Origin of the sequence: Klebsiella sp. (genome assembly GCF_027492335.1) — a bacterium.
GTDB lineage: Bacteria > Pseudomonadota > Gammaproteobacteria > Enterobacterales > Enterobacteriaceae > Klebsiella > Klebsiella huaxiensis.
Genome location: NZ_JAPUEW010000018.1, coordinates 57,672 through 110,633, shown reverse-complemented (window position 1 = coordinate 110,633; position 52,962 = coordinate 57,672). Strand labels below are relative to the sequence as shown.

Genomic DNA, 52,962 nt, shown 5'->3' with positions numbered 1-52,962 from the left:
TAATCAGCGAGTCAGCTTGGGAAGAAATGACCTGCTTATTCGCACCTTCCTTAGCGAAACGGAAATCCAATATATCCTTAATATCTGTATCGCTATTGCCCAATTCCACCATTTTTTTGAAATAATTATTCGAAAAGAAGATATAAAAAGAACCTGATGATTGCAGATCTTTATACGAAACGTTGTTTTGGCCATGCTGCAATGTATCTACCCAACGGCTGCCATCAGGACTGAACAACATATCGCCTGGAGCCAGGGCCACTACCAATGGCCAGTTGATCATCATTGGGTAAAAACTACCCCAGGAATTAATCTGACCTGTACTCTGCTGAGTGTAATCAAGCAACCTACAAACCATTCCTGATTGAGTATTGACGATCTGTACCTTACAGTTTACGTTTCCATCACCCGGCGTTGGCACCCCATCACTATTAATAAAAACCTCATCAGTTTCTCCGTTATGCAGCACTTTCATATGTGCACTTTTCGTAAAAGTCACCTTAGCCGAATACCAGAAGCCACTTGAATAATCATTTGCACAACGATTAACATAGTTGGCAGAATCCACCCAACACTGGTTTATCGTGATAGTAAAGCTACTTCCCACGGCCATTTGTTTCAGATACGAATAAAAGCTACTCGACAGTGTTCCTCCATACTCGAAAAGCTCTCCTGAAACCGCAACCCCATAAAAACCATTTTCATCAATAACTGATGATGCCTGAGGCTGTACTATGCTTGCTGTAAGATTGCAATTTGCATCCGGAGCACTTCTTATGTCGCAAGCAAGCCCGGTAAGCGGATATGACACCGGTGAATTCTCTATCCACATATCATAGTATGAATCCCTCATAACGGACTGATTAATAATCTGACTCATCAGTCCCAAACCGAGCTGCTGCCTCTCGGTTTTCAGTTCATCATTCCAGACATTAGCACCTTCAATTATTGACCGTTGGCCGTCACTACTTGCGACAAAGTAGCCACCATCACTATTTTCGATAAAAACAAACGACTGAGACACTGCTGGCATAGTATACTTTCCGTATGCCTCAACTTCCAACGAGGTAAAACAAAATACAACCCAAAGCACCGCCAGTAAAATGAAGTTATTAATTGCCACCACGTCCCCGCCCCTTAAAAAAATCTTAAGATATATTTCCTGCGCATATGAAAAATCGATTAAATGTATGGAGAAACTCTGATTGCAAAATCGAGATCATGACATATAATATTATTTGAAAAAAGAAGACTATGTGTTTATTAAAAATGAGTCAATACCGAAGAGAAGAAAAAGACAAAGTGAACAAGTTATTGTAAGAACAGCTAAAGGAAAAACTACATCATTATTAGAATTACTAAAAACAAACAAATAAAAAATCAACAATATCAATGAATTAAATAAAAAATTAAAACAAAAATTAATACTTAAGATTATTACCCAAACAAATTAAGAATAGTCACAGAAAGAGAAGCAAGATGAAATAACCACTCCCTGAAAATAAAATATCACCTTCATTTCATATTGGATATAATATTAATTCAAGATAAAAAAACGGCCTTTTATTAGTCCCAAAAAGAGGGAGTAATCGTAATAACAACAGGGGCCAACAGCAAGGGCCAATCACCGACATCAGCACTGGTTTTATCAACTATAACATTCCCGCAGGTGATGATTGATTATTATCTGAAAAATACTGTTTAATTCCTTTCGCGCGACTTAGCTTTAGCGTGGATGTCGGTGGCATCAGGAGTGTGCTGTATTGCGTATAGAAGGAGAACAATGGTCGGAATACGACTTTTCATCAGAATTCCTTCAATGAAAAAGGCGAAGGAAAAATGTCCCGCTATGATATGACAAAAAAATCAATTAATTAAACGACACGGTCTGGCAGAAAAGTACATTCATTCGTTCAGGTAGCATCAAACCGTACGCTGGCGTCGCCGCTCAAGATATCATCCCCGTAGTCAGTGACTTCCGTAGTATCGTCAGGGTACCCTTGATGCAGAAAGTGAGGGAATACTCAGCGCTGGTGCGATCAAAATGATTGTAACAGCCTGACTGCGCGCTAATATTGTCGCCCAAAATGCCAGCAGCTGTATCTATCATTTTGATGTTGGTAGGGTATGCGGCCGTTTTCTATTCAGGCAATAGATCGATTTTTGATCATCTGATTTTTATTCCTGCACGTAGATTTTTGGCGCTGAAAAATCACTTACCCGAACATTCATCGGTTATTTTTATAAATTTCTCGTCATAGACAATGTAGTGATTCCCCGGCTGGTGCAGCGTCGCCTGACGAACAACATCACCTGGCCGTAAATACCATGCATCTCCCTGCTCTTCCGTTGTGTTGCAGCCGGGCTTGATCAGCAGCTTAAACCAGGTATTCCCCGTATTGCTGACGGTACCGGCGGCACGATCGTAAACCCATTTGAAATTAACCTGGCGCGGGCGCACCACCAGGATAGTATCCATCACCACCACCGGATCTAAACTGACCGCCGCCCCGGAGGCATTGCGCGCGATATGGTTAAGAGTAGGAATTTCGCGAAATGAGACCCGATAGTAGCGTTCGCGGTTATCTTTCGGCCCGTGGTAATAAAACTTAAAGTATTCGCTGTCTCCCGCCTGAAGGGTCATCTGCCGGGGGGAAAACAGCAGCTCGCCATCCGCTGGACGCGAGCGCACCTCTTTGCCGCCGGGGCGGTCAATAGTAATGACCGAGACCTGATACAGGCGTACGCTTTTGTTGTTATTCAACACCCGCTTTGCAGCAAATTCGTCTTCCGGGGAGAGAGAGAAGGTCAGATTTCCCACCGAGATCGCCTGGCTCGCTGACGGCAGCCACAACGCCAACGCACAGGCTGCTATACGGAATAAATTATTGAACGTCACGCCACGTCGCCTGAACATGTACTTCACCTGAAGCGCTGACTTCGCCATACCAGCCACTGAGACTATCCAAAATACGCATTGATATTATTTCATTCATCAAGATAGACAGCTTAACCGTCGCAGTATTCATCATCCCGGGTTCACCAGAGATATCTGTCCACGCCGAGCTTGCCCATAGCGCGTCCGTCATATCATGCCAGCGCCCATCACACCCCGCGTCGAAGGTTTTCTTACTACCATTCCTGGTCGTAAACGAAAGGGTTGCCGGAAAAGGGACTTTATCCTGCGTATCCTGTGAACTAAAAATACAATACGCACGCCCATTTATCGTACGTGATGGGCCGGTTACTTTGATTTGCACCTCATCAGCAGCCGTTTTTCCCGTAGTGGCGACAATATAGTCAAAATCCAGTGATGGTTTATCGCTGCCAACATAACCCTCTCGCGTTGGTGACTCGCTATAATCATCAGAAGTAATGCTAATACCGAATTCACGTGGCTTGATAGTTAAAGAGTTGGACGTAGAGAAGTTATAAACAGCCCCCACCCCCACATTCTCCGTTCGACTTACTATAGTAAAATTAAACAACTCCTGACTACTAGTATCACTGAGCCCAATCGCCACCATTTTTTTAAAAAAATCATTAGAGAGGAAGACGTAAATAGATTCAGAAGATTTCAGGTCATCAAGGGTGTAATAGTCATTAGGTTTCTCCATGCCACCACTTGTAGTAATACTTGCTGGCAGCCAGGAGCTGCCATTTAAACTGAACTGCATATCATCTTTCGCGATCTCGTATTTCAGAGTCCAGTTAATTAACGACGGATATAACCGAAAAGACGTACTATTTGCGCCGTTAGTTTGCAGATTATAACTAACCATTTTGCAAGCCAGCCCAGACTTGCCTCCGACAATCTGTACTCGGCAGTCAGTATTGCCATCGCCTGGCGTCGGCACCCCATCACTATTGATAAAAATCTCATCAGTATACCCGATATTGTTTAGCCTCAGATGAGCACCCTTGGTGAAGGTTACCTCAGTCGCTTCCCAGGTAGCATTTACCCCATCGTCTTTACAGCGTTCTCCTCTGTTCGCATCGTAAAAAGGACTATACGCCCTGCATCCATTCAAGGTCATAGAAAAATGACTTCCTATCGTCATCTGCCGGAGATACTGATAAAAACCATCCGATATCAACCCAGACAACAGCACTGCCTGATTTCTACCATATACAATTCCATAAACCCCTTTACCATCGGTTACCGCTGTAGAGCAACCACTAGACACACATGCCGGACCCGCGAAAGGGGATGCGACTGGAGCACCTTCCAGCCACAGATCGAATATATTTGACGTGTCCACAATTGCCTGAGCGGTACCTATCACTCCCGGAAACTCCCCCGAATTTCCGGCTGCTACCATGGCATCACTGATACGACTTGGACCGACAATATATATTGGGTTCGATCCCGGCCCTGTTGACACAAAATAATCGCCATCAATATTGTTCTCAACGAGCGCAACCTCTCCGGATTGTGGGGGCAACGTCGTAACCCCTATAGCCATTGCCGAAATCGGTCCTCCCAGCAAGGCAAAAATTAATAACAAATGATTAACTTTCATTATTTTTATCTTCCAAAACAACTCCGGCATAGGTCCTCAGCCCGCTGCACACCACGTCGCCGACCCAAACCGCGCCACGCGCCTGATTCAGATCCAGCTCCACTTCACAACGCTGGTCTGAGCCGTAGCTGAAGTCGATGGTCGGGAATTTCTTATCTATATCCATGATGAACTCGCCTTTTTCATCCGTGCGGGTACGCCCAATGTGGTTGCTGATGCTAGCGTTGGCCAATAACGTGCCGTCCTCCGCGCGGATGCGCCCGGAGACGGTTACCATTTGCTTCACTTCCGGTTCAATCACCGCCACGTTGCCTGGATAGAGCGTCAGCCGGCTTTTACGCCCGCTCACGATGTCGTAACTGTCGAGCGAGTTTTTACTGTTCTGTAGTTCCACTTCATACCGGCCATACGGTGATAGCGGCAGATAGTTATGCTTTCCGGAGAGTTGAAAGAATCGCCCGTTAATCTTCGCGCTTAGCTGGCCGTCATCCTCCAGACCGGTATTTAAGATCAGCCCGGCATTGCCTTCGCTCATTCCGCTGGCCGCAATGTTTTTCCCCTGCCAGCCTATGCTGCCGCTGGCGTTCAGGTTGGTATTCACATAACCATCCGCGCCGCTGTTCACATTCAGCGAGCCGTTAGCATAACGCGTCTCAAACTGCGCATAGGCACCGCCGCTGAGCGTTTTGTCATCGCCGGTGTTGCCAGAAATCGCCCGTGAGACGTTGGCGCCGATGGTGCGGATCGGACCTTTATCAAAGCGCTTGCGCGCTGACAAGTTGGCTGTCGAATAGCCATTCTGGTGCGATATCCCACCGCTAATCCAATTACCGAGCGGCAGAGACAGGTCAAGCGCGATATATTTACCGGTATTGTTGTTATAACCTGAATTATTAAAACGCTGGATGCCCGCACGCAGTCCCAATGAACCAAAAGCACCACTGTAAATATTCTGGTAATAATCCGCCGTATAGTAATGACTATTATTCTGGCGATCATCGTTATAACTCATACTGAAGGTTCCCAGTTTTGACCATAGAGAACTCAGATTTAACGATCCACCGATAGCCCGGTTATCAGCATCGCTGCGCCGCAGCGTATCACCAACCGACGTTTTTTCCTGGTTAACCCAGACAGAGCTGAAACCACCGGGGAGCGTAGCGCTAACGCTGCCAATGCTGCTCCAGGAGCCATCGCTGGCCATCATGTTCTGCATATTGATGCTAATCGCACTGGTCAGCGGTAGGCTAAACCGCGTTTCTCCCACGCCAGTGGTGTCATAGCTGTAGCCTGATGCAGCCCAGGTGAGGGTATTCAACGATCCCGATGCCGAAACGCCCGCCAGCCAGCTATCTTTCGCGGGCTGCGCTTTTCTGCCGCCCTGCGACCAGCGGTCCATATGGAAGCTGCCGCCCCAGAATTGCCAGGCCAGAGGCGCTCCGGCTCCGCGTCCCCGACTGAACAATTTATTGACCCGCTGAGTGCGCTTACTCACTGAGCGACCATTAACAATGACTTCTACGTCAATGTCGTAAATCCCGTACGGTAGCCCGCGCGTATCCACTTCATGGTTACCCATTGCGAAGTTCTGTACGCTCAGCAACCGCCCGTCGCGCGACAGATGCACTTCGCCCGCCGCAGATAAAAAGGCTACCACCGGCGTCGCCGATTGGGTGTTATCAAAGACCGTCGAACTGGCCTGATTACCCCACGAAGCACCGTAAATTTTCCCCGCCGAAATGGCGGTCATTGGCCCCAGCGATTGCAGGTTCCAGGTATCCAGCATCCCGCCAGCAAAACGGTGACCAGAAAAATCCCGCTCATACATCGCTTTATACAACTGATTGTTTTGGTTGCGGGTCCCGGCACCGTAAATCGACCCATCAATCGCGATATGGTGTTCGCGTAAAGCGCTCATGCTATTGAGCGACAAATAGCTGGAGGTGTTATCACCGCCGTTACGCATCTGGTTGTTATACACTCCGAGGTTATAGTTAAGGGTGCTGCTGATCTTGTTGACGCTGGACTGGCCGATATCCTCACTACGAGTGCGCAGTACGGTACCCAGAGCTTCTTTTTTCACCACCAGCTGTAACAGCAGGCGGCGCAGGTCGAACTGTAGCCGGGCATCAGGCGTCAGGATAATACGCAGTTCGTCGCTGAAGGGAGCGTCGGCTATCTCAGCAAGTAACTGCCGGGTAGTCGCATTAAGTGAGGCATTTTCTTCTTTTTCTTCCAGTTGAATCTGGCGGATCCGCAGAGAATCATTATCCAGCCAGATAAAGGCGCTACCAAGCCGCTGGTCATTCTGGGTGCCGGAGCTACCTTCGAGGTGGGTAAACAATGGAACGCTCATCCCATTACGCAGTGCCAGACCAAAGGCCTGGGGAATAATCACACCACCAATCTGACGTGCCGGTTTAGAGGCCGCGTCAACACAGAAAGGAATTGAAACAATAACAAAACCGGAGGCAAGGATTGTTCGCAGGCCAGAGGCGTTCCAAAGTGAGGGCATATCCTTATCCCGTTTCTATAACCTATTATTTTACGGGCACAAACTGCTCGCCCTGCCAGAGCGCAACTCGCCCTTTTTTATCCGCAACATTGACGCGGGTAAAACGACGATTCTCTCCCGGCATCAGGTAGTAATTCTCTTTGCACTCTTTACCGTCAGCTGACTTCAGGCACGGGCCGTAGGCAAGAATGCGTAACGTGGCATTGCCCGTATTCACCAGCTTTCCGTCGCTGTACTGATAGCGGAAATTCACCTTGCGCGGGGCAACCACCAGAATGGTACCAATGCGGGCTGAAGCGGTGGCCACCGCAGTACGGGTACCGCCGTTGCGCTGGGCATCGCTTAAAGCCTGGTCGAACCAGACGATGCGGTAATAGCGCTCTTTTTCATCCATCGGACCTTTATAGAAAAAACGAATCGATTCGCTGGATTGCGCCGGCAGCAGAAGGCTGGCAGGAGTCAGTAAAAGCTCTTCTTTGCTCTCCATCGGGATGACTTTTCCACCTTCCTGCGGCGTCGTCAGGCGTTCAACGTGAATATTGATCAGTCTCCCGCTGTCGGTGGGATTTTTAATTTCTTTACTCAGCACGCTGGCTTCGCTGTTGATAAACGAAGATATATCACCGACGTCAAGCGCCATAGCCGGCGAAATTACGCAGAGCAACAGGCCAGCGGCCAGAATGTGATTTTTCATATGAATTCAGTCCGTGAAATAAGGCAGGGAGAAATCTCCCTGCCAGGTACGTCGAGAGGATCAGATGGTCCAGGTTGCGTCGAACTGAACGCTGACGTCGCCGCTCCAGATACCTTCCGGCAGCGTGCTGTAGTCAGTGACCGCCGTGGTGCCGTTAGTGGTACCCTCGATGATGGAGAAGGTGAAGAGCTCCTGCGCACTGGTGCGACCAGTTTGATTATAACCAGTAGACAACGCGCTGAGGTTGCCGCCAAGAATGCCAGTTGCAGTGTCTATCATCTTGGTGTCCGTGGTTTTATCAACAGCCACACCGTTGTAAGCCACGCCCACGCTCAGAGTAGAGCCGGAGGTGTCCAGCTGGGTCAGGGTGTTGGTAAGCAGACGAGAAGTCAGCTTAAACCCGGTTGCGGTTGTGTCGCCCTGAATGGTAACGTCAAACAGGCCTTTCTGGGTGTTAAAGCCTTTAATACCTTCTGCGTACTGAAACGACAGGCTACCCAGCGGAGTCACAACCAGCTTGCTGGTTGTGTCCTTTTTCGCCGTGGCAGACCAGGTGGCTACAGCCTGAGCAGTCGTATCAACCGCGTGCGCAACGCCCATACCAGAGAACGCAGCGACCAGAGCAACGGCAATAATCTTTTTATTCATAACATTTCATCCTGAGTAAAAATTAAGGGCATAATGCCCACATCCATGCGCATTAATCATTAATGCGCGAATTCAATAATAACGGTAAAATTAGTTTCTAAAATATTAAATGGCTATTCGATTTATCTTTGAATACAGCTTTACCTCAGCATTGCGCTGATGGGTATATACCGTTTTCACACTACAATTCTCTATTCGGGCAATAGACTTAGGCTGCATACCTTGTGCAAGAAGACCAATAATCTGCATCTCTTTTTTAGTCACTTTACCTTTCTTAATATCCGAGCGCAAAAAGCGGCCATTTATCACCCGGGATAATTCATCGCGAACATTGCGTAGCGAATCCGCATAAACCACGCCTCTGACCTGGCTATTGAAATACCAGTAATTAGCCAGTGCCTCTAACCGCGTGGCGGCAATTAATACCACCTGTTTTTTCTCTGTTTGCCTCAACCATTGACGTTCATGGCTGATAAAGTGGCACATAAACTTTGGGCTGATATTAATAAATATAAAATCATCCCGTATAGTTTCCAGGGAAGGGTAAATTAGCTCTCTGATTTCAAAAATAATCTCGGATAATCCATCAACAAAATAACGGTCCTCCTGCGGCCAAATGCATAACCGTAAACCTGATTGATAGTCCATATATCACGCATTCCTCCTCCATGATCCTACCGATTTCCCTAACGCTAAAATGGGGCAGGGAGTGGTTTCCCTCACTCCTCGGTAAATAGCCAAATATAAACAGAAAAATAATCTATAATGTGCATAAATCAAAATAAAACATAAACACAGTGAATATTTACAGAATTAAGAAATGAAATATCCCTTCTGCGCTTAAGAATTTATGTGTTTAATTAACATGAGTCAACATGAAGGAAGGGTAAAATCTAAATTCACATACCAAACATTAAAACAGCTAAAATAAAATAACAAAAAAACGTTAGAAATATTTAATTTTAAAAAATAAAAAACGAATAAAAACAATAATTATCAATAAGATAAATAAAAACAGTTAAATGAAAAAATCCTCAATTCACTCTACCCAGGAATTTTCCCGAAATTCATTAGGAATTCCCTTAGGAATAATAGAATAAATACAAAAAATAAATAATACAGAAGAAAATAAAAGTCATTGTGAATTATTTACTGATGGAATATTATATATATTCGGGATACAAAAACGTCACTTCATAACATTCATAAAAAGGCGGGATTTGAGGATGATGGCTTCATAAAAAAACAAACAAAGGAACATCACAAAGCGAAGACAGATCATTTTAAGTTATGCATTAACTCACTTTTACCTGCGTGTTCCCGGTTACTTCACCGGGCAATCGTCAGTCATTTTAATAAACTTATCGTTATAGATGATGTAGTGGTTCCCTGGCTGGCGCAGCGTAGCCTGGCGGACAACGTCGCCGGGCCGTAAATACCATGCATCCCCCTCCTCTTCCGTCGTGTCACATCCGGGCTTGATCAGCAGCTTAAACCAGGTGTTGCCGGTATTGCTGACGGTACCGGCGGCACGATCGTAGGCCCATTTGAAATTAACCTGGCGCGGTCGAACGACCAGAATGGTGTCCATCACCACCACCGGCTCCATGCTGACCTCGGTACCGCCGGGATTGCGCATCACATAATTACGGGGGGGGATTTCACGAAATGAAACCCGGTAATAGCGTTCGCGGTTATCTTTCGGCCCGTGGTAGTAAAACTTAAAATATTCGCTCTCGCCTGCCTGCAACGTCAGCTGACGTGGGGCAAACAGCAGTTCGCCGTCAGCAGGACGCGAGCGCACTTCCTTACCGCCAGGACGGTCAATCGCCACGATTGAAACGCGGTACAGACGCGCGCTCTTGTTATTATTTATCACCCGTTTAGCGGCAAATTCTGCGTCTGCCGCCAGTGAAAAAGTTAAGTTGCCGACGGAGATAGCCTGCGCCGCTGAGGATGCCCACAGCGCCAGCAGACAAAAGGCTGTTGGCAGCCAATTAATTAATGTTACGCCACGTTGCCTGGACATGAATCTCTCCTGAAGCACTCACCTCACCAAACCAGCCGTTATCATCCACCGTGCGCAGCGATATATCGTTATTCATCGGAATGGAAAACTTCACCGTTGTTTTATCCATCTGTCCCGTATCGCCGGAAATATCGGTCCAGGGGGTTGTTAACCATAGCGCATCGGTCATATCGCGCCAGGTATCATCGCACCCGGCATCATAAGTTTTGGTGGTTCCTGCCTGGGTAAGAAATGCCAGTGTCGCCGGGAACGGCACTTCCGACGTCCCGTCCGGGGAACTAAAAATACAGTATGAACGCCCGCCAATAACCTGTGACGGACCAGTCACTTTAATTAGCACTTCATCGGCGGCGGTTTTACCGCTGGTAGTAACAATATAGCCGAAATCCAGCGACGGTTCGCTGCTGCCTACATAGCCCTCACGCGTCGGCGCAGAGATGTACTCATCGGAAATAATGCTGATACTGAAATCGCGCGGTTTAATTATCAGCGTATTGGAGGTGGAAAACTCATACCACCCTGACTCTGGCGAGGTGGTGTTATAGAAACGGAAATTAAACAGATCTTTCGTATTAACATCGCTAATCCCCAGCGCCACCATCTGCTTAAAAAAGTTACTCGAGAAGAATACATAAACAGAATCAGATGATTTCATCTCATTGAACGTATAGTACTGGGCTATGCCGCTAACCGGCTTCCATGAATTACCGTCCAGGCTGAACTGCATATCATAGCTACCCACCGCAGAAGCCAGCGACGAGTTGCTGATCGCCGGGAAAATATGGATAGAGGTATTACTCAGGCCGTTGGTTTGCAAATTGTAATTCACCATTTTGCAGCTCAGGCCGGAACGGGTTCCGATAGTCTGCGTCCTGCAGTCTGCATTGCCCTCCCCCAGCGTTGGCACGCCATCGCTATTGATAAACACTTCCGCCAGCGCATGAGTATTAATTAGCTTCAGGTTTGCGGCCTTGGTATGAGTGACATTACGCACATACCAGTAGCCTGAAGCCTGATCTTTACAGCGTTCGCCGTTGCTGGCGTTATAGCTGACGGAAGTCATACAGGAGTTAATGGTCATGGAGAAACTGCTGCCCACCGACATCTGTTGCAGATACTGGTAAAAAGAGTCAGACATCATGCCGTGCATCCACTTTTGCCCGCCAGTTGTCACCGTCGCGCCATAGAAACCGCTGGCATCGCTGGTTTGCGGCAGGATCAGACTGGTCGCCATATCGCAGCCCGCATACCAGTTGATACAACGCAGACCGAGTAAGGGATGAGAAGCCGGCGAGTTATCCAGCCACATATCGAAGAACCAGTTGGCGTACAATCCGGTATTGTAGCCGTTGTCGATATAGCCCAGACTCTGCTGATAGATGGTGCCCGAGCCGTTATATTTCAGCCCGGTCCAGCGGTTCGCCCCGGTCATTCGCGGATCTAACGCGCCTCCGGGGGTGACAAAGAAGTTATCGTCCGAGTTGTTTTCCACAAACACAAACTGCATGGCCGCCGCATCAGGCCAAGTGGTTTTTGTTATCGCCGCGTTAACCCGCATCACACACAGCGCCGCCGTTAACATCACAAAATATGCCAGCCACTTAGCTTTCATTACCTTCTCCTGTCGGCTGCACGCTGGCATAGGTCGCAAGGCCGCTGCAAACCACATCGCCCACCCACACCGCGCCGCGCGCCTGGCTTAACTCCAGCGCCACTTCACAGCTCTGGTTTTTACCGTAACTGAAATCAATGGTCGGGTATTTTTTATCCACGTCCATCACAAATTCACCCTTCTCATCGGTACGGGTTCGCCCGATATGATTATTAATGCGGGCATTTGCCAGCAACGTGCCGTCTTCTGCGCGAATACGTCCGGAAACGGTCACCATCTGCTTCACTTCCGGCTCAATGACCGCCACGTTTCCCGGGTACAGGGTTAGCTGGCTCTTACGCCCGGTGACGATGTCGTAGCTGTCAAGCGAGTTTTTACTGTTTTGCAACTCAACTTCATAACGGTTGTACGGCGACAACGGCAGATAATTACGCTTGCCGGAAAGCTGCACGATCCGCCCGTTAACCTTCGCGCTCAGCTTGCCGTCATCCTCAAGACCGGTATTGAAAATCACCCCGGCGTTGCCGTCGGTGCGCCCGCTGGCGGCGATATTTTTCCCCTGCCAGCCGACGCTGCCGTTGGCGGTCAGGTTGGTGTTCACATAGCCGTCCGCGCCGCTGTTCACGTTCAGCGTACCGGTGGAATAACGGGTATCAAACTGCGCATAGGCGCCACCGCTGAGGGTTTTGTCATCGCCGGTATCGCCGGAAATCGCCCGTGAGATATTGGCACCAATGGTACGAATGCTGCCTTCATCAAACTGTTTACGCGCCGACAGGTTAGCCATGGTGTAACCGTTCTGGTGCGTCATCCCGGCGCTGAACCAGTTGCCGAGCGGCAGCGAAAAGTCGAGCGCAATGTATTTCCCGGTATTCGCGCTGCTGTCGCCGTTATTAAAACGCTGGATCCCCGCACGCAGCCCCATTGATCCCCACGCTCCGGTATAGAGCGTCTGGTAATAATCTGCGGTGTAGTAATGGCTGTTATAGCGGCGATCATCGTTATAGCTGATGCTAAACGTTCCCAGTTTTGACCAGAGTGAATTCAGGTTCAGCGTACCGCCAATTGCCCGGTTATCAGCATTACTGCGTCGCAGCTTATCGCCGATTTGAGTTTTCTCCTGGTTGATCCAGACCGAACTGAACCCGCCGGGCAGCGTGGCGCTGATGCTGCCGATGCTGCTCCATGAATTATCGCTGGCCAGCATATTTTGCAGATTCACATTGATAGATTCAGTGAGCGGCAGCGTCAGACGGGTTTCGGCAACCGCGTTGTTATCATAGCCGTAGCCGGTCGCCGCCCAGCTGAAGGTACTGACCGAACCCGAGGCCGAAGCTCCTGCCAGCCAGCTGTCTTTGGCCGGGAGCGTCTTTTTACCGCTTTCGGACCAGCGGTCCATATGGAAGCTGCCACCCCAGAACTGCCATGCCAGCGGCGCTCCTGCACCTCGCCCACGGCTGAACAGTTTATTCACTCTCTGGGTGCGTTTGCTGACTACCCGACCATTCACAATCACTTCAACGTCAACATCGTAAATCCCGTATGGCAGGCCACGCGTATCCACCTCGTGGTTACCCATGGCAAAGTTCTGCACGCTCACCAGCCGTCCCTCGCGGGTAAGATGAACTTCCCCTGCGGCGGGTAAAAAGGCAACCACAGGGGTGGCCGACTGGGTGTTATCAAACACCGTCGAACTGGCCTGGTTGCCCCATGAAGCCCCGTAGATCTTCCCTGCTGAAATAGCCGTCATTGGGCCAAGCGATTGCAGGTTCCAGGTATCGAGCATCCCGCCAGCAAAGCGGTGACCGGCGAAATCGCGCTCGTACATCGCCTTGTAAACTTCGCTGTCCTGGCTGCTGGAGCCAATGCCGTACAGCGAGCCGTCCAGCACAACGTGATGTTCGCGCAGCGCGGTGACATTGTTCAGCGACAAATAACTGGAGGTGTTGTTGCCGCCATTGCGCATCTGGTTGTTATAAACGCCGAGGTTATAGTTCAGGGTGCTGCTGACGGTGTTAACGCTGGACTGACCAATATCCTCACTACGGGAACGCAGCACGGTACCCAGTGCCTCTTTTTTCACCACCAGCTGCAGCAGCAGCTGGCGCAGACTAAGTTCCAGCTGCGCGTCATCGGTCAGATTGATTTTAAGGTCTTTGCTGAAGGCTTCATTCGCCAGCGAAGTCAGCTGCTTTCGGGTTTGTTCACTCACGGTCGCATTGCTGTCGCTTTCTTCCAGCTGAATCTGCCGCACGCGCAGAACGCCATTATCCAGCCAGATAAAGGCGTTACCAATTCTTTGATCGTCCTGAGTACCGGTGCTGCTTTCAAGGTGGATAAACAACGGGATGCTCATCCCGTCCTGCAAAGCCTGACTGAAAGCCTGGGGAATAATCACGCCGCCGATTTGTTGTACTTTATCGGCTGCGGCGGTGGCGCTGAGCGGAACCAGCAAAATGACCATGCCGGAGGCAAGGAGTTTTTTTAATCCTGGGGAGATCCCTGGTAGAGGCATAGTCTTGATCCGTCAGCACAAATGTCTATTTCACGGGAACAAACTGCTCGCCCTGCCAGAGCGCGACCCGTCCTTTTTTGTCAGCCACATTGACGCGCGTAAAACGGCGCTCTTTCCCCGGCATCAGAAAGTAGTTTTCTTTGCATTCCTTGCCATCCGCCGCTTTCAGGCACGGGCCGTAGGCAAGAATACGCAGCGTGGCGTTACCGGTATTCACCAGCTTCCCGTCCGCATACTGGTAGCGGAAGTTCGCCTTTCTCGGAGCCACCACCAGGATGGTGCCAATGCGCGCTGAAGCCGTCGCCACCGCACTACGAGTCGATCCGTTGCGCTGGGCGTCGCTTAACGCCTGATCAAACCAGACGATGCGGTAATAGCGCTCTTTGTCATCCGCCGGACCTTTATAGAAAAAGCGGATCACGTCGCTGGCCTTCGCCGGCAGCAGCAGACTGGCGGGCGTCAGTAAAATCTCGTCCTGCTTATCCATCGGGATCACTTTGCCGCCATCCAGCGGTGAGGTGAGGCGTTCCATATGGATGTTAATTAGGCGACCGCTGTCGGTCGTATTTTTGATCTCTTTACTCAGCGTGCTGCTGTCGCTGTTCATAAATGAAGAGATATCGCCCACATCCAGCGCCAGAGCTGGCGTCATTCCGCAGAGCAACAGGCCGATGGCCAGAATGTGATTTTTCATATGAATTCAGTCCGTGAAATAAGGCAGGGAGAAATCTCCCTGCCAGGTACGTCGAGAGGATCAGATGGTCCAGGTTGCGTCGAACTGAACGCTGACGTCGCCGCTCCAGATACCTTCCGGCAGCGTGCTGTAGTCAGTCACGTCCGCAGTACCATCAGTGGTGCCGCTGATGATGGAGAACGTAAAGCCGTCCTGCGCAGTAGTACGGCCAGCGGTGTTGTAGCCGTTGGACAGCGCGCTGAGGTTACCACCCAGTGTGCCAGCAGCGGTGTCGATCATGGTGGTGTCGCCGGTTTTCTCTACCGCTACGCCGTTATAATCAACGCCTACGTTCAGGGTGGAACCTGAGGTATCCAGTTGAGTCAGGGTGTTAGTGATCAGACGAGAAGTCAGTTTGAAGCCAGTCGCGGTGGTATCACCTTCGATAGCAACATCAAACAGGCCTTTCTGGGTATTAAAGCCTTTAATCCCTTCGGCATACTGGAAAGCCAGGCTGCCCAGCGGAGTCACCACCAGCTTGCTGGTAGTATCTTTTTTGGCGGTTGCAGACCAGGTAGCGACTGCCTGAGCAGTAACGTCAGCAGCCTGAGCGACACCCATACCGGCAAACGCGGTTACCAGAGCAATTGCAAGAACCTTTTTTTTCATAGCATTTTCATCCTGAGTTTATTTAGGGACTTGATGTCCCACGTCTGTGTGCATTTCCCGCCATAGCTCAAGCCACATAAATATTGCCTGTGACGTTAATTATTTTGGGTATAACGACCTGGTGCACAATTTTTAAAAACAATGTTCACTACTAATTAGAGCGCTAACTTATAAATTTTTGAATACAGTTTCGCCTCGGCGTTACGTCGATGGGTATAAACTGTTTTCACACTACAATTTTCAACTTTGGCGATAGATTTCGGATGCATTCCCTGAGCCGTCATGCGAATTATTTGCATTTCTCTATCGGTAATTTTTTCTTTCTTTATATCTTTACGCAGAAAACGTCCATTAATAACGTAAGCCAGTTCCTGACGAATATCTTTGGTCAAATCAACATAAACTACACCGCGAATTGATCCATTGTAATACCAGTAATTGGCCAGTGCTTCCGATCGCCTTGCGGCGATAAGCACGATCTGCTTTCCTTTCATTTCTGCCAGCCACTCGCTATCACGTCGGATAAAATAGTTCAGAGAACTGGCGCTAAGGTTGATAAAAACAAACTCCTGACACACTTTCGCAAGTGGCAGATAAATTAGTTTATCGATATCTAAAATAAGCTCAATCAGACCCGTCATAAAATAATTATCATGCGCAGGCCAGATGCACTTATCTAAAGAACATTTATGATCCATATAAAGTTAAACCCCATAGTCCTGGAAATCTCGAACATATCACACACTGCTGATAGCCCAGGCCTGCAAAGTCTAAGTCAGCAAATCCCTCTTTAATAGATATCCAATATAAAATCCAAATAGTATTACTTGAGACAGATAACACTAAATAAATTGCTTGTTTCTTGTGCTTACAAATTTAGGATTTTTCTCGATGAGTGTCAATAAGCGTGGTGAATGCTAATTGCCGACCAGGTCAATTTAGCCTTTGAGAATAAAAATAAGAATATTGAGTTAAACACAAAAACCATTTATTTTCATGTGGTTATTGATGACTTATACGTAAATTCTTAATCGATTACTATCTAACCTAAGATCTTATCTATATTAACTTAAGACTATTCTTAAGCTGGTAGTTGTTTTAAAAAGCCAAAAATCCGAACAAATACATGAATTAAGAACATAAAACCAATAAATGATTAAATAATAGATAATAATTTCATTAACAATGCTTATTATCAGTTTTATATGCCGCACAAAAGGCATAAAATCAGACTAAAAAATTACTAATGCAAATCGTAATCAATCACTAAAACATTATCTATTCGATTAAACCGACTTAGAGCACAAGATCGTACGGACATCTGGAATCGTTTTCCCGATAAACCTGGGTTTGCGGTTTGTGATTAATGTTGCACAAAACGCCCTGTCCCCATCAGAGGAAAATTGTATCGGTATTTTTATTAACAAATAGCGTAATAAAGGTAGCTGAACAGATCGCGCCTCCCGGGATTAGATGAAAAAATGTGATCCCTCACGTACTTTTTTACCTATAAAGACGTTTGTCTTTTACATCCGTTCACTATTTGTTCGCTTTACTGTCATCTGGCAGTCATAAAAAACACCATTAATAGTGCCCAGTTTACTGACGAACCTGGACGCATTTATGAACAGTTCTCTGGCTGCGGTTGCGGAAACCGATTATCAACAGTTTACGCCACCGTCTACCGACCGGCAGCGGAAGGTCCTGAGCGTACGCAACCTGAGCAAATCCTATAGCGCACAGCAAACCGTACTGGATAGCATTAGTTTCGATCTTCATGCGGGCGAGCTGGTTGGCGTGATTGGCCGATCCGGTGCAGGCAAATCCACCCTATTACATGTCCTGAATGGTACCCACAGCACCAGCGGCGGCGAGATCCTGAGCTATCCGGAAGTGGGGACGCCACAGGATGTATCAAAGCTGACAGGCTGCGCGTTAAATGCCTGGCGCAGCCAGTGCGGGATGATCTTTCAGGATTTCTGCCTGGTTCCGCGTCTTGACGTTTTGACCAACGTGCTGCTGGGACGCCTGAGCCAAACCTCAACTCTGAAATCATTATTCAAAGTTTTCCCCGATGCCGACCGGGCCCGCGCTATCTCTCTGCTGGAGTGGATGAATATGCTGCCGCACGCGCTACAGCGGGCGGAAAACCTCTCCGGCGGTCAGATGCAGCGTGTCGCTATTTGCCGAGCGCTAATGCAAAACCCTGGCATTCTGCTGGCCGATGAACCGGTCGCTTCTCTGGATCCGAAAAATACGCAGCGAATAATGAATGTCCTCCGTGAAATTAGCGAACAGGGCATCAGCGTGATGGTAAACCTGCATTCGGTGGAACTGGTGCGTGAATACTGCACCCGGGTTATCGGCGTAGCCAAAGGCAAGATTATTTTTGACGACCATCCCACGCAGCTAAATCAGGATATTCTGCATCGGCTGTATGGCGATGAAATTAGCCAATTGCATTAAATTTCACTCACACGGGCAAAATAATGAAAAAGTACATCACTGGCGCAGTTCGTTTATCCGCAGCGGTTGCAGGCATTATGATGGCGTGGCAGGCAAGCGCTGCTGAACAACCGAAGGAATTAAATCTGGGTATCCTTGGCGGTCAGAACGCAACGCAGCAAATTGGTGATAACCAGTGCGTTAAACAGTTTCTCGATAAAGAGCTGAACGTAGATACCAAATTACGCAACTCTTCCGACTACTCTGGCGTTATCCAGGGTCTGCTGGGCGGAAAAGTTGACGTGGTATTAAGTATGTCACCGTCATCTTACGCTTCGGTTTATATTAACAATCCAAAAGCCGTCGATATTGTCGGTATCGCCGTTGATGATAAAGATCAATCCCGCGGCTACCACTCGGTGGTGGTAGTTAAAGCCGATAGCCCATATAAAAAGTTAGAAGACCTGAAAGGTAAAACGTTTGGTTTTGCCGATCCAGATTCCACTTCCGGATTTTTAATTCCGAACCACGCCTTTAAACAGCAGTTCGGCGGCACCTCGGATAATAAATATAATAACTTCTTTTCCAGCGTGACCTTCTCCGGCGGCCACGAGCAAGACATTCTTGGCGTGCTGAACGGTCAGTTTGCCGGGGCGGTGACCTGGACCTCGATGGTGGGCGATTACAACAGCGGTTACAGCGTCGGTGCTTTCAATCGCCTGATTCGCATGGATCACCCGGACCTGATGAAACAAATCCGTATTATCTGGCAATCGCCGTTGATCCCGAATGGCCCGATCCTGGTCAGCAACGCTCTGCCTGCGGACTTTAAAGCTAAAGTCGTCAGCGCGATTAAAAAGCTGGATACCGAGGAGCACGCCTGCTTTATCAAAGCAATGGGCGGTACTCAGCATATCGGCCCGGGCAGCGTGGCTGATTTCCAGCAGATCATCGATATGAAACGCGAACTGGTTAGCGCGCGTTAATCCCGCCCTGACGCCGCCGCCCGGCAACTATCGCGGGCGGCGGCGACTCGTTGAAGACACAGCGACGCATGAATAACACCCATACCGAATTTGAACGCTATTATCAGCAGGTTCGTGCGCGGCAAAAGCGCGATACCTTTAGCTGGTCTCTTTTGCTGCTGGTTCTCTATTTCGCCGCAGGCAGCATGGCCGAGTTTAATCTCTTTACTATCTGGCACTCACTGCCCAATTTTCTTGATTACATGTTTGAGACCTTGCCGACTCTGCATGTCGCCGATCTGTTTGCCGATTCGCATACCAAAGGCTCGCTGGCCTACTGGGGCTACCGCCTGCCGATACAGCTGCCGCTTATCTGGGAAACGCTACAGCTGGCTCTGGCGTCCACGCTGGTTGCGGTAGTTATCGCCACCCTGCTGGCGTTTATTGCCGCCAATAACGCCTGGTCCCCTGCCCCGCTGCGCTTTGCCGTTCGCGTGCTGGTGGCTTTTCTGCGCACCATGCCGGAGCTGGCGTGGGCGGTGATTTTCGTTATGGCCTTCGGTATCGGCGCGATCCCCGGCTTTCTGGCATTAATGCTGCACACCATCGGCAGCCTGACCAAACTGTTTTATGAAGCGGTAGAGAGCGCGCAGGATAAACCGGTGCGCGGTCTTGCCGCCTGTGGCGCTTCGCGGCTGCAACGCATTCGCTTTGCCCTGTGGCCGCAGGTAAAACCGATTTTTCTCTCCTACGGCTTTATGCGCCTGGAGATTAACTTCCGCTCCTCAACCATCCTTGGACTGGTGGGCGCGGGCGGCATTGGCCAGGAGCTGATGACCAATATCAAACTGGATCGTTACGATCAGGTCAGCATCACGCTGCTGCTGATCATTATTGTAGTGTCGCTGCTGGATATGCTGTCCGGCCGCCTGCGGCAGTGGGTTCTGGAGGGAAAAAAATGAGTCAATGGCAAAACCAACCGGATATCACCGCCAGCCGTCACCGACATCAAAATTTGTACAAGGCCCAGGGACGCTACCTGCGCTATGTCGGCCTGCTGGCGCTGGCCAGCGTGCTCTATTACGTCTGGTTCTTTATGCAGTTCGGCATCAGCGGAGAGCAGCTCACCACCGGGCTGCAGCAAATAGGCCGTTACCTGCTGCGGATGTTCGTCTGGCGCGACTTCTTCAACTGGCCGTTCGGCTATTATTTCACCCAAATCGGTATTACCCTGGCGATCGTTTTTGCCGGGACTATTACGGCGACGGTTCTCGCCCTGCTGCTTTCATTTCTCGCAGCGCGCAATATTATGCGCGGCTTTATTCCAGCAACCATCGCCCTGCTAATGCGCCGGTTGTTTGATGTCCTGCGCGGAATCGATATGGCAATCTGGGGTCTGATTTTCGTGCGCGCCGTCGGACTTGGGCCGCTGGCCGGGGTATTAGCGATCATCATGCAGGATACCGGGCTGCTGGGTCGCCTGTACGCCGAAGGGCACGAGGCGGTTGACCGCTCACCGGGGCGTGGGCTGACGGCAGTGGGTGCCAACGGTTTGCAGAAGCACCGCTTTAGCATTTTCACCCAGTCTTTCCCAACGTTTCTGGCGCTGAGTCTGTATCAGATTGAATCCAACACCCGTTCAGCAGCGGTGCTGGGTTTTGTTGGCGCAGGGGGGATCGGTCTGATTTATGCGGAAAATATGCGCCTGTGGAACTGGGACGTGGTGATGTTTATTACCCTGCTGCTGGTCATTGTAGTCATGGCGATGGATACGCTTTCCGCCTGGCTACGTCGCCGCTATATCGGCGGCAGCGTGGTGCCGCTGTTTAAAGCCGATTAGTTCTGATATCGCGACGTTCCCGGAGGCGGCGCAATGCGCCTGTCCGGGCTACCAAACGGCACGAAAAGTAGCCCGGGTAAGGCGTTTACGCCGCGACCCGGGGGAAAACTCAAAGCCGCCACTCCAGCACCGGCCACTGATGCTCTGCATTCACCGCGGCCAGTTGCGGGCATGGATTGACCAATCGCACATGGTCGGCATGCAGGCACAGCGGCAGATCGTTAATCGAATCGGTATAGAACGTCACCTCACCCGAATATTCGGGATGAGCCTGTCGCCACTGCGCCAGGCGCACCACTTTCCCCTGCTGATAGCTCGGCGTACCGGCAATCACCCCGGTATAGCCACCGTCGGCCATCTCCACGTCAATCCCTAACGCCTGTTCGATGCCCAGCTCCGCCGCGACGGCCTGCACCAGCAGGCTAACCGACGCCGAGATAACCAGCATCTGCTCGCCCCGAGCCTGTAGAGTACGAATCAGATCCCATGCCTGTGGATAAACGCGCGGCACTATCTCTTCGCGTACACAGCGCGCAAGCAGACTGTCCACTTCCTGCTTTGATACGCCAATCAGCGGTGCCTGGATCAGGGCCACGTAATCGGCAATGTTCATTTCACCACGATCGTAATCGTCCATCAGCATCGCTTCACGCGCCAGATAGCCCGGATCGTTCACCCAGCCTTCGCGCACCATAAAGCGGCTCCACACCGTGCTGCTATCGCCCTTAATTAACGTGTTATCCAGATCGAAAATCGTCAGCGTTTTGCCCATCGTTTGTTTTCCCTAATCAGCAACAGAGTCTCGCGAGAGCATGCGTAAATAAAATGACAGGAGAATGACCCGGACAAAGCGCCCGAGCCATTTTGTTGGCTACGCGGCGCTCACTTTCGGCGCGCGAAACACCAGCATAATTCCGCCAAGTATAGCGACCATGCCGATGACCGCCGCCCAGGGCAGACGATTGCCCAGCAACAGATAATCGAGCAGCGCGGTAATCACCGGCACCAGATAAAACAGGCTGGTGACATTGACGATATTACCAGCACTCAGCAACCGATAGAGCAGCAGCTGAGCCACGACCGAAATCAGCAGCCCAAGGAACAGCACCGGGATAATAAAGCCCAGACTGAAATTGATATAAAAACCGCTCACCGGCGTCATCAATAAGCAGAGCAGCAGGCTCACCGTATATTGCAGCGGCAGAACGTCAACCGGCGCCTGGCGGCTGCGCTTTTGCAGAATGGCGCCAAAGGTCATCAGCAGCAGCGCGGCAAGAGCGAAAAAAATGCCGCTTATCGCCATCTGCGAAGCCGACAAGCTTCGCCATACCAGCAGAACCAATCCCGCCAGCGCCACCAGTAAACCCAACAAACGCGTACCCTGCAGGCGTCGTTCAACCACGCAAAGGGTAAGAATCGGCTGAATGCCCATAATGGTAGCGATAAGTCCCGGCGTCACGCCGTTGGCCATCGCTTCAAAGTAGCAGACGGAATAGCCGCCAATCAGCATCAGGCCAGTGGTCGCCACCTGCAGGCGCGTACCGCGCGTCGGTAGCCAGCGTTTGCGCATGATAGCCAGCGGCAGCAGCGCCACAAGGGCTATCAGAAAACGAAAAACCAGCAACGCCATTGGCGAAGCGTTGTCCAGCCCCCAGCGGGTAAAAATAGCAGCGCTGCCCCACAGCAGGACAAAGGTCGCCGTTGTCGCCTGCGAGGCGAGTAAAGAATATCGAGAATGCATGAAAATGCTCCAGATTCCTGAATCTGTATTGATCGGCACTCGTTATCAACGAATACCCTAAAGTTTGGAGATCAGACTCCGATTACAACAACTTCAGGAGGTGGAGGCGGAGGACAGGTGCAGGAAAACAGGCGACGATGCGATGATGCAATGCGACCCGCCGGTAAACCAGCGCAGGATATGAAATGTCCTGAGATTGCATTATGCGTCACGGAAAGCCCCTGTGAGTAAGAATGCATAAACATTAGCATGGTTAACGAAACGTTTACAAGCCAACCCGTTAGCCCCATACGCTCATGACCAACAGTACGCCAATGAGTAGCAGCGGATAAATCCGCACATGCCAACAATCCGGCAAATGCGCCAGCCAGCGGGCCGCTATTTTTAACCCCAACCAGCTTCCAGCCACCAGTTGCACCGCCGCTGAAAGCCAGATATTGCCGATAAACCCATCAGGTAATGACGCTGGCGACGCCCAAGCCATCAACAGCCAGGTCAACGTCGCCGTTACCGCCAGCGGTAGCGTCAACACGTTTGCCATCGCCGCCGCCTCAGCCATCGGCACACCACGGCGGCGCATCAGAGGAACCGTCATCACGCTTCCCCCCACGCCCAGAAAAGAAGCGATCACGCCAATGATTCCACCGACAGTCAGCTCATGCGGTACCGCAGGTACAGTCTGACCGGGTGGGGGTATCATAAACCCGGCCCGAAAGTAGCAATCGATAATAGTCGCCAGCAGATAGATAACGAACAGCCAGCGGATCCATTCGCCATTAACCTGAAGCGCCAGCAACGCTCCGGCTATTCCACCCGCGGCAATGCCGACTAGCATTGCCCATAAGCGACGCCAGCGGAGGGCACCTGTACGGGCGTGCCGCCAGGTCGCCAGCAGCGCGGAGCAAAGCATCACCAGCGCCGAGGTGGCGACGGCGATTTGCATAGCCTGCTGCCCTACTTCACTTTGTACGCCCCACACACCCATCACCAGTACATAAAGCAGCGGAACGGTAATGAAACCGCCACCAAAGCCAAAAAGCCAGGTTGTTACACCAGAAAGCATGCCGCAAAGAAAAAGCCAGTAGCTCATGCAAACTCCTCCAGAAAAGGAGATAACAATATAGAATAACGAGATGGCTGGCTTACGCTTTAAAGCCAATTTATTACGAATTTCAGCCAGGACTAATTCTTATGCGCAATGTAGCAATCAATGACGTCGATCATCTTCCTCGCCGGGTGCTGGCGTTGGGTAGCGACTATCCGCCCAATACTCTCCTGGAACGTCATAGCCATCGGCGGACGCAGTTTCTGTACGCTATGAACGGGTTAATGAAGGTAGAAACGGATGACGGCCAGTGGCTGGTTCCACCGTTCAGCGGAGTATGGATCCCGGCGACGAAACCGCATCGCGTCTGGATGCCGGGCGTCAGCACCCACAGCCTGTATATTGATGCGCAAGCCGCCCCGCGTAAAAGCGAGCGCTGTGAAGTTTTACAGGTCTCCCCGTTGACACATCAACTTCTGCTGGCCGCCTGCCAGCTGCCGCTGCTCTATGAAGAGAGCGGGCGCGATGCCGCGTTGATTGAACTGCTGCTCCACGAACTGCGCACTGCCACGCCGTTGCCGATGTTTACGCCACTGCCGCAGAACAGGCTCCTCGCTGCGCTGTGCGACGATTTTCAGCGCCAGCCGACTATCCGCAGTACGCCGCAGCAATGGGCGCAAAAAATGAGTAAAAGCGTGCGTACTTTTAATCGTATTTTTCGCCGGGAGACCGGGATGGCGTTCTGCGACTGGCGCCAGCAGGCGTGCCTGATGTACGCCATGACGGCACTACGTGAAGGGCATTCGATTACCGAAGTCGCGCTAAGTCTGGGCTATGAGTATCCGGCCGCCTTTACCGCCATGTTCCGTAAAGCAATGGGCTGTTCACCGATGGCCTTTATCCGCCAGATGAACGGCGGACCGACGTAGGCCAACCCCCCTTCCCGTTTGTTCAGGAAGGCGGTGTAATGTCAGGATGATGAAGATTTATCCATGCATCGGATACCTGAACCAAAGCATTTATCCATGAAATATTGTTTCAGGAAGCGATAAATTATTAATACGGAATGACGAAACTCTGGCATAAATAGCGCCCTTTGGTTTTAACTTCGCGATCTGACATATATTCTTTACGTAAGTTTTCGTAAATTTTGCGTTTGGTCATTCTGACGCTGTAGCGAATCGGCTATAAAAGACCACGGCCCGTTCTCCAGTGACGAAAAACAATGATATGAAGCCTAAACTTTCTCACGCGCTATTATTCGTTCCTTTTTTGATTTTGGCAGGATGTTCATCCTCATCGAAACCGCATAAAACCGCTCAGAGTAGTCATTCGACAATCGACGGTGGCTCTGACGATCTGATCCCGGTGATCGCCGCTCTGCACGATCAGATGCATACCTGGGAAGGAACGCCCTACGAGTGGGGCGGGACTGAGCAAAGTGGTGTCGACTGCTCCGGGTTTGTCTGGCGAACGCTGAAAGATCGCTTCAACCTGCCGATGGAGCGCATCACCACTCGTGAATTGCTGCATATGGGAGAACGCGTGAGCCCGCAGCAGCTAAGGCCGGGAGATTTAGTTTTCTTCCGTATTAAAGGCGGGATGCACGTCGGCTTCTACGATACCGATCGTAATTTCCTTCATGCCTCTACCAGCCAGGGGGTCATGCGATCCTCGCTGGATAATCCGTACTGGCAATCGGTATTCTACCAGGCGCGCCGCCTGCCGAAGGAATATAACGCCCAGATAACAATGAATAACGATAATCTGCATCTGGCCAAAAATCGTTAATCATAAATAACAAAGCCGCCCTGTCACCATGGCGGCTTTGTTGTCTCTTACCAGTGAATTTATTAGAACTGGTAGGTCATACCGACAGCGACGATATCGTCATCGTTGATGCCGAGTTTGTTATCGCTCTTCAGCTGGTTGATTTTGTAGTCAACAAAGGCGTTCATGTTTTTGTTGAAGTAATAAGTCACGCCAACATCAATGTAGTTGACCAGATCTTCGCTACCCACGCCCTCGATATCCTTGCCTTTTGACAGCACGTAACCCAGGGACGGACGCAGACCGAAATCGAACTGGTACTGAGCCACGGCCTCAAAGTTCTGTGCTTTGGTCGCAAAGCCACCGCTGATTGGCGTCATTTTGCGGGTTTCTGAATACATGGTCGCCAGGTAGATATTGTTGGCATCATATTTCAGGCCGGTTGCCCAGGCTTCCGCTTTTTTACCAACGCCGCGAGCCAGCAGGTTCTGGGCATCGGTACGGTCAGAGCTGGTATACGCTGCGCTGATGGCGAAATCGCTGCCGCCGAAGTCATAGCTTAACGCGGTACCGAAACCGTCGCCGTTCTGTTTTTTGGCATCGCGATCGCCTTCGTTTTTACCCTGATATTGCAGGGTCAGGTCCAGGCCATCCACCACGCCGAAGAAGTCAGTATTGCGATAAGTTGCCAGACCGCTGGAGCGCTTGGTCATAAAGTTATCGGTCTGCGCGGAAGAGTCGCCGCCGAATTCCGGGAACATATCGGTCCAGGCTTCAACGTCGTACAGTGCGCCGAGGTTACGACCGTAGTCGAATGAACCGTAGTTCTTTAATTTCACGCCAGCGAATGCCAGACGCGTTTTCTGAGAAGAGTCGCTTTCGGTTTTGTTACCGGAGAACTCAGATTCCCAACGACCGTAGCCGGTCAGTTCGTCGTTAATCTGCGTTTCGCCTTTGATACCGAAACGAACGTAAGTCTGGTCGCCATCTTTGCTGTCATAGTCGCTCAGATAGTGCATCGCTCTGACTTTGCCGTAAACGTCCAGTTTATTACCGTTTTTATTATAAACTTCTGCTGCCTGTGTAGCCGAAGAAGCGATAAGACCCATCATCATTAATGCCAGTGAGCTCTTTTTCATTATTCAGTCCTGGTGATTTATTTATACGCGCTAATCAATTCCGGGCGGAAGCCCCGTCAAAAACTGCAGGTTTTTTAACGCTCTAATATTAAAAATTTATGACAACATGGAACTTTTTATAAAAAAGGGTATTTAATTATTTCCGTCATGAATATGTCACACTTCCCCGCCAGAATGCCCGATCCGCGCAATGAAGTGGCTTGTCCATGACGCCAGGTGTTGGCAAGCGGGCTGACTCCTGTTACAACATCAATTCGATATCGAAACTCCTTTTTGAACGGCAGAGAATCATGAGTGATAGCCAGACGCTGGTGGTAAAACTGGGCACCAGTGTTTTAACGGGCGGATCCCGCCGCCTGAACCGCGCCCATATCGTTGAATTAGTGCGCCAGTGCGCACAGCTGCACGCGATGGGCCATCGAATTGTGATAGTGACCTCCGGGGCGATCGCCGCCGGACGTGAGCACCTCGGTTACCCGGAACTGCCCGCGACCATCGCCTCCAAACAGCTGCTGGCGGCAGTCGGTCAAAGCCGTCTTATCCAACTATGGGAACAGCTGTTTTCTATTTACGGCATTCACATTGGTCAGATGCTGTTGACCCGCGCCGATATGGAAGACCGCGAGCGTTTCCTTAACGCCCGCGATACCCTGCGCGCGCTGCTGGATAACAACATCGTGCCGGTCATTAATGAAAATGACGCCGTGGCAACCGCTGAAATCAAAGTCGGCGATAACGATAATCTTTCGGCACTGGCGGCTATTCTCGCAGGTGCCGACAAACTGCTGCTGCTGACCGACCAGCAGGGCCTGTTTACCGCCGACCCGCGTAACAACCCGCAGGCCGAGCTGATTAAAGACGTTTACGGTATTGATGACGCCCTGCGCGCCGTGGCGGGCGATAGCGTGTCTGGTTTGGGTACCGGCGGGATGGGTACCAAATTGCAGGCCGCCGATGTCGCCTGCCGCGCGGGTATCGACACCATTATTGCTGCCGGTAGTCGTCCAGGCGTCATTGCCGATGTGATGGAAGGCGTCTCTGTAGGAACCCGCTTCCACGCGCAGGAGTCGCCGCTGGAAAACCGCAAGCGCTGGATTTTCGGCGCACCGCCGGCGGGTGAAATTACCGTTGACGCCGGGGCGACCCAGGCGATTCTCGAACGCGGCAGTTCTCTGCTGCCGAAAGGGATTAAAACCATCACCGGCAACTTCTCACGCGGTGAAGTGATCCGCATTCGTAGCCTTGAAGGCCGCGATATCGCCCACGGCGTCAGCCGCTATAACAGCGATGCCCTGCGCCGTATCGCCGGGCACCACTCGCAGCAAATTGATGCCATTCTGGGCTATGAATATGGCCCGGTCGCCGTCCACCGTGACGACATGATTATCCGTTAAGGAGCTGAAAATGCTGGAACAAATGGGCATTGCTGCCAAAGCGGCCTCGTACAAACTCGCGCAGCTTTCCAGCCGCGAAAAGAACCAGGTGCTGGAAAAGATTGCCGACTATCTTGAAGCGCAGACTGAAGAGATTCTGCGTGCTAACGCTGAGGACCTGACGGAAGCACGCGCCAACGGTTTAAGCGAGGCTCTGCTTGATCGCCTGGCGCTCAACCCTGCGCGCCTGAGCGGAATTGCCAACGACGTTCGCCAGGTTTGCAATCTGGCCGATCCTGTCGGTCAGGTGATCGATGGCGGCCTGCTCGATAGTGGCCTGCGCATTGAGCGCCGCCGCGTGCCGCTAGGCGTGGTCGGCGTGATTTACGAAGCGCGTCCAAACGTCACCGTCGATGTTGCCTCTTTATGCCTGAAAACCGGTAACGCGGCGATCCTGCGCGGCGGCAAAGAGACCTGGCGCACCAACGCCGCCACGGTGAAGGTGATTCAGCAGGCGCTGCAAGAGTGCGGCTTACCGGCAGCCACTGTCCAGGCGATTGAGAGCCCGGATCGCGCGCTGGTGGGCGAGATGCTGAAGATGGATAAGTATATCGATATGCTGATCCCGCGCGGCGGCGCAGGTCTGCATAAGCTATGCCGCGAGCAGTCGACGATCCCGGTGATCACCGGCGGGATTGGCGTGTGTCATATCTATATCGACCACTCGGCCGACGTTGCCGAAGCGCTGAAAGTTATTGTCAACGCTAAGGTTCAGCGCCCGAGCGCCTGTAACTCTGTCGAAACGCTGCTGGTTCATCAGGATATCGCTCAGCGCTTTCTGCCCGCGCTGAGCAAGCAAATGGCGGAAAGCGGCGTCAGCCTGCACGCCGATGCGACCTCCCTGCCCGCGCTGCAAAACGGTCCGGCAAGCGTAGTTCCGGTGAAAGCAGAGCAGTATGACAATGAATACCTGTCGCTGGATCTGAACGTGAAGGTGGTTGCCGACCAGGACGAGGCCGTGGCCCATATTCGCGAGCACGGCACCCAGCATTCGGACGCCATCCTGACGCGCACGCTGGGCAATGCGAACCGCTTTATCAACGAAGTGGACTCCTCTGCGGTGTACGTCAACGCCTCTACCCGCTTTACCGACGGCGGCCAGTTTGGCCTCGGCGCGGAAGTGGCGGTCAGCACGCAGAAGCTGCACGCGCGCGGCCCGATGGGCCTGGAAGCGCTGACGACCTATAAGTGGATTGGTTTCGGCGACGATACCATTCGTGCTTAAAGATGAAAGGGTGATGCAAAAGTAGCCGTTTGATTCGCAAGGGCATTGACGCATCACCCACTTAGTTTTAACCTTCTAACCCGTGTTTACGCTCGTAAGCACCTCTTGCAGGGCCGATATAGCTCAGTTGGTAGAGCAGCGCATTCGTAATGCGAAGGTCGTAGGTTCGACTCCTATTATCGGCACCATCCTACCTATTTTAACGTCTCCCCAAGTCTACTCAAACACCCTTTAAACCCTTATAATACGCGGTTTCACTGCCCTTATTGTCTCTGCTCGTCTACTTACGTTCACAAAAATCTACGGTGAGTTGGGGGTATCAATGGGGGTATTCGCTGTTCGGTCTAAAGGAGATACCCCCATATGAAGCTCAATGCCAGACAGGTCGAGACTGCCAAGCCCAAAGAGAAACCCTACAAGATGGCTGATGGCGGTGGCCTTTACTTATTGGTTAAAACCAACGGGTCACGCTACTGGCGTTTAAAGTATCGTATCGATGGAAAGGAAAAGTTATTGGCGCTGGGGGTATATCCCGATGTGTCCTTGGCTGATGCCAGAGCGAAACGTGATGAAGCTCGAAAGGGTATCGCTGGGGGTATCGATCCTTTAGAGGTGAAAAAAGAACAAAAAGTTGAGCGTGAAGCGCAGGTCAAAAACACCTTTCAGCAAATTGCACTCGAATGGCACAGCATGAAAGTGAAGAAATGGTCTGCGGGATATGCCTCTGACATTCTTGAAGCTTTTAACAAAGACGTTTTCCCATTCATTGGTCAACGGCCTGTTGCAGACATTAAGCCGCTGGAATTGCTAAACGTGCTGAAAAAGATGGAAGACCGAGGCGCGACCGAGAAAGCCAAGAAAGTGCGTCAACGCTGCGGCGAAGTGTTTCGCTATGCCATCGTGACAGGCAGAGCCGAGTATAATCCCGCGCCAGATCTCACCAGTGCCATGCAAGGGCATGAGTCTACACATTACCCGTTCCTCACCACTGAAGAGCTTCCTGCTTTCTTTAAAGCCCTTGCTGGCTATTCTGGCAGTGAATTGATGGTGTTGGCAGCGAGATTGCTGATCATTACTGGCCTGAGAACAGGTGAATTGCGCGGTGCGTTATGGTCTGAAATCGATACCAAGAAAGCGCTATGGGAAATTTCTGCTGAACGCATGAAAATGCGCCGCCCTCATATCATCCCGCTATCTACCCAAGCGTTAGCCATTATCGAACAGATCAGAGCAATGACGGGGCAATTTCCTTTACTGTTTCCGGGACGCAATGACCCAAGTAAGACCATGAGCGAAGCCAGTATCAATCAGATATTTAAGCGAATTGGCTATACAGGCCGGGTTACGGGTCATGCCTTCCGTCATACCATGAGCACCGTTCTTCATGAACAGGGCTACAATACTGCATGGATTGAAACCCAACTGGCGCATGTTGATAAGAATGCTATCCGTGGCACCTACAACCATGCGCAATATCTTGATGGCAGACGTGAGATGCTGCAATGGTATGCCGACTACATGGTAAGCCTTGAGAACGGAAGTAATGTGGTGCAGGGAGTGTTTAATCGGCGTGGGTAAGGATAACTGCTGATGAAAGAAGGGCTATGTCTTAACGGGCATAGCCCTTTTTCTTGACTAAAGCAGATAAGAATTAAGTCAGAATTTAAACTGATATCGATTAACCAATTGATTAATATGAAAATTATAAAATACCTTAAAACAGGAAAATAAATAGCACTTATTGCTAAATCGCTCTACACCCCGCCCAGTGACAGCTCTCCCGCCATTTCATCTGTTTTTGTATGAAAAACACTCAATTCAGGTTCAATTCTGATTTTCCGAGGCTTGAACGTCATAAGCGATCTGCAGATACTACATTCATCAAAACAACAACGGAGAAATATATGACAACAAGAAGACTTATTCGCCTGCCGGAAGTGATGAATAAAACAGGATATAGCAAAGCTTGGATTTATCGACTTATTAGCAGGGGCGTATTCCCGGAACCGATAAAGATTGGCATAAGAGCCAGAGCTTTTGTTGAAAGTGAAATAGATGAATGGATTGAAAACATTATTCAGTTTTCACGTAAACACGCTGATTAATGAACAATACACTATTAATACGATGAGGAGGTTTTATGTAAAACGTTAAACGCTGTGTTTTTTACAATATTATAAAATAAAAACTAAAATATTTTATGCATTAATAATGCAGGGTATTTTACACTATAAACAAAGAAAAGGAAAAATAAATGAATAAGAAAAATAATGGTTTTGATAGGATCGCTACTGAGATGTTTCTACTATCAGCAATGAAAGAGTATTACCGTATCTATTGGGATATAGTCAAAAAAGGGCCCAAAGAGGCATTTAACTTACTTACTGATAATCATCATATGGAAACAGTCTATGACCAAGTAATCGAACGAGCTAAAAAGGGTGTGGCAAAAAATAAACTCTATCTTATCGATTTCGAAGGGGTGAGAATGGAGGTAATGACGCTGCATACCAAAGCATTAGTGTTAGCCTATATGTAAATCTATTTGGCCCCTTCTTGGGGCTGAAAATAAACCAAATATTAAATAACCATATAAAAATGAGGGTTAATTATGTCTAAAAATAATAAAGTTAAAAACAAATCTACAAAACTGTTTCTTGATCTTGCTAAAAGATCGTTTGAGGCAAGTTGGATCAGTTTACAAAATGATCACGATGGAGATATAAGAGAGTATATTAGTGATCATGATTTTAAGAGTGCAACTATCATGTGCGTGATAATGCATATTAAAAATAACTTTGAGAGTTTAACACAGAGAGAAGGAAATAATGTGAATATTGACGAGGTTGATCTTAAGGTTATCGCTAATCTGTTAGTAAGGCATTCGTATTTATTTGTTCATAAATCTTTATAGTTTCCTTTGAAGATATATTCGCCCCGTAAGGGGCAGATAAAAACACTTATGACAATAGGAGAAAACTGATGATTGATGAGTTCCATGTTATGTTTATGTATAAAAAAATCCAAGCTGAAGCCGCTACTACTGATATCAAAACACTGAATCAGCTTTTGAAGAAGTTCCGAAAAGTGGTAGAGGAGCGGCGTGAGGAGTATTATCAGGAGATTGGTGAAAAGAAGGTGCGTAAGCTGAGGATGAAGAGGCTCCTCAAGTTGATGGCGCGAGATGGTATTTCACCACAGGAACTATGTAACTGGCAGTAGCCAGTCTACAAGAAATATACTCATTAAGTTCTATCGAAAAATTAGTAAAGTTGGTGTTTGCGGAAGTTTGGTGGCTATTAATATTTAAATTTTACATTTTGTTATTAGCGGCTATCGCCACGATCATTAATGAATAAATCCATCATTAATAGGGGCAAGCCCTGTCCAGCAAAGTGATTGTTGGCGACAATCACCAAGTGCTGCTTTGATAAATGGTTTTGATCCAATAGGAAAAATATTTGTATATCAGCATTAGGGCGTAGCCGTGCGTCAGCACATGAGCGTTAGCTCATAGATGGTGGGGATTTTCAAAAAAAAAATTTTAGTTAAATAGAAAGGAATAATTAGCAATAAATTATTAGAAACCCTGTATGGCGATCATAAAAATCGCCCGGTTTCTTTTAATCCTCTTAAGTATTATCTCTTACTTCTTGCAAAATTAATTTAAGACAAAAACGGCCTGTATCCCTTGGGGAATAAGGCTTGTGGTGGAAAACAACGGCTGACTATACGGTTAGTATTACTGACTCTATGGTCAGCATCACAGACTGCACAGTAAGTTTTCCTGACTCTGTAGTCAGTTCTTATATCATTTTTACGCTAAAAAATGACAGTGATTTAAATCATCGTCACTGGAAAACTTGCGATTTATAAAATATTTTTGCAAAAAAACATGCAAAAAACTTGATATCTATTTCGTGCATGGTATTTACTTTAATATAAATAAAATAATAAGAGGTGATAATATGATTAAAAAAATGGAAGTTGACTTGGAGTTAGGCTTAAATCCTTTTTGCTTTGAAACAGAACTAAATATTGAGACAAGAAAGAAAAATCTGACTGTTTCAAGGGGAACTGAACTTATCGAAAGAAAAGATGCCAGTCGAAGCTACTTTGCTAATATTGTGCATACACAAGAGGTTGATAAAGAAGAGTTCATCAAGCTCTATACATCACAAATAAAAGCCTACTTTGATCTCACGAAAACAGCATACAAAGTATTTTTTATTTTTTTACGTATTTATCAAGATGCGATAGGTAAAGATCATTTCTACCTGAGCTGTAAAAAGGCAATGTCTTTAGCGGAAAAGATAGATCATTTTGTCTTATCTGAATCTATCTTTTACCGTGGGATAAAGGAACTCATCGAGAAACGCATTATTGCTAAAACTAATGAAAAGAACTGGTATTTCATAAATCCTGCAATTGTTTTCAACGGTGATCGTGCTCGCTTTGTTTCAGAGATCAGAAAAAAGAAAGAGGAAATTGGCATTGAACAGGTTGAAAGCATTATTGATAGCGGAGGAGACTATACTAAAAATGAGGATAAGCGTAAGTCTATTGAGTCAGTCATTGAAAATGTAAACAACAAAGAAGATATCGATGTATTAATCGCCAGATTACAAGCTAAAAAGTCGCAGGGATTCGCAAAGTGCGAAAGTATAAAAGTAAGCACCTCTTATGAAAACATAAGCTTAGTGCCACCAGAAGAACCATTAGATTGGGATAACATCTAAGGTAAGGCGAGTGACCAGAATTAACTAAAAGATAATCAGTCATTGTTTTTTTGTAAAACAGAAAAGGAATCTTTACCAAGTTGTTTTAGTTTGTCTTCGCCATTAATTTTTATCAAACTGTAATAATAATCTGGTTCGATGCTTTTAATATGAGACAGCATACCCAATAGATAAGGTATGTCTTTATGATTGATTTTATTATTTGAATATAAATAAAATAATGCTCTTATTTTTTTTCGTAAAAACCTTCCTACTCCTAGATCACCAGTATTCGAAATAACAACACCTGTTATGCGACGAGACCTTCCTTTACCTATGAACTTTGTTTTACTTGTGTTGATTATTAGCTCTGGTTTTTTTTGAATAGACACTAAATTAATAACAAAATTCCTTACATCATTAAGTTTATCAAAACTGTCAGATGAAAAAGATAAATCATCTGCATATCGCGTATAAATAACATCATTTTCCTTACAGTGGTTGAACAATTTTTCATCGAAATCATACATGACAATATTTGATATCATGGGTGATGAAGGAGCACCAATGCATAATCGTAGTTTTTTTTCTCCCTTTTTTCTTCGGAAAAGATAATGACTAATAACTTCATATTCAAACTGGTTAAGTTTTATATCATTTTTTGAAATAAAATAATTAAGGTCTTGTGGTTTAATAGAATAAAAGAAATTCTCAAAATCCATCTTAAGGATGTATTCGTTTTTTTTATGCGGTTCCGCATTGTCAAAAATTGATTTTTCTTCGATATAAGCAGTGGCACATTCATGCACTGGTAATAATGAAAGTAAGGAATTTACTATTGCACGTTGAACCTTTTTAACATCAGGCGATGGTTGTGCTATTTCCCTTAAGCCTTTACCATTTTTTTTCTTTATAAAGAAAACTTTGTATTTTTTTGGCGCTTTAATATAGCCAGAAATTATGGTCTTAGGGGTACAATTTAATGTTTTAGACAACTCATCTATGTAACTCATTTCTTCCTCCTGTTATCTATTCAAAGCATCGTTTCTAGAAATATCACCTTCTCTATAGAAGAGAATAACTTTGGTTTTAGCATCATCAGCATCTACAAAGGATGATACCTGTTTTTTATTATTGTTGTATCTATATTTTATAAAACCATAGTTGTCATGAGATGCGACATAGAATATATCTCCAGAATTGACCTTTATTATTAATTCTAGACTCTCGAGAATATAAAGGTATTCTTTTATCTTTTTAACACTAAGGTCAATGGAGAAACCAACGGATAAATATATTTTAATCTCACCAACCTTCAATGCTGAAAAAATATAAATAAGATCAGCGATTACTAGGCAGATATGACCTTTTCGGTCTTTTTCAAATTTTACTGTTGATTGTGTTTTTTGTTCAATTTCTTGTTTTAATTTATCTAATATAATATCAGCTTTGTTATAAATTACTTGATTAGTGTCAGAAAAGCGAAGGTTGACCTTTTTTCTATCTCCTGATGGTATATACTCCACGTTCCATTCGTATCTTAAAATAACTTGCTTATTATCTTCAAGATACTTAATCACACCTAGATTTATGAAGGATTTTTCAATTATTGTATTTGTGTTTAAAATAGTGATTAATTTTTTTGATATTGATTCAATGATGCTAAATGCGCCAAGTTCTGCATACGCACCTAATCCTTCGACTATTAAAATTACAGCACTTGCTAAATCAGCTAGAACAATTTCAAGATCAATTAAGTTATCTATTTTTGAATGCTCAAGCCAATCTTGAAACTCTTCTGCTTCACGTATACGAGAACTTAGCTTGCTATCAGTGTGCTCAAGGCGGCGTAATAAAGCATCCCGCATCGAGCCGGGATTATCGACATCAACTGAGTTACGTACACCGCCACAAATGAACACAAAATTAGGTAGGTTTTCTAACCTTAGTTCTTCTGCATCGATGCAGAGTATGAAATCGTCTCTGATATCGTCCATTGAGCAGCCGCTTATGTTATAAAAAACCCCGGTTTACCGGGGTTCTGCTCTTTACCTAGAAGGGCACGGCCTGAGTAAAAATCGAAGATTTTTGGGAAGGCCGTGGCATAAATGACCACAATAAACAAGTTCCGGTGATACACCAGATGAAGCAGATACGCCTCTATCGCGTAAAGAGTGTTTTATACACTAACTTAATGATTTGCATCAATCAAGCTGCTTGTCTCAAGATTATGGAAGGCATTGATAATGGCGAAAAAATTGTTGAGCGCATAGTTAGCTTTGAATAATCATATCGTTTAACTTAAATGCTAGTAAAATCAATCAAGTAACCCACGCGAAACCTTACTCGCCGTTTGGCTGAAATTATATCGGTCAACAACATTTCCCTTGAACCAGATCTCAAGGGAGTTCATGTGAGCCGTGTTGCTGTTCTTAAGCAGGGCCAGACCGGGAATGTAGTTTGATATCTGACTCTCACCTGACATGCTGTAGTAGGACCACATTTCCTGACCATCATTGGTCGCGCGCGTTTGTGGTTGCCCGAATGCGTTAATAACATCTTGCTGGGTCGTTTTCCCTTTGACGATTTTGGTTTTTACGGTTTGTTGGGATTCGTCTTTAAGGGATTTGTTGCCATAGGTGGTGCAAGCGGTAAGAGGCAGGATCACCAACGCAGCGATAAACAGTTTTTTCATGTTAACTCCATATAAACAGTAAACGAAAAAATAAGCGTAAAGGAGCCGGAGCCAGCGTTGTCCCGCATCTGGCTATTAAGACTCATGTAAATCAATAGTGAAGAAAGCCGCTTATCAGAAGCCTATTAGTTTTTCTATATAATCAGCAAACGGCATCCCTCATGATTGTTTTCCCTGATATTGCATTAATAAAGGCCAAGAAAGGTCCATAGGGCAGTGCTGGCTGTTGGTCATTGGGTTTGACGTTCTATACCCATGAACCAACCCACAAACGGTCCAGTGATCCTTCTGTTCACTTTATCCAGTAAAGATTCATCTAGCAAGAAAATGATCGGTATTGCAGATCGATAAATTGGCATTGATAGTTGTAATCGATTAATCATTCCTTATCGATCGGTGTTTTAATTGTTTTAATCGATCGATATGTATTTAATGATAGATTTTAACTATCATTATTTTGATTTTGATCGTTACAAACGATATGACGGCCCACAAAAATAATTTAATCCTATCAATTGGTTAATCAGGTGGTTTTGTTGCGTTATGCCAGTAAGAACAAGCCTTAACGACTACAGATGCGCTGCAGATAACCTCTACATAACAGCATTTTTGATTATCAGGATGGATAGGAAGATGAAGAAGATTTTACTTGTTGCTGGCACAGCTCTTGTTCTGGCGGGATGTGGGGAGAAAGGCGACTTTGAGAAGGCGATTAACGCGAAAATTTCAAAATCAAAGGTGTGCTACTCACTTCAAAACAATGACTTTGCTTTCAACAAAGGTTTTCCAGTAAAGGTTAATCATGGCTATCGTTCTGTTGGATACAATGCCAGCGATGAAATCCTGAAAGGTCTTGTTGAGCAGGGGCTGCTCACTGTTTCACAACAGTCTAACGGCTTTAGTAGCGTTGATGTTCTGGAAGTCACCGACAAAGGACAAGAGGTTGATTTTTGGAACCGTGAGGAAGGTGCCTGCGTGGGTCATCGTATTGTTGCTGAGATCACAAGCTGGACTGAACCGAGTGATGGTGCTGGCGCTAAAATTACGCAAGTGACCTATAGATGGAAACTCGACGGCGTTCCGGGCTGGGTTGATAAAAATGCGTTCTCTGGTGTGAAAGGGATGGCTGAACCAGAAGAAGCCAAAATTGTTCTGGTCAAGACCAATAACGGCTGGGTCGCTCGGTAATTACAGGAAAAAATGCTATGAACTCTATCTATGGGGTGCTTATCATTGGTCTGCTGATGAACATACCATCATTGGCACCTGTGCTGTTTCTCGGGAATAGACAAAAACAGGTGAAGGTTTCGATGGCGGTCAGACTTTACCTGCTTAACACTTTCTTGGTGCTGTCGCTGATGACGTTATCGCAAAATACTACGCAAAAATACGGGTTGTTCCCTGTATGGCTTGTGTTTGCCACCGTTGGACTATTTGTGGTCATGCTGGTGCCAACGGTAAAATTTCTGCGTAAGCATTTAACCGTAGGTAAAAGCCGTGCGGTTATCCTTTCATCATTCTTGATTGTCTACGCGATCAGATTTCACGGCGTGTTTTCAGTTGGGAATGATAGTGAATATACGCTTAACGGATTCAATGTGGTGTGGACATTTTTCTTCTTGTTTGCCTGCCTGCTGGCTTATCTAGGTTGTGCTGGAAGTAAAACATACTCCGGTTCTTCTACGTCGTCATCTGCACCACAATCCGATTATTTTAAACCTACTAAAGAATATGAAACACAATCTCAAATTGATTACGATATTGCTGTGAAGGGGCGGAGTGTGCTGTCTGATCCTAATCTGAGTATTGTTGAGCAACAGCGCTATAGAGATAGTATTGAAAAAAGATATACTGATAATTGATCATTCAATTCTGTTTTTTTTCGGTTTTTATGTATTCATTGCGGTGTGCTTTCATTGTCCCGTTAAAAACACACCGCAAGTGATTCAATCGTTCATAAATCCTCGCTTATGTGGTTCGAAAAAAATATTTTACTTACGAATTCATCATTTATTAAATATTCTCTTTTTCTTAACCTTTTGATAAAAGGATTTAATTGATTTTTATCTTTCAAAATAATGTATCGTATGTCATCGATTCCAAATTCGAGATGAATATGTTCTACTTTATCATTGTATTCTTGCTTAGATATTGAATCTCTTATGTTTTTCAGAAGAGCTATTGGGATAATTCCTTTTTCATTTATTGAAGGGACGTAGCGCCATTCCATTTCATCTGCAAAACAATACTCAACGGTCTTTTTGTTATTTCTTCTTAATGGGCCGGTATGGTTTTTCATATAACGTAATATATTTACAAGCGAGATGTAGTTCTTCATTTTAGTGAAGGTTTCAACAGTTTGTTCATTTTTATCAATTCCTTTTATTATGATTCTTAATTGTTCATCCAATAATTCGAAAGTATCGGAGTTTTTACTCATATATAGGACTGGATTTAGATTGTTTTTCGCTGCCCACTCCTGCGTTAGACCGATACCATAGCAACCATATTTTTTAGTATGTTCTGATAGCAGAGAGAGTCTTATATTACAGAATGACACCGTTGGTATTCCAAAGTATCGAATTAATCCCTTTCTGCCGTATATGCGTTCTCTCGCATAAGATGGTTTGAAGAAGCCATCAATAAGTATTGACTCTAATGCATGTATTCTTTTTGTAAAGTGAAGGAATGTTTTTGGATATAGACTTTTTCCCATTGTCATGCTTTCCTGATTGTTAATTATTGTCGATGTATAAACATTGTGATATGGATTATTAATCCGTGTATTTTATAAAAATATACGTGTGTTTATGATAAAAAGTCAATGTAATCCAAAATCATGTTCGAAAAATAATTTGAATCAGCCTCTATCAAATCGAGATGGTTTTAGCTTTGGTAAGGCATTTTTATTGTCCGTACGAAGAGTTGGTGTGTGGTTAAAATCTGCGTCGGGGACTTCGTCTTTGGTTGCGCGACTTGGAAAACGCCTGATCTCATCTGGTGTTGGACTATAAGTGTCACTGTTAAATCTAGCACGTCTCTCATGCTCAGCGCGTGGTACATAGATGCCTTGTACCTCATCAAACACATATTTTTCAGCAATGCGCTTATCATGATCAGCTTCAACAGAAACCGGGGCTGGTTTCTTCTTGGCCCAGACGAATTTCTCCCTTATATATTCAACCACCAGTAGGGTGAAACGCTTGAACAAACCATCTTGACGAGGTTTAACCTGCTTTCTCTTACTTTTAACAGGAGCGCGTTTAACCGCTCTGGCAGTTGTAGAGGATGGGGTTTTCAGTGTAGTGCGTGTATGAGGTGTAGGGGCAACCAGAACAGGCTGTTGCTCTTCGGATGATGACGACTGCGAACCTGTTTCAGGCAATACGATTTCAACAGGCTCAGGCATTTCTGATACGGTGAAGCTTCTAAGGTCAACAACGATCTGCAGATCTAAATCTTTGAAGGTGTTGTATGTGGCCTGAGCTTCTTGTTTCATCTCATCACGAACAGCCTGTTCAGCAGCACGCTTTTCCTGAACACTCTTACTGTTCCACTTGGCACGATGAACACGCTGCATTGGTGGACGGCTGGTTAACGTAGCTTTGGCAAGCCATAGCGCTTTTTCTTCAACATCCAAGGTAATAGTGGCGTTTTCGAGTGCTTCGGCGTGTTGAGCATCAATAGAGCGATGATCAATACGTTCATTACTGCCAGCAGCGGCAAGATAGCGATTGGCAATCACAGACCATGATTCACGCCAAAGGATTACGTTTTTCTTGTCATTCCAGCTTCTTTCTTTTTTGCCGAAGCCATCAGCGGTGATCGGTTTTAATGTCAACATCACATGCACATGGGGATTTTCACCATTGAGATCATGAAAAGCAATATCAGCAATCATTCCCTTATCAACGAAATTTTTTTGGCAGTATTCAACAACCAGTTTTATCTTGTCTTGATTGCTCAGTTCACAGGGAATAGCTACATCAAAATAACGGGCTGTTTGACCGTCTTTCTGACGTTCAACTCTCTCAACTTCATTCCATAGTGCTGTTGAGCTTTCGATAATATGAGCAGGTGCTGAAACAGGGGCTAATATCTGATGATGGAATAAATCAGCACGATGGCTGAAATCATAGGTATTGCCAGTGCGATCATCTGTTATTCTGCAACGCGCATGATAAGCAGCCTTCCTACAGGAAGACATGCCCCCAGAACGTTTCACAATTTTAAACTCAAGATGAAAAATCGCCATAAAATACATACCTCAATATAACCATGCTGCTGTTAGTTTTTCGTCAGAAAAACTTTTGTGTTGACCTTGGTTTTTCTTTTAGCCTGCGGCAGGCAACCCCCGGTAGGGCCCACACGCTCACGAAGTGAGTGTATAAGTGGGCATTGTTTTTTCTAACAATGTAAAACCCTTACTTAATTAATACGAAATATATGAATGCCTGTAAAACAAAACGCCGAATTAAGCGGCGCAATCTAGATGAAATGGCGAAGTATTCCGCTATATTAAACAGAGGGGCTTTGGATGTTCTCCGAAGGACAATAAGATTATTAGTTTATCCCGCCGTAAGACGTGAAAGCACTAAAAAAATAGTTTTATAGCCGGGCGTTTTCCCTGTTGCACAATTCACAGGTTAAAGTGTGAAATCATAAATGAAAATTAGCAGGTGGAAATAAAAGCACTAATGAACAAAAAGAAGTAACGCGGAGAGAACGCAGTTTTAAGTATAGGATGATTTTGCATACTGTATTTTTAAATTTAATTTTTCGATTCATTTTATTACCGTTAGCTTTTTTGGGTTTGACCTGTTTTAAGTAATGTGGTTTTTTAACGACCACGAAACACTGTTATTTGAAAAAATAAGAAAATACATTACACATGCATTTAAATAAGGAAAAAGATGGATAATATGAAAGTTGATTTAATCATAGGTAGAAAAAATTTTGGATACTGATGACAATATTTCACAACTTGCTATAGCTATGAGTAATAATGAAAGTGAAGATTATGAGGTCATGTCAGATCTCTTTTGCCACATTCAACTAACTGGAGCACTGCCACTTTTCGTTAACTGACTGACAAGACAAAATAGTGTGATGGTGTTCAAAAAAATGTTCCTTGCCATGCTGGACATCAAACGGTTCTGATCCAGTGTTAATACTTATATTTCCACGATTTCAGCGGGGAGCAGGCACATAGCCACGGGTTTGTTCGACATCACCCCGCTAGGTGTTCGTGAGCGTAAGGCGTTCTCATTTGCTTTCATGGTGGTATATTGTGGTTATTGACATCACACAATCTATAATTCCCTCGATTGAGTGAATTATCAATGATAATTATATCCAAATGAAAAGATTTGGCATCCGTTTGAAGGAAGAACGTATTCGACTTGGCCTTGATCAAGACGGTTTTGGGCAGCTTGGGGGCGTGAAGAAAAATGCACAAAGTAACTATGAGAATGGGGTGCGCAAGCCGGACAGCGACTATCTCGCTGGGATAGCGGCAGCGGGAGCTGACGTTTTGTATGTTTTGACCGGTAACCGCACCCCTGTAGCTAAGTTGTCCAGCGAAGAGAGTGCGTTGGTTGAAAAATATCGGGCCTCCACGCCTGAGCATAGGTCTATCCTTGATACGGTTAGCGCTGCGCTTGCGCAACTGGGGGTAGGGAAGAAAGCTGACAGGGCTTAATATGTATTAGTTTAATTTTGGAAGAGATATTTATTATGAATGCGTTGGGCTATTTATCGTTGATGAGAGAAAAGGGCGTATCTTTCAGGGTTGTTCAACATGGCTTGAAATTCAGCAATCTTTCATCAGCAAGAGGATGGGAGCCATTATTAGAACATTACTCCGAAATTAGCAGTGAAGATATTAACAATTCGGTAAAAGAATTATATTTATCTCAGCTTTTTTTTGGACAAAGGACGGTATATTTTAGTCAGATATCTGAAGATGAGCATAATGACCTTTCTGTTAATATCATTAATGTATGTAGTGTAATAAAAGAGATATTTCATTCATCAACTCATACGAATCTATCTCTTTATAGGAATAGTTATCCACTGCCAATTGGTTACGATGAGTTGCAGTCAGTTCCTCTGACAAATCCTTGCCCAGTTTACCTTGATGAAACTGATGATATGTTACGAATCATATTTACATATCCGAGAGCATATAAAGAAAGAGTAATAATTGATATTTCTGAAATTGATTTGTCGAGTGATGAAGGAAGCCAGTTTAGTGGTTTTGAAGAAATCATAGGAATTAAATCTGGCAGAGCGCAATCTTTCGATTGTGTTCAATTAGATAAAAACACTGGAATAATACAATTTCAGATAGACCATAGTCGTAATATTTTAAAAGATGAAATGGATAGTGCTGCTCGTCGTTATCGTCATATGCTGATGGATGGATATCGAGATATGAATAGTGTTTCTATCCCAATGGAAAGTATAAATATTCACTCTAAAATTGATGAGTTGTATGATAGCGGCGATGGTAGAATTCATAATCTTGAACATGCCACAGCAACAGGTTCTGTCAAAACCGAAAAGATGAGAAAACGCGAAGATGACCTCAGAGATGAGCAATTCCATCAGGCTGGGTTAGATGCTATTGATGGTGATACTAATAATTTTTGTATTACTAAACAATGGGATGGGGAGTGTGGTAGTTGTCTGAAACTTACAATCGACGGTGGTGTTTCACTGGCTGCTCGCTCGAATCCTAAAGTCGATTGTGCTACACTGGAAGGGTGTATTACTGAGGATGATTTCAATTTATTGATTTCAAAGGTCTTGTAATAATGTTAACTAGGGCGCAGATCGTTGAGATGATAGATACAGACTTCAGGTCAGATCCTGAAGTTTGTCGCGCCTGCCATTCTGTGATTGAGTATATATGTACGTCATCAAAAGATAATCTCAAACATATTGCTTTTTTCAATTTCAAAAAAGTAATTGATACTCATGATGATAGCTTGGTTATAAATGTTGCTCGCTATTTTTCTGGTGATTCATTACCCATTATTAATATTTGTTTCGAGTTTATAGAAGATGATTTCATAGAACAGGTTAGCATTGACGATTTCCGACAAACTCAATTAGATAATAAGTATTATCATCCAGAAACTGGTGAATTAGTTAAAGATTTTGAATCAAAAATATTTATGTACTTCTCACTTTCAAAATTAGGGTGGGAAGTGGAATGCAATTAGATGAAAATATTACAATTGCTCAGTTAAAAGCTATCGCTCTTGTTGATAGGAATACACAACATTTCTTGGGGCAATTATTGTGCTCTTCTTATGATGAGTTTTTATGTCTTTTTTATAAAGATATGACCGAATGCATAGAATTCATGGAAGAGGATCCGAGAGTTAGACAGAATGATGGAGAAGACCGTTTAACAACAGATGTCATTCACCATTTCAGAGCTAAGGGCTATCATGCTAGCCATGATGAAATGGTCGGTGGACACTCTGATGTTGTGATCAGATATAGGGATTATATGTGGTTAGGAGAAGCTAAAATTCATTCTGGTTATGACTATTTAATGCAAGGGTTTAATCAGTTATGTACTCGCTATTCATCAGGTACTAATAATAACTGTAATGGTGGAATGTTAATTTATATTAGGAACAATAATGCTGCTGCCGTTATTTCTGAATGGAGCAATCGCCTCAATGGTGCCGGACTTAATGGTTATTCATCTTCTGAGTGTGAGAATAGACAGGGATTAAGTTTCTACTCGCAGCATACACATGCGCGTTCAGGATTGCCTTATAAAGTTAGACACATGGGGATTGTCTTGGGGTTCGACCCACAGGATAAAAAGTAATAGTTACTCTAGCCTCAGTTTATATTCAACAGCCGCAGCATACCCACTAGCATCACATGCTGTGTAATCACCTATATGGGGCCCAGTCGATCTCCTTATTGAACTACTTCATCTACACCGGAAAAAGCTAGAGTCGCCCTCTCGCTAATATCTTGCTACCAAAGTATTCTCTATGACTAATAGTTAATTCAACCATATATCATATCTATACTTATATTTTAATATTGAATGATTATCCTATTCAGGCACACAGCAGTAATGTTTAAATTGAAAAAACATAAACTAATGAAATATCGACTGCTAATTTTACAACTTAAAAAATAAAATGGATGATAACAGGAGTGAAATAAAAGAAGAACTATATGAAACGCGATGAGTCGGATGAAACAGCATTAATTTTAACGACAATAAATTCTATGATATTTGGAAAGCATTTAAGATTGATTGGTTTGAGTTTTATTAACTAAAAATGCCTTGTGATATTGATAATTATCCAAAATATGGTAAAGGATAATGAACAACACATGCAAGGAGGTTCAATGTATAAAAACAATGATGAAGCCATTGATTGGGAAGCAAAAAGACTTCTTGATGATGGGATCTATACCGATACAGAACAAGCTTATTTAGAAGCAGAAAAGATAGTAATAAATATTAGGGAACAAGCAAAGCAGCGCCAGATTGAACAACAGTTTAAGATGAAAATTAAATCAATCAAGAAACAAATTGGAAATGGCTGTGATTATGCTGACATCCCTTATTCCAACAAGACAAAACATTGGGGAGATAAACAATGACAACAAAAACGATCAAACAGCAAATTGCTTCAGCGCAGGAACGCCTATACTTCTTGGAAGCTAAAAAGAAACAACAAACGAAAAAAGAAAATACCCGTCAGAAAATTATTTTCGGTGCAGAGGTTGCCAAAGTCTTAGGATGTGATATTGGTTATGTAGATAAGGATCTGGTCTTTGGAATTCTGCTTGATATCCCGAATCTTCATGAAAGTGATGTTGATGCCTACAGAGCACAAGGCCAAGCCTATATCGAAAGCGTTTTAAATAAATCCAAGTCCTAATCATGTTTTTCACGTCAGAACGGTGAACCGGCCTAAAACTCGTTTTTAGGTCGGTGAGCTGTTGAGTAAGCCCCAGAGGGTGCGGTAGCCAATTTGTTATTTATCCATGAATAACGATTTAGAATGTGATTTATATAAACAGAACCATTTATTAGATGCAATAATAAGTCTTTTTGTTATTGACCACTTTTTTATTTTTGCTAATTAATAATTACGTGAAGGTAAATATGATGATGACCGCACCTATCCCTTGGTAAAAGAAGAGCTGGTGGCCCACATTCATCTTGCCGATGCAGATGCCCCTTTCCCTAAGTTCTTACGTCAGTTCAAACGAACCAGCGATCAGGCCCATTTGGTATACTGCCAAGGTGCGATGGATCCCGATGCCTACTTGCTGATTATCATCCTGAAACCCGAAGCGCATAAAATGGCACGCAACAATAACCATATGCATAAGATCGGGATGATAGCCGAAGCGTTCAGGATGAAGCATTAAGTTGGTTAAAAAATACCCGCCTAAGCAGGACACAAAATTCATTGGGGGTATCTTTGGGGGTATCACCAAAGATGAAACAGGTAATTTACACTACTAATCAATGAAATATCGAATAGGTATTGTTCCTATTATCGCACCATTTCAAACTCTCCCCAAGTCTACCGAAATCAACTTAAAGCCCGTATACTGCGGCTTCAAGCCCGTATCTTATCTCCTGTTATCAACTGGACTCAACCGGAATCAAGTTACAGTTGGGGGCATAAGTGGGGGCATTCTGTGTTCGGTCAAAGGAGATTCCTCCAATGAAGCTTAATGCATGACAGGTCGATGGTGCTGGCCTGTATCTTGAGGTTGTCCCCAGCGGCACACGTTACCAGAGTCTGCACGCTTTTATGCTGAATATGATGTGCAGTTTGATAGCTTCATGCTTCAAAGAGAATAAGTAATCAATCAAAATGCCCCTTCAGACATGGCAACATTGATGACGGCTTAACCAGATCTCAGGTTATTTAGGTTTAATCGACGCATGGTTCCTCCGATTTAACAAGCCAACGTCGATATCCTTACCGCCTTACAATGGACCAGGCGTTTGGTGACTAAAGCTTCAGTCGGTCACTTGTCTGGCCGCCTCCGCATCCTCTCAGCAACCATCTCAACAACCCCATTTTGTGATTCCCTCCATAAAATATACAAAACAAACTATATGATCAAAAATAACGCTTTATAAGCCAGTTAAAAAGGCGGTAGTGTAAATAAAACGAGTTTAAAAAGCATTTTATCGATCAATTAGTTTAGTTTACAAACTAAAGGAATGACACTTTGAAGCTGAATGTTCCCAACACCTTAAGGCAGATGAACGCATCCGTGGTCCTCAACGTTATCCGCGAGAACTCTCCCCTTTCTCGCGCCCAGATAGCCAAGGCTACCGGTATTACTAAAGCAACGATTTCTGAAATCGTGAGTGACCTGCTGGAAGAAAAAATCATCTATGAAAGTGGAGTCAGCGAAGACGGCGGCCTGGGGCGTAAAGGCATCCTGGTTAACTTTGATCCCAACCATGGGCTCGGCATCGGCATTGATTTAGGCGGAACCAAAATCACCTTTTCGCTCTTTAATCTCAATGCAGAACTGCTCGCTCAGCATCAGGAATCGACCTATGACGTCACCACTCGTCGGGAATTTCTCGACCTGTTTAGCGCCAGTATCCAGGCATTTATCGAACAGCATCATATTCCGCGTGAGAAGCTGAAGGTCATTGGCGTCGCAACGCCGGGGATTGTTGACTACCGCAGTGGAACGGTGCTTGAAGGTTCCCCTAACCTGCCTGAATGGGACAACATTCCGCTGGCCGATGAATTAAACGCGCGCCTGAATATCAGGGTCGTACTGGAAAACGATATCCGGGCAGCGCTGATTGGCGAAATGTGGAAAGGAAAATGTCGGCACGTCCATAGCGCCGCGCTTATTGGTATTGGCACCGGGCTGGGATCGGCGCTGCTGATGGATGGAAAGATAATCCGGGGAATCAATAATGCCGCCGGTGAAATCGGATATATGTTGTTTGAACGCAACCACCTTAATCAGAACTGGAAAAATAAAGGCTGCTTCGAAAATTACTGCTCCGGTTCCGGGCTCAAAGAGAGAATGTCCGCACTTAGCGGCAAAAACATGAACGCCCATGAAATACTCACCGCCGCCACCAAAGGTGAAACGCTACCCACCATGTTATTGGAGGAGTTGGCGGATTACTTAACCATCGGCATTCTCAATATGGTGACAATTGCTAACCTCGAGAAGGTCATTCTTACGGGTGGCGTCTCTCAATCCGCTGAACTCTTTATGCCAAGAGTACAGGCCAATCTCGACAGGCATCTGTTTGCCAACACCCGGGTATCCGTCGAACTTTCCGAATTAAAAGAAAAAGCGCCGTTATATGGCATGGCTATGCTGGCGCTCCATGCGGTCTACCCATCGATTCAATTTATGCCCGACACACAACTTATATAAATACAAACCAGCCGTCAGAACAAAAAGGAGCAGCCAATGGCCGGGATCCATCTACACCCACACGATATTCTTGATGAAGGCGTCGACTCGATACTTGACCGCATTAACAAAATGAACGGCGTCGATAGCCTCTTTGTTGAGGTCAATACCATCTTTGAACGCAACCCCTATCCTACAGGCCGCCTGCCGCACAACCCTAAGCATGAATTTGTGCAAGGTACCGCCACGCTGCATGCCAAACTCGACATGCCATCGCAGCGCCTGAACCAGCGCGTCGATCCCACGATTCTTGCGGGATCCGATCCTATGCAGGATCTGAAGCAGGCGACCGATAACGGTCCTTATAAGGTGATCCCCTGGGTTAACATTCTCAATGGCGATTTTGCCGGACAGATTGAAAACAATCAGGTGATTGATTTTCGCAGCAACCCGGTTGAGCACTGGCTGTGCCCTAACGGCCCGGACGTTATTGAACTCTGGATTGCCACTTTCAGCGCTATTAAAGCTCAGTATGGTTATTCAACATTCCTGATTGACCGCATCCGCTATCCCGACTGGGCAGGTAAAAATGTCAGTCCCAGAGGATTATTCACCTGCTTCTGCCCGCACTGTCAAAGCGAAATGACCCGAATCGGCATCAACGTTGATGCGGTACGCGCACGCCTGGAAAACCTGGTGGCTCAAATGAAGTCCAGCCAGTACGATGCCACCGTCGATGCGTTATTAAATGACCCACTCCTGCAACGCTGGATGGCGTTCCGCCAGCATAGCGTCTCCCGCTTTGTACAGAACCTGCTGTCCGGGATTAGCGACAGGGACGCCGGGCGTAGCGAACTGTGGCTCGATCTCTGGCCACCAGCCTACGCCTGGATTTTAGGTCAGGATTATCAGGCGCTGACCCGCTCTTCCAAAGCGCTAAAGCACTTCCCTTACCATAAGCTCGGCGGCGGCGCGGACGTTCAGGGGCTGATTGAATATTTCGCCAAAGATGATACCCAGCGTGAAAGCGCCTTCCGCGCCTTTATGCGCCTGTTCAATCTGCCCTACGACATCAGCTATCAACAGTTCAAAGCGGAGGGTTTCCCGATTGAATTTGTGAAGCAGCAAAACAACCTTGTTCGCGAAAAATCACAACCAGGGACCTTTATTTACAGCGGGATCCAGATGTGGAATTTGCCTCCAGAGGCACTACTGGAGGCCATTCATGCCGCAGAGCAAAGCGACTGCGACGATCTGCTTTATTACTGCTATGGCTGGGCGGAACAGTCGCTTTTCGACGCCGCAGGCAACCATTATCAGCAGCCCACTAGCTAACACAGGGGAATCAACAATGGCTAACCAACAAAAATGGAAAGTATTTTTCCTGCTGTTTGTCACCATGTTTCTTCTTGGCGGCATACAGAACACAAAAGGTCTGATACTTGAGCAGGTCCAGCACGACATCAATCTGAACATGGGGCAGATAGGCACGCTGATTATGTTCTTCCAGATAGGCTTTCTGGTTGCCAGCCTGCTTACCGGCTACTTTACCGATAAGAAAGGGCTGAAGATCATGATGCTGATCGGCTCGCTGATGATGGCCGTCGGTCTGGTCGGTACCAGCCTGGCGTTCAGCGTGCTGCTGTTTTTCGGCTTCTATCTGATTGTTGGCCTGGGCATCGGCTCGATGCTGGTCTCAATCATTACCGTCATCCCAACCTTCTATAAAGAAAAAGCTGGCATGATGTTCAACGTCTCTAACGCCATGTTCGGCGTGGGAATGATTGCCACTCCGCTGATTTTACAGCAGCTTTTCTCCCATCACGTCTCATGGCGACTGTTCTACGTCGGGATTGCCATTATTGTCGCCATCATCATTCTGGTGCTCAGCAGCCTGAAGCTGGAAAAAGCACAGGGTATGGACATGCAGCTCTCTGATTTTATCCATATTCTTAGCCAGGGACGCCTGCTGCTGGTGATTGGTTTTATCCTGTTCTACGTCGCTGCCGAAGCGGCGTTCCTGAACTTTTTCCCGATATTTTACAGCTCGCTTGACGTTGTTGGCGCTTCTGCTGAAGACAAAATGGTCACAGCGGCTTACGTCATATCCAGCTTTGCCATGCTGTTCACCATCGGTCGCTTTATTGGCGGGTTTATCAACCTCAAGCTGGGCGACCGCAAAACCTTAATCCTGTTCTCGCTGTTCTCGCTGCTCGCCATCATTGCCAGCCGCTACTTTGCCAGCCAATTTGTCTATCTGTTTATGGTGTTTGGTTTTGCCATGTCGGTCCTGTTCCCGACAGCCTCCGCCGTGGCAACAAAACTCACCGATAAAAGCGGCTCGACCATGGGACTGATTTACGTCGCCTCGGGAATGGGTGGTGCCTTTGCAGGCTGGCTTATCGGCCAGGTCTCCCAGATGTATGGCGTCTCGTTAGGCTTCAACTTGATTATCGCTTTTGTCGCCATTTTCTTCGTTCTTACTTTGTTTATTAGAGAAAACCCGGAAAATTAAGCAATGTGAACCCGGCATAACCCTTAAGCTATGCCGGGTATTTTCAACTATCGTGCTATTAGAGCAAACACGCCCCAGCCAAAATATTCACGTGTATACGTTACATGGCGTTTTGGCGCTATCGTCAGCTCAGCCCGGGCTTCTGGCGCAAAGTCATCGTCCGGATGTTCCTCTAACCAGCGGCGCAGGGTGAGCCACTTAGCCGCTTCGTAGCGATCCCAGCCCTCCTGATCGGCCAGCACCATCTCCACAAGGTCGTAGCCAAGCTTATCGAAAGAGGAAACCAATTCGGAAAGAGTGAGAAAGTCCGAAAGCGAAGAGACGCCACAAGCTTGTGCAATTTCTTCCGTTGCCGGAACCTGACGCCAGTACGGCTCGCCGATCAGCAGCATGCCGCCAGGGTTGAGGCTTTTACTCAGCAGCTCAATAGTCCCGGCCACGCCGCCGCCAATCCAGGTGGCACCCACGCAGGCTGCGATATCGCATTTTTCATCGGCGACATAACCGGCAGCATCCTGATGGATAAAATCAACGCTGTCGGCAACGCCAAGTTCTTGCGCCCGCTGTTTAGCCTGCTGGCTAAATAGCACGCTCATATCGACACCGATACCGCTAATACCGTGGTCCCGAGCCCATGTACAAAGCATTTCTCCCGAACCGCTGCCGAGGTCGAGTATCCGGGTTCCTGGTTTCATACGTAACACGCGGCCCAGCGTGGCATATTTTTCCGGTGTAAATGGATTATGGATGCGGTGAGCGCTTTCACTAATGGTAAAAATACGTGGGATATCCAATGTTGGAATTCCTTTTATTGAATTTGAAGTAAGAGAATTGGGTTCATTTTTTTCCGCCAGCAGCACATATAGCTTGCCTTCAAAGGTCTCGCTGGCCGGCCATTCCGCCCTATCCGGGCGGATAATCGTGGTAAAACCTGCCGTGCGCAGCAGGTCGAGGTACTCTTCATCCTGCCAGGCCGTCATTTGGCTGCCGAAGCGCGTCACGTTGCCGTTCTCTTCAATTGCCATAAACAGCGTTGAGCTGGTTTGCGCTACCGGCTCCCAGGCGTGCTCCGTCAGCAGCAGATGCGGCGTGGCAAGAAACAGCCCCTGCGGACAGCGCTGCCAACCGGGTTTCGCCATTCCCTGACGTTTAACTTCATCATAAGTATGAACCTCGATAAGCAGTTTTCCCCCCGGGGCCAGCCACTGCGCACAGCGGTTAATCAGCGAGCGTGCATCTGCCGCGCTGAACACGTTCAGTTCACCAAAGGTCATCATGATGAAATCAAACTGTTCTCCCGGCTCGTAGGTGCGTACATCCTGCTGCTGATAATCAATATTCAGCTCGGCGGTCTGCGCCTGCCGGCGGGCCCAGGCGATCGAGGCCGGAGAAAAATCCACGCCCGTACAGCAAAAGCCGCGCTCAGCCAACTGGCGGGTGTAAAAGCCCGGCCCGCAGCCAAGATCCAGAATGCGAGCGCCTGCAGGTAACTGCCCGGCAATCCACGCCACCTGCTGTTCAATAACCACCAGCCTGCGGCTGGCCCAGTCGTGATCCTGTGAAAGATGGTTCTCCAGCATACGCTGGCTAAAAGCGGGTTCATCCCAGGGAATTTTGCGCTCCCCGGATAACAACGCTACGTGTCTGGTACCGGTAATAATCGTGCCAATAGTCATTATCATTTCCTTATTGATTACTCGCGCCAATGCTCGGGTTTCATCAACGCGCGAGCGCACTGTATCTGACCCGTTCTCCCCAGCGGTTCGGCCGAAAGCAGTTGCAACATCCAGCAGGCTTTATGTTCCTCCGGGATGGGATAAGGGGCCGGATAGCCTTTATCTCCGGCGCAAGGTTCAAAGCCATGCCGCGGGTAATAAGTGGCATGTCCCAGAACAAATACCGCCAGGCTCCCCATCGCCTTCAGATGCTCAATACCGCTTTGGATTAGCCATCCGCCAACCCCCATGCCCTGGTATTCTGGTATTACCGCCAGAGGAGCAAGGATATGCATCATCGGAGAGTCAGACTCTCCTTTAAATGTCGCCCGGGTGAACAAAATATGCCCAACCGCTTTTCCATTATGTCTGGCCAGCAGAGATAACCTCGGGCAAGCGCTTTCATCGTTGAGCAAATCGACCACC

Annotated in this window: 48 protein-coding genes, 1 tRNA gene and 3 pseudogenes (1 of these 52 cut by a window edge); 27 read left to right on the top strand and 25 right to left on the bottom strand. The window is 46.8% G+C overall.

All coding sequences use genetic code 11. The features are described 5' to 3' along the window. The 14 genes and pseudogenes from QVF11_RS07805 to ecpR (QVF11_RS07745) all read right to left on the bottom strand — a co-directional run. Positions 1 to 1,123, bottom strand: a pseudogene (locus tag QVF11_RS07805) (hypothetical protein); the annotation flags it as partial. An 825-nt stretch (positions 1,124 to 1,948) separates the two neighbouring features. After that, complete coding sequence (locus QVF11_RS28615) at positions 1,949 to 2,110, bottom strand: common pilus major fimbrillin subunit EcpA (protein ID WP_353738513.1); 162 nt, start codon at positions 2,108 to 2,110, stop codon at positions 1,949 to 1,951. A gap of 102 nt (positions 2,111 to 2,212) precedes the next feature. Next, complete coding sequence (locus QVF11_RS07800) at positions 2,213 to 2,917, bottom strand: fimbria/pilus periplasmic chaperone (RefSeq protein ID WP_287856100.1); 705 nt, start codon at positions 2,915 to 2,917, stop codon at positions 2,213 to 2,215. Beyond that, positions 2,886 to 4,523 carry a hypothetical protein gene (locus tag QVF11_RS07795; RefSeq protein WP_287856098.1) on the bottom strand — a complete coding sequence of 546 codons (1,638 nt, stop codon included), beginning with the start codon at positions 4,521 to 4,523 and terminating at the stop codon, positions 2,886 to 2,888. The genes QVF11_RS07800 and QVF11_RS07795 overlap by 32 nt, the downstream gene beginning before the upstream one ends. Continuing rightward, positions 4,513 to 7,038, bottom strand: a complete 2,526-nt coding sequence (locus tag QVF11_RS07790; protein ID WP_287856097.1) for a fimbrial biogenesis outer membrane usher protein — start codon at positions 7,036 to 7,038, stop codon at positions 4,513 to 4,515. Before QVF11_RS07790 ends, QVF11_RS07795 begins: the two co-directional genes overlap by 11 nt. Positions 7,039 to 7,063: 25 nt before the next feature. Beyond that, entirely contained in the window at positions 7,064 to 7,732 is a 669-nt protein-coding gene (locus tag QVF11_RS07785; protein WP_112214050.1) for an EcpB family pilus assembly chaperone, read from the bottom strand. A gap of 60 nt (positions 7,733 to 7,792) precedes the next feature. Then, positions 7,793 to 8,380 carry a common pilus major fimbrillin subunit EcpA gene (gene ecpA / locus QVF11_RS07780; RefSeq protein WP_287856095.1) on the bottom strand — a complete coding sequence of 196 codons (588 nt, stop codon included), beginning with the start codon at positions 8,378 to 8,380 and terminating at the stop codon, positions 7,793 to 7,795. A 105-nt stretch (positions 8,381 to 8,485) separates the two neighbouring features. Then, positions 8,486 to 9,028, bottom strand: a complete 543-nt coding sequence (gene ecpR / locus QVF11_RS07775) for an ECP biosynthesis operon DNA-binding transcriptional regulator EcpR (RefSeq protein WP_287856093.1) — start codon at positions 9,026 to 9,028, stop codon at positions 8,486 to 8,488. Between the two features lie 676 nt (positions 9,029 to 9,704). Then, entirely contained in the window at positions 9,705 to 10,409 is a 705-nt protein-coding gene (locus QVF11_RS07770; RefSeq protein WP_287856091.1) for a fimbrial biogenesis chaperone, read from the bottom strand. Further along, positions 10,378 to 11,991: a fimbrial adhesin EcpD gene (gene ecpD, locus QVF11_RS07765; protein ID WP_287856107.1), complete on the bottom strand. Its 1,614-nt coding sequence runs from the start codon at positions 11,989 to 11,991 to the stop codon at positions 10,378 to 10,380. Before ecpD ends, QVF11_RS07770 begins: the two co-directional genes overlap by 32 nt. Before the next feature lie 19 nt (positions 11,992 to 12,010). Continuing rightward, positions 12,011 to 14,536, bottom strand: a complete 2,526-nt coding sequence (locus QVF11_RS07760) for a fimbrial biogenesis outer membrane usher protein (protein ID WP_142512243.1) — start codon at positions 14,534 to 14,536, stop codon at positions 12,011 to 12,013. 25 nt (positions 14,537 to 14,561) lie between these two features. Further along, positions 14,562 to 15,230, bottom strand: a complete 669-nt coding sequence (locus QVF11_RS07755; RefSeq protein ID WP_112214044.1) for an EcpB family pilus assembly chaperone — start codon at positions 15,228 to 15,230, stop codon at positions 14,562 to 14,564. Positions 15,231 to 15,290: 60 nt separating this feature from the next. Beyond that, positions 15,291 to 15,878 carry a common pilus major fimbrillin subunit EcpA gene (gene ecpA / locus QVF11_RS07750; RefSeq protein ID WP_287856087.1) on the bottom strand — a complete coding sequence of 196 codons (588 nt, stop codon included), beginning with the start codon at positions 15,876 to 15,878 and terminating at the stop codon, positions 15,291 to 15,293. 155 nt (positions 15,879 to 16,033) lie between these two features. Further along, positions 16,034 to 16,576 (bottom strand): ECP biosynthesis operon DNA-binding transcriptional regulator EcpR, encoded by a 543-nt coding sequence (ecpR, locus tag QVF11_RS07745; protein ID WP_112214042.1) that lies wholly within the window; start codon positions 16,574 to 16,576, stop codon positions 16,034 to 16,036. A 925-nt stretch (positions 16,577 to 17,501) separates the two neighbouring features. On the opposite strand from ecpR (QVF11_RS07745), the gene phnC reads away from it, so the two are divergent. From phnC to phnE (QVF11_RS07725), 4 genes are all read left to right on the top strand, one after another. After that, positions 17,502 to 18,344, top strand: coding sequence for a phosphonate ABC transporter ATP-binding protein (gene phnC, locus QVF11_RS07740; RefSeq protein ID WP_287856085.1), 843 nt, complete (start codon positions 17,502 to 17,504; stop codon positions 18,342 to 18,344). Positions 18,345 to 18,367: 23 nt separating this feature from the next. Beyond that, positions 18,368 to 19,309: a phosphonate ABC transporter substrate-binding protein gene (phnD, locus tag QVF11_RS07735; RefSeq protein WP_287856083.1), complete on the top strand. Its 942-nt coding sequence runs from the start codon at positions 18,368 to 18,370 to the stop codon at positions 19,307 to 19,309. A gap of 68 nt (positions 19,310 to 19,377) precedes the next feature. Continuing rightward, positions 19,378 to 20,250, top strand: coding sequence for a phosphonate ABC transporter, permease protein PhnE (phnE, locus tag QVF11_RS07730; protein WP_139541219.1), 873 nt, complete (start codon positions 19,378 to 19,380; stop codon positions 20,248 to 20,250). Then, complete coding sequence (gene phnE, locus QVF11_RS07725) at positions 20,247 to 21,128, top strand: phosphonate ABC transporter, permease protein PhnE (protein WP_287856080.1); 882 nt, start codon at positions 20,247 to 20,249, stop codon at positions 21,126 to 21,128. Before phnE (QVF11_RS07730) ends, phnE (QVF11_RS07725) begins: the two co-directional genes overlap by 4 nt. A gap of 109 nt (positions 21,129 to 21,237) precedes the next feature. On the opposite strand, the gene QVF11_RS07720 is transcribed toward phnE (QVF11_RS07725), so the two are convergent. The 3 genes from QVF11_RS07720 to QVF11_RS07710 form a co-directional block, all read right to left on the bottom strand. Then, positions 21,238 to 21,900, bottom strand: a complete 663-nt coding sequence (locus QVF11_RS07720) for an HAD family hydrolase (RefSeq protein WP_112214037.1) — start codon at positions 21,898 to 21,900, stop codon at positions 21,238 to 21,240. A gap of 99 nt (positions 21,901 to 21,999) precedes the next feature. After that, on the bottom strand, positions 22,000 to 22,869 hold the full coding sequence (locus tag QVF11_RS07715) for a DMT family transporter (protein WP_287856078.1): 870 nt from the start codon (positions 22,867 to 22,869) through the stop codon (positions 22,000 to 22,002). Positions 22,870 to 23,149: 280 nt separating this feature from the next. Further along, positions 23,150 to 23,959, bottom strand: coding sequence for a sulfite exporter TauE/SafE family protein (locus QVF11_RS07710; protein WP_142515316.1), 810 nt, complete (start codon positions 23,957 to 23,959; stop codon positions 23,150 to 23,152). A gap of 101 nt (positions 23,960 to 24,060) precedes the next feature. Between QVF11_RS07710 and QVF11_RS07705 the strand changes: the two genes are divergently transcribed. Further along, on the top strand, positions 24,061 to 24,843 hold the full coding sequence (locus QVF11_RS07705; protein ID WP_112214034.1) for an AraC family transcriptional regulator: 783 nt from the start codon (positions 24,061 to 24,063) through the stop codon (positions 24,841 to 24,843). Between the two features lie 301 nt (positions 24,844 to 25,144). Beyond that, a complete protein-coding gene (locus QVF11_RS07700) occupies positions 25,145 to 25,705 on the top strand; it encodes a C40 family peptidase (RefSeq protein WP_112214033.1) in 561 nt (186 codons plus the stop codon). 62 nt (positions 25,706 to 25,767) lie between these two features. Here the strand turns inward: QVF11_RS07700 and phoE are convergent, their stop codons facing one another. Beyond that, positions 25,768 to 26,823, bottom strand: coding sequence for a phosphoporin PhoE (phoE, locus tag QVF11_RS07695; RefSeq protein ID WP_112214032.1), 1,056 nt, complete (start codon positions 26,821 to 26,823; stop codon positions 25,768 to 25,770). A gap of 290 nt (positions 26,824 to 27,113) precedes the next feature. On the opposite strand from phoE, the gene proB reads away from it, so the two are divergent. The 9 genes from proB to QVF11_RS07650 all read left to right on the top strand — a co-directional run bounded on the left by proB (position 27,114) and on the right by QVF11_RS07650 (position 34,220). Next, positions 27,114 to 28,217 carry a glutamate 5-kinase gene (gene proB, locus QVF11_RS07690; protein WP_112214031.1) on the top strand — a complete coding sequence of 368 codons (1,104 nt, stop codon included), beginning with the start codon at positions 27,114 to 27,116 and terminating at the stop codon, positions 28,215 to 28,217. 10 nt (positions 28,218 to 28,227) lie between these two features. Further along, complete coding sequence (proA, locus tag QVF11_RS07685) at positions 28,228 to 29,481, top strand: glutamate-5-semialdehyde dehydrogenase (protein ID WP_142466065.1); 1,254 nt, start codon at positions 28,228 to 28,230, stop codon at positions 29,479 to 29,481. Between the two features lie 112 nt (positions 29,482 to 29,593). Further along, a tRNA-Thr gene (locus tag QVF11_RS07680) sits at positions 29,594 to 29,669 on the top strand. Positions 29,670 to 29,844: 175 nt separating this feature from the next. After that, positions 29,845 to 31,059, top strand: coding sequence for a tyrosine-type recombinase/integrase (locus QVF11_RS07675; RefSeq protein ID WP_287856071.1), 1,215 nt, complete (start codon positions 29,845 to 29,847; stop codon positions 31,057 to 31,059). Between the two features lie 326 nt (positions 31,060 to 31,385). Next, positions 31,386 to 31,586 (top strand): helix-turn-helix transcriptional regulator, encoded by a 201-nt coding sequence (locus QVF11_RS07670; protein ID WP_049594956.1) that lies wholly within the window; start codon positions 31,386 to 31,388, stop codon positions 31,584 to 31,586. 149 nt (positions 31,587 to 31,735) lie between these two features. Further along, entirely contained in the window at positions 31,736 to 32,020 is a 285-nt protein-coding gene (locus QVF11_RS07665) for a hypothetical protein (RefSeq protein WP_199379296.1), read from the top strand. A gap of 72 nt (positions 32,021 to 32,092) precedes the next feature. Beyond that, positions 32,093 to 32,395: a hypothetical protein gene (locus tag QVF11_RS07660; RefSeq protein WP_287856064.1), complete on the top strand. Its 303-nt coding sequence runs from the start codon at positions 32,093 to 32,095 to the stop codon at positions 32,393 to 32,395. A gap of 68 nt (positions 32,396 to 32,463) precedes the next feature. Continuing rightward, positions 32,464 to 32,703 carry an H-NS family histone-like protein gene (locus QVF11_RS07655; protein ID WP_287856062.1) on the top strand — a complete coding sequence of 80 codons (240 nt, stop codon included), beginning with the start codon at positions 32,464 to 32,466 and terminating at the stop codon, positions 32,701 to 32,703. Positions 32,704 to 33,449: 746 nt separating this feature from the next. After that, the gene (locus tag QVF11_RS07650; RefSeq protein WP_462660357.1) at positions 33,450 to 34,220 is read left to right on the top strand and encodes a hypothetical protein; all 771 of its coding nucleotides are present in this window, start codon (positions 33,450 to 33,452) and stop codon (positions 34,218 to 34,220) included. A 35-nt stretch (positions 34,221 to 34,255) separates the two neighbouring features. On the opposite strand, the gene QVF11_RS07645 is transcribed toward QVF11_RS07650, so the two are convergent. The 3 genes from QVF11_RS07645 to QVF11_RS07635 form a co-directional block, all read right to left on the bottom strand. Continuing rightward, positions 34,256 to 35,212 (bottom strand): retron St85 family RNA-directed DNA polymerase, encoded by a 957-nt coding sequence (locus tag QVF11_RS07645; RefSeq protein ID WP_287856060.1) that lies wholly within the window; start codon positions 35,210 to 35,212, stop codon positions 34,256 to 34,258. Positions 35,213 to 35,224: 12 nt separating this feature from the next. Then, positions 35,225 to 36,196 carry a retron St85 family effector protein gene (locus QVF11_RS07640; protein WP_287856058.1) on the bottom strand — a complete coding sequence of 324 codons (972 nt, stop codon included), beginning with the start codon at positions 36,194 to 36,196 and terminating at the stop codon, positions 35,225 to 35,227. Between the two features lie 320 nt (positions 36,197 to 36,516). After that, the gene (locus QVF11_RS07635; RefSeq protein WP_287856056.1) at positions 36,517 to 36,894 is read right to left on the bottom strand and encodes a hypothetical protein; all 378 of its coding nucleotides are present in this window, start codon (positions 36,892 to 36,894) and stop codon (positions 36,517 to 36,519) included. Positions 36,895 to 37,527: 633 nt separating this feature from the next. Between QVF11_RS07635 and QVF11_RS07630 the strand changes: the two genes are divergently transcribed. Then, complete coding sequence (locus tag QVF11_RS07630) at positions 37,528 to 38,082, top strand: membrane lipoprotein lipid attachment site-containing protein (protein WP_287856054.1); 555 nt, start codon at positions 37,528 to 37,530, stop codon at positions 38,080 to 38,082. A gap of 17 nt (positions 38,083 to 38,099) precedes the next feature. Continuing rightward, positions 38,100 to 38,756 carry a hypothetical protein gene (locus tag QVF11_RS07625; RefSeq protein ID WP_287856052.1) on the top strand — a complete coding sequence of 219 codons (657 nt, stop codon included), beginning with the start codon at positions 38,100 to 38,102 and terminating at the stop codon, positions 38,754 to 38,756. A 92-nt stretch (positions 38,757 to 38,848) separates the two neighbouring features. Here QVF11_RS07625 and QVF11_RS07620 read toward each other — a convergent pair whose 3' ends face one another. Next, positions 38,849 to 39,616, bottom strand: a complete 768-nt coding sequence (locus tag QVF11_RS07620; RefSeq protein WP_287856050.1) for an abortive infection system antitoxin AbiGi family protein — start codon at positions 39,614 to 39,616, stop codon at positions 38,849 to 38,851. A 138-nt stretch (positions 39,617 to 39,754) separates the two neighbouring features. Further along, on the bottom strand, positions 39,755 to 41,149 hold the full coding sequence (gene mobQ / locus QVF11_RS07615; protein ID WP_287856048.1) for a MobQ family relaxase: 1,395 nt from the start codon (positions 41,147 to 41,149) through the stop codon (positions 39,755 to 39,757). 1,104 nt (positions 41,150 to 42,253) lie between these two features. On the opposite strand from mobQ, the gene QVF11_RS07610 reads away from it, so the two are divergent. The 10 genes and pseudogenes from QVF11_RS07610 (at position 42,254) to QVF11_RS07565 (ending at position 50,821) form a co-directional block, all read left to right on the top strand. Next, the gene (locus QVF11_RS07610; protein ID WP_287856046.1) at positions 42,254 to 42,595 is read left to right on the top strand and encodes a helix-turn-helix domain-containing protein; all 342 of its coding nucleotides are present in this window, start codon (positions 42,254 to 42,256) and stop codon (positions 42,593 to 42,595) included. 35 nt (positions 42,596 to 42,630) lie between these two features. Further along, positions 42,631 to 43,710: a hypothetical protein gene (locus QVF11_RS07605; RefSeq protein WP_287856044.1), complete on the top strand. Its 1,080-nt coding sequence runs from the start codon at positions 42,631 to 42,633 to the stop codon at positions 43,708 to 43,710. A gap of 2 nt (positions 43,711 to 43,712) precedes the next feature. After that, positions 43,713 to 44,123, top strand: a complete 411-nt coding sequence (locus QVF11_RS07600) for a hypothetical protein (protein ID WP_287856042.1) — start codon at positions 43,713 to 43,715, stop codon at positions 44,121 to 44,123. Then, entirely contained in the window at positions 44,114 to 44,746 is a 633-nt protein-coding gene (locus QVF11_RS07595; RefSeq protein WP_287856040.1) for a hypothetical protein, read from the top strand. Before QVF11_RS07600 ends, QVF11_RS07595 begins: the two co-directional genes overlap by 10 nt. A 539-nt stretch (positions 44,747 to 45,285) precedes the next feature. Further along, positions 45,286 to 45,543, top strand: a complete 258-nt coding sequence (locus QVF11_RS07590) for a hypothetical protein (protein ID WP_287856038.1) — start codon at positions 45,286 to 45,288, stop codon at positions 45,541 to 45,543. Beyond that, a complete protein-coding gene (locus QVF11_RS07585; protein WP_287856036.1) occupies positions 45,540 to 45,824 on the top strand; it encodes a conjugal transfer protein TraD in 285 nt (94 codons plus the stop codon). Before QVF11_RS07590 ends, QVF11_RS07585 begins: the two co-directional genes overlap by 4 nt. Positions 45,825 to 46,038: 214 nt before the next feature. After that, positions 46,039 to 46,320, top strand: a pseudogene (locus QVF11_RS07580) (type II toxin-antitoxin system YafO family toxin); the annotation flags it as partial. A gap of 819 nt (positions 46,321 to 47,139) precedes the next feature. After that, the gene (locus QVF11_RS07575; RefSeq protein WP_227015962.1) at positions 47,140 to 48,327 is read left to right on the top strand and encodes an ROK family transcriptional regulator; all 1,188 of its coding nucleotides are present in this window, start codon (positions 47,140 to 47,142) and stop codon (positions 48,325 to 48,327) included. A 36-nt stretch (positions 48,328 to 48,363) separates the two neighbouring features. Beyond that, positions 48,364 to 49,641, top strand: coding sequence for a hypothetical protein (locus QVF11_RS07570; protein ID WP_287856032.1), 1,278 nt, complete (start codon positions 48,364 to 48,366; stop codon positions 49,639 to 49,641). A gap of 16 nt (positions 49,642 to 49,657) precedes the next feature. Beyond that, positions 49,658 to 50,821, top strand: coding sequence for an MFS transporter (locus QVF11_RS07565; RefSeq protein WP_110273872.1), 1,164 nt, complete (start codon positions 49,658 to 49,660; stop codon positions 50,819 to 50,821). 47 nt (positions 50,822 to 50,868) lie between these two features. On the opposite strand, the gene QVF11_RS07560 is transcribed toward QVF11_RS07565, so the two are convergent. Beyond that, positions 50,869 to 52,497, bottom strand: a complete 1,629-nt coding sequence (locus QVF11_RS07560) for a methyltransferase domain-containing protein (RefSeq protein WP_462660369.1) — start codon at positions 52,495 to 52,497, stop codon at positions 50,869 to 50,871. A gap of 24 nt (positions 52,498 to 52,521) precedes the next feature. Continuing rightward, positions 52,522 to 52,962, bottom strand: a pseudogene (locus QVF11_RS07555) (GNAT family N-acetyltransferase) (its annotated part continues 104 nt past the right edge of the window); the annotation flags it as partial.

Bases quoted from the DNA above. Each gene is read 5' to 3' on its own strand.
- QVF11_RS07800 (WP_287856100.1), bottom strand. From the start codon at position 2,917: ATGTTCAGGCGACGTGGCGTGACGTTCAATAATTTATTCCGTATAGCA.
- QVF11_RS07715 (WP_287856078.1), bottom strand. From the start codon at position 22,869: ATGCATTCTCGATATTCTTTACTCGCCTCGCAGGCGACAACGGCGACC.
- ecpA (WP_287856095.1), bottom strand. From the start codon at position 8,380: ATGAATAAAAAGATTATTGCCGTTGCTCTGGTCGCTGCGTTCTCTGGT.
- QVF11_RS07620 (WP_287856050.1), bottom strand. From the start codon at position 39,616: ATGACAATGGGAAAAAGTCTATATCCAAAAACATTCCTTCACTTTACA.
- QVF11_RS07585 (WP_287856036.1), top strand. From the start codon at position 45,540: ATGACAACAAAAACGATCAAACAGCAAATTGCTTCAGCGCAGGAACGC.
- ecpR (WP_112214042.1), bottom strand. From the start codon at position 16,576: ATGGATCATAAATGTTCTTTAGATAAGTGCATCTGGCCTGCGCATGAT.
- QVF11_RS07700 (WP_112214033.1), top strand. From the start codon at position 25,145: ATGAAGCCTAAACTTTCTCACGCGCTATTATTCGTTCCTTTTTTGATT.
- QVF11_RS28615 (WP_353738513.1), bottom strand. From the start codon at position 2,110: ATGATAGATACAGCTGCTGGCATTTTGGGCGACAATATTAGCGCGCAG.
- proB (WP_112214031.1), top strand. From the start codon at position 27,114: ATGAGTGATAGCCAGACGCTGGTGGTAAAACTGGGCACCAGTGTTTTA.
- phnE (WP_139541219.1), top strand. From the start codon at position 19,378: ATGAATAACACCCATACCGAATTTGAACGCTATTATCAGCAGGTTCGT.
- QVF11_RS07565 (WP_110273872.1), top strand. From the start codon at position 49,658: ATGGCTAACCAACAAAAATGGAAAGTATTTTTCCTGCTGTTTGTCACC.
- phnC (WP_287856085.1), top strand. From the start codon at position 17,502: ATGAACAGTTCTCTGGCTGCGGTTGCGGAAACCGATTATCAACAGTTT.
- QVF11_RS07755 (WP_112214044.1), bottom strand. From the start codon at position 15,230: ATGAAAAATCACATTCTGGCCATCGGCCTGTTGCTCTGCGGAATGACG.
- QVF11_RS07790 (WP_287856097.1), bottom strand. From the start codon at position 7,038: ATGCCCTCACTTTGGAACGCCTCTGGCCTGCGAACAATCCTTGCCTCC.
- mobQ (WP_287856048.1), bottom strand. From the start codon at position 41,149: ATGGCGATTTTTCATCTTGAGTTTAAAATTGTGAAACGTTCTGGGGGC.
- QVF11_RS07720 (WP_112214037.1), bottom strand. From the start codon at position 21,900: ATGGGCAAAACGCTGACGATTTTCGATCTGGATAACACGTTAATTAAG.
- QVF11_RS07710 (WP_142515316.1), bottom strand. From the start codon at position 23,959: ATGAGCTACTGGCTTTTTCTTTGCGGCATGCTTTCTGGTGTAACAACC.
- QVF11_RS07670 (WP_049594956.1), top strand. From the start codon at position 31,386: ATGACAACAAGAAGACTTATTCGCCTGCCGGAAGTGATGAATAAAACA.
- QVF11_RS07625 (WP_287856052.1), top strand. From the start codon at position 38,100: ATGAACTCTATCTATGGGGTGCTTATCATTGGTCTGCTGATGAACATA.
- phnD (WP_287856083.1), top strand. From the start codon at position 18,368: ATGAAAAAGTACATCACTGGCGCAGTTCGTTTATCCGCAGCGGTTGCA.
- ecpD (WP_287856107.1), bottom strand. From the start codon at position 11,991: ATGTTAACGGCGGCGCTGTGTGTGATGCGGGTTAACGCGGCGATAACA.
- QVF11_RS07675 (WP_287856071.1), top strand. From the start codon at position 29,845: ATGAAGCTCAATGCCAGACAGGTCGAGACTGCCAAGCCCAAAGAGAAA.
- QVF11_RS07595 (WP_287856040.1), top strand. From the start codon at position 44,114: ATGCAATTAGATGAAAATATTACAATTGCTCAGTTAAAAGCTATCGCT.
- QVF11_RS07590 (WP_287856038.1), top strand. From the start codon at position 45,286: ATGTATAAAAACAATGATGAAGCCATTGATTGGGAAGCAAAAAGACTT.
- ecpR (WP_287856093.1), bottom strand. From the start codon at position 9,028: ATGGACTATCAATCAGGTTTACGGTTATGCATTTGGCCGCAGGAGGAC.
- QVF11_RS07770 (WP_287856091.1), bottom strand. From the start codon at position 10,409: ATGTCCAGGCAACGTGGCGTAACATTAATTAATTGGCTGCCAACAGCC.
- QVF11_RS07560 (WP_462660369.1), bottom strand. From the start codon at position 52,497: ATGACTATTGGCACGATTATTACCGGTACCAGACACGTAGCGTTGTTA.
- QVF11_RS07795 (WP_287856098.1), bottom strand. From the start codon at position 4,523: ATGAAAGTTAATCATTTGTTATTAATTTTTGCCTTGCTGGGAGGACCG.
- QVF11_RS07705 (WP_112214034.1), top strand. From the start codon at position 24,061: ATGCGCAATGTAGCAATCAATGACGTCGATCATCTTCCTCGCCGGGTG.
- QVF11_RS07650 (WP_462660357.1), top strand. From the start codon at position 33,450: ATGATTAAAAAAATGGAAGTTGACTTGGAGTTAGGCTTAAATCCTTTT.
- QVF11_RS07785 (WP_112214050.1), bottom strand. From the start codon at position 7,732: ATGAAAAATCACATTCTGGCCGCTGGCCTGTTGCTCTGCGTAATTTCG.
- QVF11_RS07660 (WP_287856064.1), top strand. From the start codon at position 32,093: ATGTCTAAAAATAATAAAGTTAAAAACAAATCTACAAAACTGTTTCTT.
- QVF11_RS07610 (WP_287856046.1), top strand. From the start codon at position 42,254: ATGAAAAGATTTGGCATCCGTTTGAAGGAAGAACGTATTCGACTTGGC.
- QVF11_RS07630 (WP_287856054.1), top strand. From the start codon at position 37,528: ATGAAGAAGATTTTACTTGTTGCTGGCACAGCTCTTGTTCTGGCGGGA.
- QVF11_RS07665 (WP_199379296.1), top strand. From the start codon at position 31,736: ATGAATAAGAAAAATAATGGTTTTGATAGGATCGCTACTGAGATGTTT.
- ecpA (WP_287856087.1), bottom strand. From the start codon at position 15,878: ATGAAAAAAAAGGTTCTTGCAATTGCTCTGGTAACCGCGTTTGCCGGT.
- QVF11_RS07645 (WP_287856060.1), bottom strand. From the start codon at position 35,212: ATGAGTTACATAGATGAGTTGTCTAAAACATTAAATTGTACCCCTAAG.
- phnE (WP_287856080.1), top strand. From the start codon at position 20,247: ATGAGTCAATGGCAAAACCAACCGGATATCACCGCCAGCCGTCACCGA.
- proA (WP_142466065.1), top strand. From the start codon at position 28,228: ATGCTGGAACAAATGGGCATTGCTGCCAAAGCGGCCTCGTACAAACTC.
- QVF11_RS07570 (WP_287856032.1), top strand. From the start codon at position 48,364: ATGGCCGGGATCCATCTACACCCACACGATATTCTTGATGAAGGCGTC.
- QVF11_RS07600 (WP_287856042.1), top strand. From the start codon at position 43,713: ATGTTAACTAGGGCGCAGATCGTTGAGATGATAGATACAGACTTCAGG.
- QVF11_RS07605 (WP_287856044.1), top strand. From the start codon at position 42,631: ATGAATGCGTTGGGCTATTTATCGTTGATGAGAGAAAAGGGCGTATCT.
- QVF11_RS07635 (WP_287856056.1), bottom strand. From the start codon at position 36,894: ATGAAAAAACTGTTTATCGCTGCGTTGGTGATCCTGCCTCTTACCGCT.
- QVF11_RS07640 (WP_287856058.1), bottom strand. From the start codon at position 36,196: ATGGACGATATCAGAGACGATTTCATACTCTGCATCGATGCAGAAGAA.
- QVF11_RS07760 (WP_142512243.1), bottom strand. From the start codon at position 14,536: ATGCCTCTACCAGGGATCTCCCCAGGATTAAAAAAACTCCTTGCCTCC.
- QVF11_RS07655 (WP_287856062.1), top strand. From the start codon at position 32,464: ATGATTGATGAGTTCCATGTTATGTTTATGTATAAAAAAATCCAAGCT.
- phoE (WP_112214032.1), bottom strand. From the start codon at position 26,823: ATGAAAAAGAGCTCACTGGCATTAATGATGATGGGTCTTATCGCTTCT.